The sequence below is a fragment of the Williamsia sp. D3 genome (assembly GCF_000506245.1).
Classification (GTDB): Bacteria; Actinomycetota; Actinomycetes; order Mycobacteriales; family Mycobacteriaceae; genus Williamsia; species Williamsia muralis.
Genome location: NZ_AYTE01000034.1, coordinates 1 through 57,671, shown reverse-complemented (window position 1 = coordinate 57,671; position 57,671 = coordinate 1). Strand labels below are relative to the sequence as shown.

Annotated in this window: 47 protein-coding genes and 3 pseudogenes; 25 read left to right on the top strand and 25 right to left on the bottom strand. The window is 65.5% G+C overall.

The genetic code is table 11. The features are described 5' to 3' along the window. Positions 1-118: 118 nt before the first annotated feature. The 4 genes and pseudogenes from W823_RS51510 (at position 119) to W823_RS51495 (ending at position 4,536) form a co-directional block, all read left to right on the top strand. A complete protein-coding gene (locus W823_RS51510; RefSeq protein ID WP_051406672.1) occupies positions 119-646 on the top strand; it encodes a TetR/AcrR family transcriptional regulator in 528 nt (175 codons plus the stop codon). After that, on the top strand, positions 643-2,184 hold the full coding sequence (locus tag W823_RS51505) for an NAD(P)/FAD-dependent oxidoreductase (RefSeq protein ID WP_023961637.1): 1,542 nt from the start codon (positions 643-645) through the stop codon (positions 2,182-2,184). The genes W823_RS51510 and W823_RS51505 overlap by 4 nt, the downstream gene beginning before the upstream one ends. Next, a pseudogene (locus tag W823_RS51500) lies at positions 2,181-3,886 on the top strand (FAD-dependent oxidoreductase). The gene W823_RS51505 and the pseudogene W823_RS51500 overlap by 4 nt, the downstream one beginning before the upstream one ends. Then, positions 3,886-4,536 (top strand): hypothetical protein, encoded by a 651-nt coding sequence (locus W823_RS51495; RefSeq protein WP_031333151.1) that lies wholly within the window; start codon positions 3,886-3,888, stop codon positions 4,534-4,536. Before W823_RS51500 ends, W823_RS51495 begins: the two are co-directional and overlap by 1 nt. A 100-nt stretch (positions 4,537-4,636) precedes the next feature. Here the strand turns inward: W823_RS51495 and W823_RS51490 are convergent, their stop codons facing one another. The 3 genes from W823_RS51490 to W823_RS51480 are packed head-to-tail and all read right to left on the bottom strand — an operon-like array spanning position 4,637 to position 9,574. Continuing rightward, positions 4,637-7,393: a molybdopterin cofactor-binding domain-containing protein gene (locus W823_RS51490; protein WP_023961631.1), complete on the bottom strand. Its 2,757-nt coding sequence runs from the start codon at positions 7,391-7,393 to the stop codon at positions 4,637-4,639. Between the two features lie 10 nt (positions 7,394-7,403). Continuing rightward, the gene (locus tag W823_RS51485; RefSeq protein WP_023961629.1) at positions 7,404-8,216 is read right to left on the bottom strand and encodes a xanthine dehydrogenase family protein subunit M; all 813 of its coding nucleotides are present in this window, start codon (positions 8,214-8,216) and stop codon (positions 7,404-7,406) included. After that, positions 8,216-9,574 (bottom strand): 8-oxoguanine deaminase, encoded by a 1,359-nt coding sequence (locus W823_RS51480; RefSeq protein ID WP_023961627.1) that lies wholly within the window; start codon positions 9,572-9,574, stop codon positions 8,216-8,218. Before W823_RS51480 ends, W823_RS51485 begins: the two co-directional genes overlap by 1 nt. 125 nt (positions 9,575-9,699) lie before the next feature. Here W823_RS51480 and W823_RS51475 point away from each other — a divergent pair, with 125 nt between their 5' ends. Both W823_RS51475 and W823_RS51470 read left to right on the top strand, forming a co-directional pair. Further along, complete coding sequence (locus tag W823_RS51475) at positions 9,700-11,193, top strand: APC family permease (protein ID WP_023961625.1); 1,494 nt, start codon at positions 9,700-9,702, stop codon at positions 11,191-11,193. Between the two features lie 203 nt (positions 11,194-11,396). Further along, positions 11,397-14,777 (top strand): pyruvate carboxylase, encoded by a 3,381-nt coding sequence (locus W823_RS51470; RefSeq protein ID WP_023961623.1) that lies wholly within the window; start codon positions 11,397-11,399, stop codon positions 14,775-14,777. 31 nt (positions 14,778-14,808) lie between these two features. Here W823_RS51470 and W823_RS51465 read toward each other — a convergent pair whose 3' ends face one another. The 4 genes from W823_RS51465 to uraD all read right to left on the bottom strand — a co-directional run bounded on the left by W823_RS51465 (position 14,809) and on the right by uraD (position 17,600). Then, positions 14,809-15,705 (bottom strand): hydroxymethylglutaryl-CoA lyase, encoded by an 897-nt coding sequence (locus W823_RS51465; protein WP_031333149.1) that lies wholly within the window; start codon positions 15,703-15,705, stop codon positions 14,809-14,811. A gap of 96 nt (positions 15,706-15,801) precedes the next feature. After that, entirely contained in the window at positions 15,802-16,710 is a 909-nt protein-coding gene (pucL, locus tag W823_RS51460) for a factor-independent urate hydroxylase (protein ID WP_023961619.1), read from the bottom strand. 27 nt (positions 16,711-16,737) lie between these two features. Next, positions 16,738-17,064: a hydroxyisourate hydrolase gene (gene uraH, locus W823_RS51455; protein WP_023961617.1), complete on the bottom strand. Its 327-nt coding sequence runs from the start codon at positions 17,062-17,064 to the stop codon at positions 16,738-16,740. Beyond that, on the bottom strand, positions 17,061-17,600 hold the full coding sequence (gene uraD / locus W823_RS51450) for a 2-oxo-4-hydroxy-4-carboxy-5-ureidoimidazoline decarboxylase (RefSeq protein ID WP_023961615.1): 540 nt from the start codon (positions 17,598-17,600) through the stop codon (positions 17,061-17,063). The genes uraH and uraD overlap by 4 nt, the downstream gene beginning before the upstream one ends. Before the next feature lie 428 nt (positions 17,601-18,028). Here uraD and W823_RS51445 point away from each other — a divergent pair, with 428 nt between their 5' ends. Further along, on the top strand, positions 18,029-18,589 hold the full coding sequence (locus tag W823_RS51445; RefSeq protein ID WP_023961614.1) for an NTP transferase domain-containing protein: 561 nt from the start codon (positions 18,029-18,031) through the stop codon (positions 18,587-18,589). Positions 18,590-18,705: 116 nt separating this feature from the next. Here the strand turns inward: W823_RS51445 and W823_RS51440 are convergent, their stop codons facing one another. From W823_RS51440 to W823_RS51405, 8 genes and pseudogenes are all read right to left on the bottom strand, one after another. Further along, the gene (locus W823_RS51440; RefSeq protein ID WP_031333148.1) at positions 18,706-19,047 is read right to left on the bottom strand and encodes a hypothetical protein; all 342 of its coding nucleotides are present in this window, start codon (positions 19,045-19,047) and stop codon (positions 18,706-18,708) included. Between the two features lie 9 nt (positions 19,048-19,056). Beyond that, a pseudogene (locus tag W823_RS51435) lies at positions 19,057-20,843 on the bottom strand (biotin carboxylase N-terminal domain-containing protein). A gap of 201 nt (positions 20,844-21,044) precedes the next feature. Beyond that, the gene (locus tag W823_RS51430) at positions 21,045-22,520 is read right to left on the bottom strand and encodes a condensation domain-containing protein (RefSeq protein WP_023961607.1); all 1,476 of its coding nucleotides are present in this window, start codon (positions 22,518-22,520) and stop codon (positions 21,045-21,047) included. A gap of 12 nt (positions 22,521-22,532) precedes the next feature. Beyond that, positions 22,533-22,961 (bottom strand): SufE family protein, encoded by a 429-nt coding sequence (locus W823_RS51425; RefSeq protein ID WP_023961605.1) that lies wholly within the window; start codon positions 22,959-22,961, stop codon positions 22,533-22,535. Beyond that, on the bottom strand, positions 22,958-23,863 hold the full coding sequence (locus W823_RS51420; RefSeq protein ID WP_023961603.1) for a sulfurtransferase: 906 nt from the start codon (positions 23,861-23,863) through the stop codon (positions 22,958-22,960). Before W823_RS51420 ends, W823_RS51425 begins: the two co-directional genes overlap by 4 nt. 112 nt (positions 23,864-23,975) lie before the next feature. Then, complete coding sequence (locus W823_RS51415) at positions 23,976-25,319, bottom strand: condensation domain-containing protein (RefSeq protein ID WP_038254257.1); 1,344 nt, start codon at positions 25,317-25,319, stop codon at positions 23,976-23,978. Next, a complete protein-coding gene (locus W823_RS51410; protein WP_023961600.1) occupies positions 25,300-26,757 on the bottom strand; it encodes a condensation domain-containing protein in 1,458 nt (485 codons plus the stop codon). Before W823_RS51410 ends, W823_RS51415 begins: the two co-directional genes overlap by 20 nt. A gap of 46 nt (positions 26,758-26,803) precedes the next feature. Then, complete coding sequence (locus W823_RS51405; RefSeq protein ID WP_161634039.1) at positions 26,804-28,246, bottom strand: condensation domain-containing protein; 1,443 nt, start codon at positions 28,244-28,246, stop codon at positions 26,804-26,806. A 606-nt stretch (positions 28,247-28,852) separates the two neighbouring features. Between W823_RS51405 and W823_RS51400 the strand changes: the two genes are divergently transcribed. Both W823_RS51400 and W823_RS51395 read left to right on the top strand, forming a co-directional pair. Further along, positions 28,853-29,851, top strand: coding sequence for a daunorubicin/doxorubicin resistance ABC transporter ATP-binding protein DrrA (locus W823_RS51400; RefSeq protein WP_023961594.1), 999 nt, complete (start codon positions 28,853-28,855; stop codon positions 29,849-29,851). Continuing rightward, positions 29,851-30,707 (top strand): annotated as a pseudogene (locus tag W823_RS51395) (ABC transporter permease). Before W823_RS51400 ends, W823_RS51395 begins: the two are co-directional and overlap by 1 nt. 171 nt (positions 30,708-30,878) lie before the next feature. Here W823_RS51395 and W823_RS51390 read toward each other — a convergent pair. Beyond that, positions 30,879-31,643: a glycosyltransferase family 2 protein gene (locus W823_RS51390; protein ID WP_235189646.1), complete on the bottom strand. Its 765-nt coding sequence runs from the start codon at positions 31,641-31,643 to the stop codon at positions 30,879-30,881. Then, complete coding sequence (locus W823_RS51385; RefSeq protein ID WP_023961592.1) at positions 31,640-32,917, bottom strand: glycosyltransferase; 1,278 nt, start codon at positions 32,915-32,917, stop codon at positions 31,640-31,642. The genes W823_RS51390 and W823_RS51385 overlap by 4 nt, the downstream gene beginning before the upstream one ends. A 168-nt stretch (positions 32,918-33,085) precedes the next feature. On the opposite strand from W823_RS51385, the gene W823_RS51380 reads away from it, so the two are divergent. The 3 genes from W823_RS51380 to W823_RS51370 are packed head-to-tail and all read left to right on the top strand — an operon-like array spanning position 33,086 to position 37,098. Next, a complete protein-coding gene (locus tag W823_RS51380; protein WP_038254251.1) occupies positions 33,086-34,369 on the top strand; it encodes a glycosyltransferase in 1,284 nt (427 codons plus the stop codon). Then, on the top strand, positions 34,366-35,706 hold the full coding sequence (locus tag W823_RS51375; RefSeq protein ID WP_023961587.1) for a hypothetical protein: 1,341 nt from the start codon (positions 34,366-34,368) through the stop codon (positions 35,704-35,706). The genes W823_RS51380 and W823_RS51375 overlap by 4 nt, the downstream gene beginning before the upstream one ends. Positions 35,707-35,742: 36 nt before the next feature. Beyond that, a complete protein-coding gene (locus W823_RS51370) occupies positions 35,743-37,098 on the top strand; it encodes a hypothetical protein (RefSeq protein WP_023961585.1) in 1,356 nt (451 codons plus the stop codon). A gap of 45 nt (positions 37,099-37,143) precedes the next feature. Here the strand turns inward: W823_RS51370 and W823_RS51365 are convergent, their stop codons facing one another. From W823_RS51365 to W823_RS51355, 3 genes are read right to left on the bottom strand one after another with little or no spacing between them, the layout of a single operon-like run. Next, positions 37,144-37,776, bottom strand: a complete 633-nt coding sequence (locus W823_RS51365) for a nucleoside triphosphate pyrophosphatase (RefSeq protein WP_031333140.1) — start codon at positions 37,774-37,776, stop codon at positions 37,144-37,146. Between the two features lie 24 nt (positions 37,777-37,800). Then, positions 37,801-38,064 carry an acyl-CoA carboxylase subunit epsilon gene (locus tag W823_RS51360; protein ID WP_023961581.1) on the bottom strand — a complete coding sequence of 88 codons (264 nt, stop codon included), beginning with the start codon at positions 38,062-38,064 and terminating at the stop codon, positions 37,801-37,803. Next, positions 38,061-39,689, bottom strand: coding sequence for an acyl-CoA carboxylase subunit beta (locus W823_RS51355; RefSeq protein WP_023961579.1), 1,629 nt, complete (start codon positions 39,687-39,689; stop codon positions 38,061-38,063). Before W823_RS51355 ends, W823_RS51360 begins: the two co-directional genes overlap by 4 nt. Positions 39,690-39,835: 146 nt before the next feature. Between W823_RS51355 and W823_RS51350 the strand changes: the two genes are divergently transcribed. Next, entirely contained in the window at positions 39,836-40,669 is an 834-nt protein-coding gene (locus W823_RS51350) for a biotin--[acetyl-CoA-carboxylase] ligase (RefSeq protein ID WP_023961577.1), read from the top strand. Between the two features lie 115 nt (positions 40,670-40,784). On the opposite strand, the gene W823_RS51345 is transcribed toward W823_RS51350, so the two are convergent. Next, positions 40,785-41,387 (bottom strand): hypothetical protein, encoded by a 603-nt coding sequence (locus W823_RS51345; RefSeq protein WP_023961575.1) that lies wholly within the window; start codon positions 41,385-41,387, stop codon positions 40,785-40,787. Positions 41,388-41,600: 213 nt separating this feature from the next. On the opposite strand from W823_RS51345, the gene W823_RS51340 reads away from it, so the two are divergent. The 4 genes from W823_RS51340 to W823_RS59715 all read left to right on the top strand — a co-directional run bounded on the left by W823_RS51340 (position 41,601) and on the right by W823_RS59715 (position 44,214). Beyond that, positions 41,601-42,119 carry a PH domain-containing protein gene (locus W823_RS51340; RefSeq protein ID WP_023961573.1) on the top strand — a complete coding sequence of 173 codons (519 nt, stop codon included), beginning with the start codon at positions 41,601-41,603 and terminating at the stop codon, positions 42,117-42,119. 101 nt (positions 42,120-42,220) lie between these two features. Then, complete coding sequence (locus W823_RS51335) at positions 42,221-42,898, top strand: response regulator transcription factor (RefSeq protein ID WP_023961571.1); 678 nt, start codon at positions 42,221-42,223, stop codon at positions 42,896-42,898. A 24-nt stretch (positions 42,899-42,922) separates the two neighbouring features. Continuing rightward, on the top strand, positions 42,923-43,642 hold the full coding sequence (locus tag W823_RS59720; protein WP_369792659.1) for a hypothetical protein: 720 nt from the start codon (positions 42,923-42,925) through the stop codon (positions 43,640-43,642). Then, positions 43,639-44,214 carry a sensor histidine kinase gene (locus W823_RS59715; RefSeq protein WP_369792658.1) on the top strand — a complete coding sequence of 192 codons (576 nt, stop codon included), beginning with the start codon at positions 43,639-43,641 and terminating at the stop codon, positions 44,212-44,214. The genes W823_RS59720 and W823_RS59715 overlap by 4 nt, the downstream gene beginning before the upstream one ends. 16 nt (positions 44,215-44,230) lie before the next feature. On the opposite strand, the gene W823_RS51325 is transcribed toward W823_RS59715, so the two are convergent. Then, complete coding sequence (locus tag W823_RS51325) at positions 44,231-44,830, bottom strand: GtrA family protein (protein WP_116915737.1); 600 nt, start codon at positions 44,828-44,830, stop codon at positions 44,231-44,233. Between the two features lie 140 nt (positions 44,831-44,970). On the opposite strand from W823_RS51325, the gene W823_RS51320 reads away from it, so the two are divergent. Both W823_RS51320 and purE read left to right on the top strand, forming a co-directional pair. Then, on the top strand, positions 44,971-46,266 hold the full coding sequence (locus W823_RS51320) for a 5-(carboxyamino)imidazole ribonucleotide synthase (RefSeq protein WP_031333134.1): 1,296 nt from the start codon (positions 44,971-44,973) through the stop codon (positions 46,264-46,266). Next, positions 46,259-46,795, top strand: a complete 537-nt coding sequence (purE, locus tag W823_RS51315; protein ID WP_255326339.1) for a 5-(carboxyamino)imidazole ribonucleotide mutase — start codon at positions 46,259-46,261, stop codon at positions 46,793-46,795. The genes W823_RS51320 and purE overlap by 8 nt, the downstream gene beginning before the upstream one ends. On the opposite strand, the gene W823_RS51310 is transcribed toward purE, so the two are convergent. Next, positions 46,792-47,625 carry a dienelactone hydrolase family protein gene (locus tag W823_RS51310; RefSeq protein ID WP_023961561.1) on the bottom strand — a complete coding sequence of 278 codons (834 nt, stop codon included), beginning with the start codon at positions 47,623-47,625 and terminating at the stop codon, positions 46,792-46,794. The genes purE and W823_RS51310 overlap by 4 nt on opposite strands. A gap of 165 nt (positions 47,626-47,790) precedes the next feature. Here W823_RS51310 and W823_RS51305 point away from each other — a divergent pair, with 165 nt between their 5' ends. From W823_RS51305 to W823_RS51285, 6 genes are all read left to right on the top strand, one after another. Then, positions 47,791-48,951 carry an acyl-CoA dehydrogenase gene (locus W823_RS51305; protein WP_023961559.1) on the top strand — a complete coding sequence of 387 codons (1,161 nt, stop codon included), beginning with the start codon at positions 47,791-47,793 and terminating at the stop codon, positions 48,949-48,951. A 65-nt stretch (positions 48,952-49,016) separates the two neighbouring features. Further along, positions 49,017-50,234 (top strand): sensor histidine kinase, encoded by a 1,218-nt coding sequence (locus W823_RS51300; RefSeq protein WP_023961557.1) that lies wholly within the window; start codon positions 49,017-49,019, stop codon positions 50,232-50,234. Beyond that, entirely contained in the window at positions 50,231-50,965 is a 735-nt protein-coding gene (locus tag W823_RS51295; RefSeq protein WP_023961555.1) for a response regulator transcription factor, read from the top strand. Before W823_RS51300 ends, W823_RS51295 begins: the two co-directional genes overlap by 4 nt. A 164-nt stretch (positions 50,966-51,129) precedes the next feature. Continuing rightward, entirely contained in the window at positions 51,130-51,888 is a 759-nt protein-coding gene (locus tag W823_RS0130420) for an ABC transporter ATP-binding protein (protein WP_031333132.1), read from the top strand. Then, complete coding sequence (locus W823_RS51290; protein WP_023961553.1) at positions 51,885-54,338, top strand: FtsX-like permease family protein; 2,454 nt, start codon at positions 51,885-51,887, stop codon at positions 54,336-54,338. The genes W823_RS0130420 and W823_RS51290 overlap by 4 nt, the downstream gene beginning before the upstream one ends. A gap of 62 nt (positions 54,339-54,400) precedes the next feature. Beyond that, positions 54,401-55,441: an Rv2578c family radical SAM protein gene (locus tag W823_RS51285; protein WP_023961551.1), complete on the top strand. Its 1,041-nt coding sequence runs from the start codon at positions 54,401-54,403 to the stop codon at positions 55,439-55,441. Between the two features lie 46 nt (positions 55,442-55,487). Here W823_RS51285 and W823_RS51280 read toward each other — a convergent pair whose 3' ends face one another. Together W823_RS51280 and W823_RS51275 are read right to left on the bottom strand one after the other, a co-directional pair. Beyond that, positions 55,488-56,195: a TIGR03089 family protein gene (locus W823_RS51280; RefSeq protein WP_031333130.1), complete on the bottom strand. Its 708-nt coding sequence runs from the start codon at positions 56,193-56,195 to the stop codon at positions 55,488-55,490. After that, positions 56,192-57,671, bottom strand: a 1,480-nt coding sequence (locus W823_RS51275) for an LCP family protein (protein ID WP_051406670.1), incomplete at its 5' end; no start/stop codon positions are given. The genes W823_RS51275 and W823_RS51280, both read right to left, overlap by 4 nt.

Sequence of the window (57,671 nt, the reverse complement as noted above, 5' to 3'; positions counted from 1 at the left end):
CTGGACTGTTTCTTAATTCTTCGCTAACCTCACCGATGTGGCGACCAACACAGGCGTGACGGAGGAGGCCGGCCAGGCTCCGTCGCAGAGTCGAACCCAGGCCGAGCGCACTGCGCAGATGCGGGCGCGACTGCTCGACGCTGCCATCTCGTGCCTGATCGACAACGGTTATTCCGGGACCAGCACGCAGGAGATCTCTCGACGCGCGGGGGTGTCCCGCGGCGCCCAGTTGCACCATTTCCCGACCAAGGAGTCGTTGGTCGTCGCGGCGGTCGAGCACCTGGTGGAACAGCGGCTGGAGGAAATGCTCGGAGCTCATGCGAGTGGCGAGGTTCCCGGGGTCGAGGTATTTCTCGACGCCTTCTCGGGTCCGCTTTTCTACGCCGCCCTCGAGTTGTGGATCGCGGCCCGGACCGACCCTGCGCTGCATGCAGCTGTGCTGCCGCTCGAGGCGCGGGTCAATGAGGCCATCCACACCGGTGGCGCCGCAATCTTCGGCGACCGGATGTCGCCTGAGGCCATCGAGATCAGTGTCGAACTCGCCCGTGGGCTGGCGGTCTCGGCACTGTTCCGCAACGAGAAGTCCGACCGCGAGCTCCGCAAGCGGTTGATACCGATATGGGAGGCAATGGTGACCACCACATGACCGCGCTGGGTTCAGATCCGATCGAACAGCACGATCTTCCGGCGTCCGTGCACACGTTGATCGTCGGCACCGGTTTCGCCGGCCTGGCTGCCGCACACAAGATTCTCGCCGACACCCCGTCGGCCGACGTCCTGATGATCGAGCGCGCAAGCGATGTCGGCGGGACGTGGCGAGACAACACGTACCCGGGCGCCGCATGCGACGTGCCGAGCAATCTGTATTCGTTCTCGTTCGCCCAGAGCCCGGAGTGGACGCACAATTACGCTCGCCAACCCGAGATCTTCGCGTACCTGCGATCGGTCGCCGACCAGCGCGGCCTGCGCGATCGCACCGTCTTCGAGTGTGAACTGCTCGGCGCGCGGTGGGACGCAGACAAGGCGCGCTGGTCGGTGTCGACCTCGCGCGGACAGCTCGAGGCGCAGGTCCTGATCGCCGCCACCGGTACGCTGTCCAACCCCAGCTTTCCCGACGTCCCCGGCATCGGCGAGTTCACCGGGACAATGTTCCACAGTGCCACCTGGAACCACGACTTCGATCCGGCGGGTAAGCGCATCGCCGTTGTCGGGACCGGGGCCTCGGCGATCCAGTTCGTACCCGAATTGGCCGGTCCTGCAGCGCATGTGACGGTCTTTCAGCGGACGCCCGCGTGGATCATCCCGCGGCTCGACCGACAGATCGGCAAGCTCGAACGCACGCTGTATCGCCTGGCGCCGTTCACCCAGCGATTCGCACGCAACAGTCTGTACTTCTACCGCGAGGCCTACGTCGTCGCCCTGGCGAAGTTCACGTTCCTGCTGCCGCTGTTCAAGCTCTTGGCCATGAGCCAATTGCGTAAGCAGGTCAAGGATCCGGGGCTGCGTAAGAAGCTGACGCCGAAGTTCACCATCGGTTGCAAGCGAATGCTGCTCAGCAACACATGGTTGTCCACGCTTGCGCGCGAAGACGTCACCCTCGTGGACACCGGCATGGCGGCGGTGACCGCCAACGGCGTTGTCGACGGCGCCGGCCGCGAACACGAGGTCGACGCTATCGTGTTCGGCACCGGGTTCACCGCCACCGAGCCGCCGGTGGCCAGCGTGCTCTACGGCGAAGACGGGCGCACCCTTGCCGACACCTGGAACGGCAGCCCGAATGCGTATCGCGGCACCACCGTTCACGGTTTCCCGAACCTGTTCCTCATGTACGGTCCGAACACCAACCTCGGTCACAGTTCCATCGTCTTCATGCTGGAGTCGCAGGCCGCGTACATCAGCTCGGCGATCACCCAGATGCGTTCTCGCAACATCGCCTCGGTGAACGTCAATCAGCGCAAGCAGGCCGAGTACAACCAGGGAATCGACGAGCAACTCGAGGGCACCGTGTGGAACTCGGGCGGCTGTTCGAGCTGGTATTTCGACAAGAACGGTCGGAACTCGGTCATGTGGCCGACGTTCACGTGGGAGTTCCGACAAGCGTTGCGCTCGGCTGATCTGAGTGACTACGACCTCGGTTGCGGCACGGTGCCCGCGCCTCGACCACGCGAAAGTGAGCCGGCATGAACGACTATGACGTGGTGGTGGTCGGATCAGGTTTCGGCGGATCGGTTGCCGCGCTACGGCTGGCCGAAAAGGGCTACAAGGTGGCCGTTCTCGAGGCCGGCCGCAGATTCACCGACGACCAGCTGCCCAAGACGAGCTGGCGACTTCGCAAGTACCTCTGGGCGCCGTGGCTGGGATGCTATGGGCTGCAACGCATCCACCTCCTGCCCGATGTATTGGTGATGGCCGGCGCGGGAGTGGGTGGCGGGTCGCTCAACTATGCCAACACGCTCTATCAACCACCGAAACGCTTCTTCGAAGACCCGCAGTGGGGACACATCACCGACTGGCAGGACGAGCTCAATCCGTACTACGACCAGGCCCGTCGCATGCTCGGGGTGGTGGACAACCCGCTGGTGACGGCGGCGGACAAGGTCATGCGCGAGGTGGCCGACGACATGGGCGTCGGGGACACGTTCACCACCACGCCGGTCGGCGTGTTCTTCGGCAACGGCACCGAGCGGGAGTCCGACCCGTTCTTCGGCGGGGTCGGGCCCGAACGCACAGCGTGCACCGAGTGCGGTTCTTGTATGACCGGCTGCCGCGTGGGCGCGAAGAACACACTGGTCAAGAATTACCTACACCTCGCCGAGAACGCCGGGGTCACCGTGTTGCCCCTCACCACGTGCGGGCGGTGCGGCCCGCAGCCGAAGGGTACGAACTCGTCACCCGCCGCACCGGTGCCAAACTCCGGCGCAAGGACAGATCGATCTTCGCCGGTCAGGTGGTCTTCGCTGCCGGCACGTACGGCACCCAGAAGTTGTTGTTGGCCATGAAGGAGACCGGCGAGCTGCCGGAGCTGTCCGACCAGCTCGGGTCGGTGGTCCGCACCAACAGTGAGGCAGTGCTGGCCGCGACAGCTCGTGATCGAGAAGTCGACTACACACAGGGCATCGCCATCACGTCGTCGTTCCACCCCGACGACCACACCCACATCGAGCCGGTGCGATACGGCAAGGGCAGCAACGCCATCGGCTTGCTCCAGACCGTGCTGTCCGATGGCGGCGGGCCGGTCCCTCGAGTGTTCAAGACCATCGGGGTTGCGTTGCGGCACCCGGCAGCGTTCTTCCGCAGTCTGTCCGTACGGCACTGGTCAGAGAAGACGGTGATCGCGCTGGTGATGCAGACCGACGACAACTCGCTTGAGTTGGGCTCCAAGCGTACGATTTTCGGCCGCCAACTGACCAGCCGTCGCGGAGCGGGTGATCCGCCGCCGTCGTGGATACCCCAGGGCCACAAAGCCATCAGGTTGCTTGCCGACAAGATCGACGGAGACCCGGGCGGATCCATTGCCGAAGTGGTCAACATCCCGATGACCGCGCACTTCCTCGGCGGCTGTGTGATCGGCGCCGACGCCGACCACGGTGTCGTCGATCCCTACCATCGCATCTACGGTCATCCGGGTCTGCATGTGGTGGATGGCTCGGCGGTGAGCGCGAACCTCGGTGTCAATCCGTCGTTGACGATCACCGCGCAGGCCGAACGAGCGATCGCGATGTGGCCCAACAAGGGTGAGCAGGACAAGCGCCCGGGCCTGGGTGAGCCGTACCGACGCGTTGCTGCCACGGCGCCACGATCGCCGGTGGTCCCCGAGAGTGCGCCCGGAGCTCTGCGCCTGCCCCTGTTCGTCACGATGCCGGAGTCCGCGAAAGGGGCATGCTGATGTGGAGTGTTGCCGAGTCGGCGATCGAGCCAGGAGACGTGCCGATCAGTTCGCCGCCGCCGTGGCCGGCCGCAGTGCGCGCCACCCTGTGGTGGCATCGGAGCACAGAGCAAGCCAGGGCCATCGGCCCGAAGGGCTCTGTCCTCCCGATCACCATCGGCATGGTCGTCGACTATCTCGACTCGCCCGTGGGCCCGTACCGGGAGATCCTGGCGAGCCCGGTACTGCGACGACCCGGCAGCGGCCTCGGTGCGCTGCCGCGAATGTCGGTGCCGTTCATCGCCGTCGATTCCGCGGCCTCGGTCCATGGCGGGCGTGAGCACTGGAGTCTGCCGAAGGTCCTGGCCGAGTTCACAGGCGACGTACTCGCGGGTTCTGGTGCCGGAGGCCCGGACTGGACCGTCCAGACACAATCCGAGGGCCGTGGCCCGGCATTCCCGATCAAGGGCGGTCTCGGATTCGCCCAGCCGGTCGACGATGCATTGCTGCTGGCCGGGGCCAATCTCACCGGCAAAGCGCGCTATGCCCGGGTCACTGTGCTCTCCGAGGGCCCGACGTTGTCGCAGTGGCTGAAACCCGGGACCCACCACGGACTCCAGATCGTCTCCGGCCGGATGGAGACAGGTCCGGCGACCCGGCTCGCCATCTAGAGCGGAGCCTGGTCGGCGGTAAGGGCCCGCTCGACGGCGGTTAGGGCCCGGTCGACGGGGGTTAGGGCCCGGTCGGCGGCGGTATGGGGCCGCTCGGCGGTCATGACCCGGGTTGGTGTGGCTGACCATTGCTGATGGCCCGCCACACCCGTGACGGGTTCATCGGCAGTTCGTACACCCGTACGCCCACCGCGTCGCGAATCGCACTCTCGAGTGCGGGGGCCACCGGGTTGTAGGGCGCCTCGCTCATCGACTTGGCGCCGAGAGGGCCGATCGAATCGTAGGTGTCGGCGAAGTACACCTCGGTCTCCGGCACATCGGCGAGTTGGGGGATGTGGTAGTTGCGCAACACCTGGGTGAGCACCTGGCCCTCGTCGAGGATCATCTCCTCGTACAGGGCGCTGCCGATCGCCTGTGCCGCACCGCCTTCGACCTGTCCCCGGCACTGCTGCGGGTTGAGCACCACTCCGGCGTCCGCGGACTGCACCGACTGCAGGATGCGCACCTCGCCAGTGGCGGAATTGACCGCGACACGAAACGCATGGACGTTGAAGGCGATCGAGCGCGGGGTGCCGTTCTGAGTGCTCGTGGCGTGCAGTGGTCCTCCGTGGACGGTGACGATCCCGGCGAGGTCGATGAACTCCGCGCCCGCCTGCACGCCTTGCGGTCCGAGGGTGCACTCGGCGACATCGGTGTCGAGTGCTCGTGCTGCAATGGCGAGGATCTCGCCGCGCAGCTGAGCGCACGCGAGTCCGAGTGCCTTGCCGGCGACCACCGTACCGGCTGATCCGAAGGCGCCGGTGTCGTAGCCGACCTCATCGGTGTCGGCCTGCCTGATCACTATCTGGCCCGGTGAACACCCGAGCGCCGACGACGCGATCTGGCTGTGAACGGTGGTGGTTCCGTTTCCGAACTCTGCGGTGCCGATCGCGGCGATGTACGTGCCGTCATCGGTCAGCGTGACCGAGACATCGGCAAAATGTCCACGCGGCGGAATGGTGGCGATCATCGCCGTCCCCATGCCTTCCCCGATGTGCCACCCGGGCCGGCCTGCCAGGTCCTCGCCCGCCCGGACCGGGTCGGCACGCCCGGCGATCAGCGCTTGCTCGGCCAAATCGATGCACTGGTCGAGTCCGTAGCTTCCGAACTCGAGGTCGCCCTCTTCGACCTCCCAGGCGACGAACTCGTCTCCGGGGACGACCACGTTACGACGGCGCATCTCGAACGGGTCGATGCCCAGCTGTGCCGCGAGTTCGTCGATGGCGCCTTCGATGCCGAACGCGACCTGGCCCAGACCGTAACCGCGGAAAGCGCCCGACGGAATGTTGTTGGTGTACACAGCTTGTGCGTCGACGTGCTTGTTGGGGCAGCGGTAGAGCACCATGGTCTCGTTGCAGGCGTGGAACATCACCCCGCTGCTGTGGTTTCCGTAGGCGCCGGCGTCGGACAGTACCGACACCGAGAGCGCGGTGAGGATTCCGTCGGCGCCCGCTGCCGCCGTCACCCCCACACGCATCGGATGGCGGCACGGGGCCCGGGTGAACTCCTCGGTGCGCGTGAACTCGTATACCGCGGGGCGCCCGGTCTTCATGAGCGCGAGCACCACCACGTCTTCGGTGAGCAGTTCTTGCTTTCCCCCGAAACCGCCACCCACCCGAGCGGCGTACACGCGGACGTTGTCGCCGCTGAATCCGAAGATGTGACACAGCTCGGCCCGCACCAGAAAGGGGACCTGTGTGCTGGACCGCACCACCACCCGGCCGTCATCATCTCGCCACGCGACTGCGCCATGGGTTTCGAGGTGGGCGTGCTGGACGCGTGCCGTCTGCCAGGTTCCCGAGACCACAGCGCCCCCGTTGTCACGAGCCTGCGCGAGACCGGCCTCGATGTCGCCCACCGTGCCGTCGACGGAGGCGACGAGATTGCGGGCCGGGTCCGCAATCCGGGAATCGGGCCCCTTCTCGCCGTGCACTGTCGGTGTCGCGGGATCGGTGGCCAGCGCCGGATCGAAGTTGGCGGGCAGCACGTCATACTCGACCACGATGAGTTCGGCGGCGCGACGGGCGATGGTGATCGAGTCGGCGACCACTGCAGCCACCCGCTGCCCGATGAATCGCACCGTGGTGTCGAAGACGTATCCGTCGTCGGGATCGTCGTGGCGGTGGTCGTGGCGCGCGGTCGAGAACGGCACCCCCGGATCGTCGAGGTACGTCAGAACTGTTCGTACTCCGGGCATCTGCTCGGCCGCCGAGGCATCGACGGACAGGATCCGGGCGTGCGCATGTGGACTCCCGAGCACCGAGATGTGGCCGACGTCGTCGGGCAATCCATCCATCGTGTACGGCTCGGTCCCGGTGACGATGCGTGGTGCGGCCGGAGCCGACACCGAGCGGCCGATCGATGGACCGGAATCTCCCGGCGACACCTTCTCCGTGCCGACCACGCCGTCGATGGCGTCGCGGATCGCGCGGTATCCGGTGCACCGGCACAGGTTGCCCTTGAGGCTGTTCGGCAGGTCGTCTCGCTGATCTTTGTCGAAAGTGCTTGCGGTGACGATCATTCCGGCGGTGCAGAAACCGCACTGGAAGCCGGCGGCGTCGACGAACCGCTGTTGCACAGGATGCAGGTTCTCCGGCGTACCGAGACCGGTGACCGTGGTGATCTCGGAGTCCATCACGCGGAACGCCGGAATGAGACACGAATGGTGCGGCTCGCCGTCGATCAGTACCGAGCAGGCACCGCAATCGCCTGCGTCGCAACCCTTCTTGACCCCGAACTCTCCTTGGTCGCGCAGAAACGTCCGTAGACACTGCCCGGCCGCGGGCGCGGCGGCCACGTCTTCACCATTGATCTTCACAGCCCGCTCCTCACAGTCCGGCCAAGTGCGCGACGACGTCCCGGGTGAGCACTCCGGTGACCTGGTGGCGCCAATCGGCCGCCCCGTGGGCATCCGAGTAATAGGCGCCGGCCGGGACCGCGGAATCGACATGCGCTGCCACGGCTTGGGGGTCCAAGGAGTCGGTGACCACCACATACGGGCGATCGGTCGCCGCCGTCACCGAGATCACGACGCCATCCGGTGTCCGGCGCCCGACGACCACGGCTCCGGACCGGCCGAGGGGGGACAGGGCCACCTTCCGCAGAACGGTCGGCTGACGGAGGCTGGAGGCGGGAATCCGCACCGAGCGCAACACATCTCCCTCGTCGAGGACCGTGGTGGAGTTGCCGGTGACGAAGTGGGGGACCGTGCATCGGACGTCGGACCCGTCCGCCTTCCAGACCAACAACTCGGCGTCCAGCGCGGACAACATCGAGATCATCGAACCCACCGGGAACCCGAGACAGATGTTGCCGCCGACAGTGGCGCTCTTCCAGATCTTGTACGAGGCCAGCAACGCCCGAGCGGCCTGGCGGAACACCGCGGTGGCCACCCAGTCACCGGGGTAGGCGGTGGACTGCAACGTATCGATGGTGCAGGTGGCGCCGATGTCGAGGCCGTCCTCGGCGATCGTGAGGTCGCGCCACCGAAGTCCCTGCAGGTCGATCAGCCGGTGCAGGTGCATCTGCGGTTCGCTCATCAGCCAGGTGCCGCCGGCCATCAGCCCGTCGGCGCCGGACAGACCGGCCAGATCTGCACGGTTCCGCGGCACCACAACGGAATCAACGGAATGCAGGTCCATCAGCCGGCCTTCGCGATCAGGATGTCGCGCGCGGCCGCCACCTCGGCGGCGGTTGCCTCGGCATCGATGGTGGTCAATTCTCCCGCCCGGACAACGGTCTTCCCGTTCACCCACAGACGTTCCACCGGGGGAACCGCGCCGAGAACGAGGGCGGCGACAGGGTCTGCGATACCGGCGTGCCCCAGGCCGTCCCGTCGCCACAACACCATGTCGGCCAGCTTGCCGGCTTCGATGGAGCCGATACTGTCCTGGCAACCCAGTGCACGCGCGCCGCCCAGCGTGGCCATCTCGAGTGCCTGTCGAGTGGTGAGCGCAGTCGGTCCGCCGGTGGCACGCGCCATCAACACCGCCTGATGCGCTTCTTCGAGAATCCGGCTGGATTCGTTCGAGGCCGCGCCGTCCACACCCAAGCCGACCGGGACGCCCGCCGCCAAAAGATCACGGGCGCGGGCGGTTCCGGCACCGAGGCGGCCGTTTGACGACGGGCAGTGAGCCACCGAACTCCCGGAGGTGGCCAAGGTCGTGATCGCGTGGTCGTCGAAGTGGACCCCGTGGGCAAACCAGACATCAGGGCCCAGCCAGCCGACCGTTTCCATGTATTCGATCGGTGTGCATCCGAAACGGTCTGCGGTATAGGCGGACTCGTCCTCCGTCTCGGCCAGATGTGTGTGCAGACGTACTCGCCTCTCTCTGGCGAGTTCGGCAGAGGCACGAAGCAGGTCGGCAGTCACCGAGAACGGTGAACACGGTGCAAGAGCGATCTTCACCATCGCATCGGGACCCGGGTCGTGCCAGCGGTCGATCGCATCTGCGCTGGCGGACATGATCTGGTCGATGGTCTCGACCACGCTGTCCGGGGGCAGCCCACCGTCCTTCTCGCTCAGGTCCATCGAGCCGCGCGTGGGGTGAAAACGCAGGCCGACGGTCTGCGCAGCGATGATCTCGGCCGCCAACATGTCGCCACCCTCTTTCGGGAAGACGTAGTGGTGGTCGGTGCTGGTGGTGCACCCCGAGAGGGCCAGCCAACCGAGCGCGCCGGTTGCGGCTACGTTCACGGCCTTCTCGTCGATGCCCGCCCACACGGGATACAGCGTGGTGAGCCACTCGAACAGGGTGTGATCAGCGGCGAGGCCGCGAGTCAGCCACTGATAGAGGTGGTGATGGGTGTTGACCAGGCCCGGGGTGAGGATGCAGCCGCGTCCGTCGACGATCTCGGCTCCGTGTGCCACCGCAGGATCGACCCTGCCGTCGACGACATCCGTGATCCGATTGCCGTCGAATACGACAGACCCGGAGGCGATCTCACGGCGGCCGGCGTCCATGGTGATGACGTAGGCGTTCTCGACGACGGTGGTCATGCTCGCCACGCTACGGCGAAAGCGTTACGGAAAAATGACATTCGAGCTGGGCGGTACCACTTGCGGGCCGAACGAATGGGGTAGAGGCTGAGTGAAATCAAATCCCGGCGAACGGATGGTTGACGATGACGGCTACGACTGTTGATCCCGCTCCGGAAAAGAGCGAACCGACCGAGCTCAAACGGGTGATGGGCCCCAAACTGCTCTTGCTGTTCATCGTCGGAGACATCCTCGGTGCCGGGGTCTACGCGGTGACCGGCAGCATGATCGACAACGTGGGCGGTATGGCCTGGCTGCCGTTCATCCTCGCCTTCGCGGTGGCGACGCTGACGGCTTTCTCCTACCTCGAGTTGGTCACCAAGTTCCCGCAGTGTGCCGGCGCCGCCCTGTACACGCAGAAGGCATTCGGTATCCACTTCCTGACCTTCTTGGTCGCGTTCGCGGTGGTGTGCTCGGGCATCACCAGCGCATCCACATCGTCGAATGTGGTGGCCGCCAACCTCCTGGCTGGACTGAACGAATCATTCAGTGATGCCAACGGACTCGGCTGGTTCGACGTGCCGACCGGGACCACCGCCCAGCTGGTGGTCGCTCTGGCCTTCATGATCGTCCTGGCCCTGATCAACCTGCGCGGCGTGGGTGAATCGGTGAAGTTCAACGTGATCCTCACCCTGGTCGAGATGACGGCACTGATCATCGTCATCGTGATCGGCTTCGTCGCGGCCGGCCGGGGTACCGGAGACGGTGACATCAGCAACCTGGTGGTGTTCGAAGACGCCAACGACAAGGGCTGGTTCCTGGCGGTCACGGTCGCGACAACCATCGCCTTCTTCGCGATGGTCGGGTTCGAGGACTCGGTCAACATGGTCGAGGAGACGAAGAACCCCGAGAAGATCTTCCCGAAGGTGATGCTGTCCGGTCTCGGGATCGCCTGCCTCATTTATGTCCTCGTGGTGGTCGCGGTGATCGCGGTACTCCCGCTGGACTTCGAGCCGGAGAACTCCGACGAGGGCATCCTGCTGTCGGTGGTGAAGCTGGGCGCGCCGTCCGTCCCCATCGAGGAGATCTTCCCGTATCTGACGGTGTTCGCGGTCGCCAACACCGCGCTGATCAACATGCTGATGGCGAGCCGGTTGATCTACGGCATGGCCAACCAGCGAGTGCTGCCTCGTGGGCTCGGCAAGGTGCTGCCGGGTCGCCGCTCGCCGTGGACCGCGATCATCTTCACCACGCTGCTCTCGTTCGTGTTGATCATCGTGGTGAATCAGTTGTCGGAGAACTCGGTCGTGGGCGCGCTGTCGGGAACTACCGGCCTGCTGCTGCTGTGCGTCTTCGCTGTGGTCAACATCGCGTGCCTTGTTCTCAAGCGAGGTGATGTGAAGGCGTTCTTCCGGGCCCCGGTGTGGATCCCAGTGCTCGGCGCGGTGCTCTGTCTATTCCTCGCCGGCCCATGGGCGAGGACCGACGCGCAGATGATCCAGTACAAGATCGCCGGTGTGATGCTGCTGCTCGGCGTCGTGTTGTGGGCGGTGACGTGGGCGGTCAACAAGTACGAGAACCGCCCCGGTGGCTTCTATGACACCGACTCGTCGCTCGAGGACGAACCTGCCAGGAAGTGAACGGCGAGTTCGGCCTCCGACCACCCCTGCAGGTGCATACCGGGTTTCGTCTTACGCACAGATGCCATGTCCGGCGCTGTGAGGTTTCGGCCGCCCCTAGGATTCGTGAAGCTCCATCCCGGTCGCAATTCGCGACAATCCGCACCTGGTGTCGGGTCGTCATGGTGGAGTGATGGTTTCGTGGGCGATGTGGAGGTGCGTTGATGTTTCGCAAGGTGTTGGTGGCCAACCGGGGCGAGATCGCGATTCGTGCTTTTCGTGCTGCGTATGAGTTGGGTGCGGGGACGGTGGCGGTGTTCCCGTTCGAGGATCGCAATTCGATTCACCGTTTGAAGGCTGACGAGGCGTATCAGATCGGTGAGCCGGGGCATCCGGTGCGGGCGTACTTGTCGGTGGAGGAGGTCATCGCGGCGGCGCGGCGTGCGGGTGCTGACGCGATTTATCCGGGGTACGGGTTCTTGTCGGAGAATCCGGATCTGGCAGCGGCGTGTGCGGACGCGGGGATCACGTTCGTGGGGCCCAGTTCGGACATCCTCGAGCTGACCGGCAACAAGTCGCGTGCGATCGCGGCGGCTCGCGAGGCGGGTCTGCCGGTGTTGGCCTCGAGCGAGGCATCGGTGGATGTTGATGAGTTGATGGCGGCGGCCGAGTCGATGCGGTTCCCGGTGTTCGTCAAGGCGGTTGCTGGTGGCGGCGGCCGGGGAATGCGCCGGGTGGAGACCATCGACGGGTTGCGGGAGGCGATCGAAGCTGCTGCCCGCGAAGCGAATTCGGCGTTTGGTGATGCGTCGGTGTTCTTGGAGCAGGCGGTGATCGCCCCGCGTCATATCGAGGTGCAGATCCTGGCTGATCAGCACGGCAATGTGATGCATTTGTTCGAGCGGGATTGCAGTGTGCAGCGTCGCCATCAGAAGGTGATCGAGCTGGCGCCGGCACCGAACATGCCGCCGGGGTTGCGGGAGAAGATCTGCGCGGATGCGGTCGCGTTCGCGAAAAAGATCGGGTACTCGTGTGCGGGCACGGTGGAGTTTTTGGTCGACCGTGACGGCAACCATGTGTTCATCGAGATGAATCCACGGATTCAGGTCGAGCACACGGTCACTGAAGAGATCACCGATGTGGATTTGGTGCAGTCCCAGTTGCGGATCGCCGCGGGTGAGACGTTGGCCGAGTTGGGGTTGTCCCAGGATGCGGTGACGATCCGCGGCGCGGCGATGCAGTGCCGGATCACCACCGAGGATCCGACCAACGGCTTCCGCCCGGACACGGGTCGGATCACCGCCTACCGCACCCCGGGTGGGGCGGGGGTGCGTCTAGATGGTGGGGCAACCCTCGGTGCGGAGGTCAGTGCGCACTTTGATTCGATGCTGGTCAAGCTGACGTGCCGGGGCCGTGATTTCGAGACCGCGGTGGCGCGGTCGCGGCGGGCGTTGGCCGAGTTCCGGATCCGTGGTGTGGCCACGAATGTGCCGTTCCTGCAAGCAGTGTTGGATGACCCCGATTTTCGGGCCGGGAATGTCACCACCTTGTTCATCGAGGAACGCCCGCAGTTGCTGACCTCGCGGGTCTCGGCCGACCGCGGTACCCGGATCTTGAATTACTTGGCTGATGTGACGGTGAACAAGCCGCACGGGGAACGGCCGGCGACGGTCTATCCGCGCGACAAACTCCCCGACATCGATGTCAGTGCCCCCGCCGACGGGTCGCGCCAGCGGCTCCTCGCTCTGGGCCCGGAAGGTTTTGCTGCCCATTTGCGGGCGGCAAAGGCTTTGGGTGTCACTGATACGACGTTCCGTGATGCGCATCAATCGTTGTTGGCGACCCGGATCCGCACCACCGGGTTGGTGGCGGTGGCCCCGTATGTGGCGGCGATGACACCGCAGTTGTTGTCGGTGGAGTGTTGGGGTGGGGCAACCTACGATGTCGCGTTGCGGTTTTTGAAGGAAGATCCGTGGGATCGGTTGGCGCAGTTACGCGAGGCGATGCCTAACATCAACCTGCAGATGTTGCTGCGGGGTGCGAACACGGTCGGCTATACCCCGTATCCGGAGAAGGTGACCCGTTCGTTTGTGGCCGAGGCCGCTGCGACCGGGATCGACATCTTCCGGATCTTCGACGCACTGAACAATGTGGATCAGATGCGCCCGGCGATCGACGCGGTCCGGGAAACCGGTACCACGATCGCCGAGGTCGCCCTGTCGTACACCGGGGATCTGTCGAATCCGGCCGAGAATCTGTACACGCTCGACTACTATCTGCGGCTGGCCGAGCAGCTCGTGGACGCCGGCGCCCACATTTTGGCGATCAAGGACATGGCCGGACTGCTACGCCCGCAAGCGGCATCGACGTTGGTGTCGGCGTTACGCAGCAATTTTGATTTGCCGGTGCATGTGCACACCCACGACACCCCGGGTGGGCAGCTGGCGACCTACTTGGCGGCGTGGCAGGCCGGAGCGGATGCGGTCGACGGCGCCTCGGCGGCGTTGGCCGGTACCACCAGCCAGCCCGCGCTTTCGGCGATCGTCGCCGCGACCGCGCATACCGAGTACGACACTGGCCTGGACCTGGCCGCGGTATGTGAGCTCGAACCGTACTGGGAGGCGCTTCGGAAGGTGTACGCGCCGTTCGAGTCCGGGCTCCCGGCCCCGACCGGCCGGGTGTACACCCACGAGATCCCCGGTGGTCAGTTGTCGAACCTGCGTCAGCAGGCCATCGGGTTGGGGTTGGGGGATCGGTTCGAACAGGTCGAGCACGCTTACGCCGCCGCCGACCGGATGCTGGGCCGCCTGATCAAGGTCACCCCGTCCTCGAAGGTGGTCGGGGATCTGGCGTTGGCGTTGGTGGGCACCGGGGTCAGTGCCGACGACTTCGCCCAAGACCCGGCGTCCTACGACATTCCTGATTCGGTGATCGGGTTCCTGCGCGGTGAGCTCGGTGAACCGGCCGGCGGTTGGCCTGAACCGCTACGGACTCGGGCGTTGGCCGGGCGGGCCCCCGCCAAACCCGTTGTAACGCTGTCCGCCGAGGACGAGGCGGCCCTCGACGGCGACAGCGCGACCCGGCGACAGACGTTGAACCGGTTGCTGTTCCCCGGCCCCACCCGCGACTACGAAGAACACCAGACCGCTTACGGCGACACCTCGAGTCTGTCGGCCAACCAGTTCTTCTACGGACTGCGGTACGGCGATGAACACCGCGTCGAACTCGAACCCGGTGTCGAGCTGCTCATCGGTCTGGAGGCGATCAGCGAGGCCGATGAACGGGGTATGCGCACGGTGATGTGCATCCTCAACGGTCAACTCCGGCCGGTCCAGGTCCGTGACCGTTCCCTCAAGGTTGATGTCCTCGTCGCCGAGAAAGCAGTGTCCGGCAATCCCAAACACATCGCCGCACCCTTTGCCGGGGTGGTCACGACCGTCGTCGAAGCCGGTCAACAGATCGAACCCGGCGCCACCATCGGCTCGATCGAGGCCATGAAGATGGAAGCCGCCATCACCACCCCCACCGGGGGCACCATCAAACGCATCGCCATCAGCACAGTCGCCCAAGTCGAAGGCGGAGACCTGCTGGTGGAACTGGAGTAGTCCTCGATCGACCAGACGGCCGCCCGCAGCGTCAGCTGGGCGGGAAGTTGCCTGCCCGGCCGAGCTGTGCGGGAACGTCTTTGGACAATCGGGCACCGAGCCAGGTCGCTGTAGAGGCGAGCGATTCGAGGTCGACGCCGGTGTGAACGCCTGAGCGGTCGAGCGCGTAGACGAGGTCCTCGGATGCGATGTTGCCCGTGGCCGCCGGGGCGAAAGGGCAGCCTCCGAATCCACCGATGCTCGCGTCCAGTGCTGCCGCACCGGTTTCCAGCGCGGCAAGCGCGTTGGCGTAGCCGGTGTTACGGGTGTTGTGGAAGTGCCAACGCACCGGAATGCCCGGAGCGGCGCTTTGCGCACCGGCTGCGAGCGCGCGCACCTGGGAGGGGACACCCACCCCGATCGTGTCCGCGAACGCGATCTCGTCGGGGCCTGCGGCCGCCACACGCTGTGCCACCTCGATGACCCACGCGGGATCGACCTCACCGGTGAACGGGCATCCGAACGACGCAGCAATCGTGACCGTGGTGGAGATTCCGACGGCCCGGGCGTCCTCGGCAATGTGTTGCCATGCCGAAATGCCCTCTGCGACAGTGCAGCCCTGATTCCGCATGCTGAACTCATCGGTCGCGACGACCACGGCGTTGATCTCGTCGACTCCCGCGGCCAAAGCCCGATCCAGGCCGCGACGATTGAGCACCAGGCCGATGTAGGAGACACCGATACCGCGGGGTAGCTGCGCCATCACCTGCTCGGCGCCGGCCATCTGGGGGACGCGTTTCGGATTGGCGAAACTGACGGCTTCGATCCGCCGGACTCCCGCCGCCACGCTGCGGTTGATCAGTTCGACCTTGTCGTCCACCGACAACACGGTCTTCTCATTCTGCAGTCCGTCGCGCGGACTGACCTCCACCAATTGCACAGTGTCCATGGATCCATTCGAGCCCATGCGCCGATCAGTGCCAACACCGCCCCGCCGATCAGACGGAGCGGCGGCCAGGGAGGGGATGGCCCCGCCTGAGTGGGCTCAGCCCAGCCACGCCATCTGCGGGTTCCATGCCGGACCTGCGTCCGGCGCATCGTCGCGGGTCACCGTGCCCTGGATCAAACCGTAGGGACGGTCGTCGGCATTGAAGACCTCCTTGTTGTTCTCCAGGCCGAACGGGGACAGGTCGTAGATGAAGTGATGCTTGTTGGGAGCCGACAGGCGTACCTCGGCGATCACGTCGTAGGTCTCCAGGATCGTCTTGCCGATCTCGTAGAGGGTCTGTTGCAAGGCAAGGGATTGAACAGTCGCGAAGCGGTTGATGATGATCTGTTTGATGGCCGGGTAGACCGCTTCCCAATCGACATCGGTCGTGGTGAAACGCCATTTGGCCACCAGCGATGTGGCCATCACCCGGTCGGTGGTCGGTTCGAGGATCGTGTATTCGTCTTCGAGGAAGTCATGGAACTCCGAACCGGTCGACTTCAGCAGCACGAGGTCTTTGAGGCCCCCGATCACCCACGTCTGCTGGCTATCGCCCTTGCCTTCCACGGTGATGTCGGCGGTCCGGGTCTCCTGGCCCTTGCGGACCCATGTGTGGTCGTGCTCGGCACCGTTGACCACGGCGCGTTCCCAGGCGTACTCCTCGACCTCGATCCTGGCCCCGGACACCGGTTCGAAGTCGTCCACGAAATGGCGGGCGAGTTCGAGCGCGTACTTCTCGATCGACTCGATGCCCTTTTCTTTGGCGTAGGCATAAGCGGTCTGTTTCTGCGTGTCGGTGGGCAGCACCTTCCGCTGGTCACCGTCGGTGTAGGCCGCGGCGAAGTCGCCGCGAAGGGCGCTACCGACGTTGATGTCCTTGATCTCGTGCCTGGGGGTGTCGCGATAGATCCGCACCACCCGGTTCTCGGCTTTCCCGTACTGGTTCTCACCCAGGATGATGCCCATGAGCTCTGTGTCTTCTCCTTTGTGTCGTCAGCTGCCGCGGTACGTCGAGTAGGCAAACGGACTCAGCAACAGGGGTACGTGGTGGTGCCTGGTGGTATCGGTGACAGAGAACGTGATCGCCACCTCCGGATAGAAACCCTCGATGTGGTTGTCGGCGAACCACTTGCCGGTGTCGAAGAGCAACCGGTAGACGCCCTCGGTGAGCCCGCGACCGGCGAGCGATCCGACACGGCCATCAGAATCTGTTGTGCTGGAAGCGAGTTCGGCGCCATCTGAATCGTAGAGAATGACCGTGAGTCCGCTGGCCGGCTTGCCCGTGACCGCATCGAGAACGTGGGTGCTGAGGTCACTCACGACGCGGCATCCTCTCCTTCGTCGACGTACCTGATCGCCGGCTCCAACATGAGTCGCAGCCGCCGACGATTGATCTTCGCCAATTCCATTCGCAAGACCCGCCTTTCGGTTTCCGGATCATTGTTCATGCGTTCGTGCAGAATTGCCAGCAGCTCCGTGGCGGGTCGCCCATCGGCGAAGACCAGGTACACATGGCCGAACTTCTCCTCGTACTCGGCGTTGCACCGCTTGAGGTCGGCCAGAACAGCATCGTCCGCGCCGGCGACCCCGGACTGCTCGCGGGCTGACGACGAGTTCGTCGGCCGGTCACCGATCCGGGGGTGCCCGTCGAGCGCCTCTTCCAGGTCTGCCTCGGACAACTCGGCCAGGATCAGATCCGAGCGGTTGTAGAGGGCTTCTTCGTCCGGGAACGGCCGGCCCGCCGCCACCCGGATCGCCCAGATACAGGACGTGCAGCACTGGTAGAGAGCGTGGATCGCCTGGCGCTCGCGCAACTCGTTGAAACTCTCGAGTCCTCGCCAGTCAACTCGTCGCACGTCAGGTCCCGTCCTCTCCGATTTCTCGTGGTGCTGCTGCCTTCATCGCAGCGCCCGCTCTGGTTGTTGCACACGTCAATGGTCGAAGTCTGTGCCTGTTCAGCCCATCACGTCCTGAAAGCGGTTGAATCGGGCCGAAACGATCGGGGTGGCGTCGGATGATCCGCCCTCGGAGTCGGTGCTCATTCGGTGGTACCTCTGGTGAGATGGTCATGTGGGTCTCGTGGGCACCGCCATCCGGCGGGGTGCCATCGCTTCCCATCAGGATCTCGCGAAGTCTGCTCGTCCGCTCGGCGAGCAGAACCGATATATCCATGGCCGTCAGGCCCGGAGGAGGTCGACCGTTGGAGCGCACGGCGGGCGAGACAGCCAACGGAGACGCCGGTGGCAGGGCAGCACCATCGAGTACGAGGGCGGGCCCCGGCGGCATGCCAGAGCATGGAACGGTGGTCGGGATTCTGTTGGCGGCCGGCGCGGGCACCAGATACGGGATGCCGAAAATACTTGCGCATCAGGGTGATTGGCTGCGTGCCGGGGTGGATGCGCTCGGCGACGGCGGATGCGGACAGGTGCTCGTCACCGTCGGTGCCGCTGCCCCGGAGATGCCCGGGGGAGCGCGGGCCGTACAGGTACCGGACTGGCGCAGGGGCTTGAGCGAGTCGGTGCGCACGGCGCTTCTGGAAGCCACCGACGTCCCCGATCTCGTCGGAGTGGTTTTACATGTTGTTGACATCCCGGACGTGACGGGCGAGCAGGTGCGGCGACTTCTGGGCGCGTGCGGTCCCCGGCCCGACCGACTGGGCAGAGCCGCATTCGCGGGGTCTGCCGGACATCCGGTCTACCTCGGGGCAGACCATCTCGATGTAGTCCTGGAGGCGTTGTCGGGGGACCGCGGGGCGGGACCTTATCTCGCTGCCCGTACCGACGTCATCGAGGTCGACTGCACCGACCTCGGCACCGGGCTGGACCACGACCGTCCGGACGTCTGAAGCGGGGACTGCGCACGAGTTCGCGCCACCTGCCCGCGTCCGCGCCGGTTGCAACCGGCGCGAATGTGAGGAGGTGGCGCGAATTTTCTGCGGTTTCTGCGGATTCTGTGGAACGGTCAGTCGAAGGTGTAGCCCAGCGCGCCTTCACCGAAGCGCTGCACCACGATTCGAGCTGCCGCCAGCGGTTCGTCGTAGCCATCCCGGGCGAAGCCGGTCAATCGGGCTGCATTACCGGTCCCCTGGGGCTCGATGGCGACCTCGGCGAGCATCTCGCCGGTGGTCGGCTCACATACTGCCCAGGTGAAGCGGGTTTCCTCGTCCCAGCCGCGCTCGCAGGCGCGCACGTGATCGGGGTCGGTGACACCGGCCAGAGCCAGCGCCGGCCGATCCGACACCCGATCATCGTCACGCAACGCCCGCAGGTACCACGCGCCGGCGTTGATCTCGACAGCCTCGATGGCGTACGCCTACTTCAGCTCGAACAGGACCGTGCCCTGAGTGACCGCGGCACCGGCCTCGACGGCCAGGCCTGTCACGACACCGTCCTTGTGGGCGGTGACCGGGTTCTCCATCTTCATGGCCTCGAGAACGACAACCAGATCGCCCGCGGCGACTTCCTGGCCCTCGGTGACCGAGACCTTGACGACGGTGCCCTGCATGGGTGCGGTGACGGCGTCACCGGACACAGCGGCGTTGCCGCCCTTGGCACGTGTGCGTGCCTTGGGCTTCTTCGTGGCGACGCCATTGGATCCGCCACCACCCAGGGCCAGATCGCCCGGCAGCGACACCTCGAGGCGCCGTCCGCCGACCTCGACCACCACGGTCTTGCGGGGCTCGTTGTCGTCGTCCTCGATGGGCTGTCCACCGGTGTAGGGCTCGATCGGGTTGTCCCAATCGGTCTCGATCCACTTGGTGTAGATGTCGAAGCCCTCGCCGTCACCGATGAAGGCCGGGTTGGACACGATGTGGCGGTGGAACGGGATGACTGTCGCCAGACCTTCGACCTGGAACTCGGCCAGCGCGCGTCGTGACCGCTCGAGCGCCTGCTCACGGTTCTCACCGGTGACGATCAGCTTGGCGAGCATGGAGTCGAACCCGCCGCCGATCACGTCGCCTTCGACGACGCCGGAGTCGACGCGGACACCGGGGCCGGTCGGCTCCTTGTAGACGGTGATCGGTCCGGGAGCCGGGAGGAAGCCGCGGCCGGCATCCTCACCGTTGATGCGGAACTCGAACGAGTGACCACGAGGGGTCGGATCCTCGGTGAACTCGAGCTTCTCGCCTGCTGCGATGCGGAACTGCTGGCGGACGAGGTCGATGCCGGCGGTTTCCTCGGTGACGGGGTGTTCGACCTGCAGACGGGTGTTGACCTCGAGGAACGACACGAGGCCGTCGGAACCGACGAGGAACTCCACCGTGCCCGCGCCGTAGTAGCCGGCTTCCTTGCAGATGGCCTTGGCCGAGGAGTGGATCTTCTCGCGCTGCTCGGTGGTGAGGAACGGTGCGGGCGCCTCTTCGACGAGCTTCTGGAAGCGGCGTTGCAGCGAGCAGTCGCGGGTGCCTGCCACGATCACATTGCCGTGCTGGTCGGCGATGACCTGGGCCTCCACGTGGCGCGCCTTGTCGAGGTAGCGCTCGACGAAGCACTCTCCGCGACCGAATGCCGAAACTGCCTCACGGGTGGCCGAGTCGAACAGCTCGGGGATCTCTTCGATCGTGTAGGCGACCTTCATGCCGCGGCCGCCGCCGCCGAATGCCGCCTTGATGGCGACGGGGACACCGTGCTCCTCGGCGAAGGCCACGACCTCACCCGCGTCCTTGACAGGGTCCTTGGTACCCGGGGCCATCGGTGCGTTGGCCTTCAGCGCGATGTGACGTGCGGTGACCTTGTCACCGAGGTCGCGGATCGACTGGGGCGACGGCCCGATCCAGGTGAGCCCGGCGCGATGACAGCCTGGGCGAAGTCGGCGTTCTCCGAGAGGAAGCCGTAGCCGGGGTGGATGGCGTCGGCCCCGGACTTGGCCGCGGCGTCGAGGATCTTGTCGAACACCAGGTACGACTCGCCCGAGGTCTGACCGCCCAGTGCGAAAGCTTCGTCGGCGAGCTTCACGAACAGAGCATCGGCGTCCGGTTCGGCGTACACCGCGACGCTGGTCAATCCGGCGTCCTTGGCAGCCCGGATGACCCGTACCGCGATCTCGCCCCGGTTGGCGATGAGGACTTTCGTGAGTGCTGTGCTGGCGTGACTTGGCACTTGATCTCCTGTTGGGCGCTGGTCGATGCGCGTCGGTGACACTGTCTGGCGATTTCGATGTGTTGTTACGTGGGCATGCCTTCCCGCGGGATGTGGGGGACGGCACTAGATGGAGTCTAAGCACCCCGCCGAACAGGCACGACTGTTGGCCCACAGATCGCTCGTTCGGTCACCGATACCTACTCACGGGTAACGTTTTTTTCAAGGCGCCGATTCGTGCTCGGGGGCGCCCGGTTGCGGCCCGTAGGTGCTGCGATTGCCGACCTCTTTGAGAAAGTCTCCGAAGGCGCCGAGATAACGTCCGACCTGCCGATGGGTGCGGCCTTGTGCCGGGAAGCGCGACGAGATGCGGATGCCCGAAGCAGTGCGGTGCACCCAGATGTACACCTCTTCGTTCGAGTAGTTGTGGCTACGGAGCACCCTCGCCCGGCCGGCGTCTGCCTCGGCGTGTCCGGGGGCGAAACGCAGATCGATGAACGAGACGACGAATCTCGGGTCGGGGATGTCTGTGTCTCCCGTGTGTCCGAGGATCTCGCCGACCCGCAGGTAGGGCAGGTTCCCGGCTTTGCGGACGCGACGCATCTCGTCCGCCGCCCGGGCGATGATCTGTCCGAAATCGGTCGCGCCTGAGGTGTCGAGACGAAAAGGGACTGTGGCGACGAACCAGCCGAGTGCCCCGAACCATTGTTGATCGGTGCGCGTGTGCCGGGGGATGACACACCGGAACACCGGGCCTCCGCCGAGCTCGGCGTAGACGATCGCCAGGGCCGCCATCACCCCGGACAGCAACGAGCCGCCCGCCGCTGAGCACACCGCCGTGAATCGGTTGGTCTGCTCGTCGTCGAGTAGATCCGCCGTGATCGAGCCCTGGGGGATCAGATCGGTACCCGGCTGCGGTGACGGGGTCGGGGCCTCGACCGCCGTCCCGTCCTCGTCGGCGATGTCGAACCGGGGCAGTTCCCCGCCCGAGTCGCGCAGGAAATCGGCCCACACCGCAACGGCCTCGTGCTCGGTGCCCGCCGAGTCTGCCTCTCGCCGCTGATGGGCACTGAAGTCCACGTACGACCCCACCGGGGGCAGGTCGGGCTCCACCTTGCGCCGGTGCGCGGTGTAGAGCGCCACGAGTTCGTACTGGCCCATGATCAGGGAGTAGCCATCCACCAGAGAGTGGTCGGCCGCGAAGAGCAGCGTGAACGAGTCCTCGCGCGCAACGGTGGCAAAGATGTAAGCGGGCCATTGCAGCGGCGCGGTCGCCCGGTCGAAGGAACCTGCCAGCTGATCCAGCAGGGGGCCGGGTTCGCCGTACCAGCCCACCCGCCCCATCTTCAGCTTCACCGATCCGGGCGGGGTGGTCAGCCGGGCCAGTCGGTCCGCCCAGATGACAACATGGCTGCGCAGCACCTCGTGCCTGTCGATCCAGGTCGACAGTGCCGCGCGGATGGCCGGTACCGACATCGGCTCGTCGAAATCGATCGCGAGCCCCAGCCACGATTCGCGGCCGCCCTCACGTTTGGTGCGCAGCCGGTATTCGAATGCGGCACGCAGATGCTGCTCGTGATTGTGCGACGTGGGCCGCGAATCAGCCGTCCACTGCGCAAATCCGCCCTCGGTGAAGGGCGACCACTCGACCAGCCCGCCAGGTTCGACGGGCTGATCCATCATCTGGATGAACTTCATGACAACGCGATCTCATCGTCCCGGCACCGGGCTCGACGGGCCCAGATGTGCCTTGATCCGCGACAACATGGCCGACATCCCACGCAGTCGCAACGGGCTGATCGCCGATTCCAGTCCCAGCCGTGTGTAGAAGTCGCCTGGTACGGCAAGGATCTCGTCAGCACCGGCACCGTTGAGGCCCTGGTACAGGATGGACGCGAAGCCACGTGTCGTCGGCGCCTGGGGCGGCGCGCTGAAGTACAGCTGCACCGAATCGCGGTTGCTCGCGTCCACCGAGAGGAACAGCGGGGACTGACATTCGGGTACGGGCTCCATCGCCGCTTCGGCGAGATCGTCCGGCAGCTCGGGTAGTTCGTCGGAGAACTCGAGCAGCAGCTGGATCTTCTCGGAGTCGGTGAGCGCCGAGAAGTCCTCGGCGATCTCATCGAGGGCGGCCGTCACCTCTTGCCGCTTGTCGAGGGGGCGGTTCCGGGTTCGATTCCGGTCACGATGGGAGCACGCACGGCGTTGCCCCATTCGGTCCAGGACCCGTCGTAGTTGCGTACCTTCTCGAACCCGAGCAGGTGGGTGAGCACAAACCAGGTGTGCGACGACCGCTCGCCGATCCGGCAGTAGACGATGGTGGGCTCATCAGATTTGAAGTCGGCGTACAACTCGTCGAGTTCGGCCTTCGGCTTGAACCGGCCGTCCGGGGCGGCCGCCTTGGCCCACGGGATGGAGACCGCGGTGGGGATGTGTCCGCCACGCAGCGCACCCTCTTGGGGGTACTCGGGCATGTGCGTGCGCTCACCGGAGTACTCCTGCGGCGAACGGACATCGATCAGTGGTTCGGTACCGAGTGCTCCGCGCACCTCGTCGGCGAACGCACGGATCAGCGAGTCGTCTCGTTCGACGACCGGGTAGTCGGACTCCGGGTACACCGGGACGTCGAGGGTGATGTCGCGGTCCTCTGAGAACCAGGCGTCGCGGCCGCCGTCGAGCAATCGGACGTCTTCGTGACCGAACAGGGTGAAGACCCAGAGTGCGTACGCGGCCCACCAGTTGCTCTTGTCGCCGTAGATCACCACGGTGTCGTCGCGGCGAATGCCCTTGCTGCGCATGAGTTCTGCGAACTGTTCGCCGGAAATGTAGTCGCGGGTCACCGGGTCGTTCAGGTGGAGGTGCCAGTCGACCTTCTGTGCGGTGGGGATGTGGCCGATGTCGAACAGCAGCACGTCCTCGTCCGATTCGATGATCTTGAGGCCGTTGGTTCCCAGGTGGGCGCTGAGCCATTCGGTGCTCACCAGACGCTCTGGATGAACATAGTCGGCGAAGCCGGGATTGTTGTCGATCTCAACGGTCACGTGCGGTGCTCCAAATCGGGCTGGACGATGCGTGCGGGTGTACCCCCTGAGCGTAGTGCCGACGGCAACACCGACGCAGTGGACGGGGCCGGAGGACCTGATGCCGGACGCGTCACCACTCGGTGGCGAGCCTGCGACCCAGTTCGTCGAGGAAGGTGCCCATGACGGATACAGCCGTTTCGGTGTCCGGGTAGCGGGTGCGCAGGGCCAGCCCCCGATCTGTGCGGGAGATCCAGAACTGGACGTCGTCGGCGGTGGTGACGTTCGAGATGTGGGTCGCCCCGATCTCCTCGTGTGTGCCCGAGCCGGGCAGTCTCCGGTAGTCGACGTACGAGACCATGAAGATGTCGTCGCGACGGCGGTGGATACCGCCGATCGCCTCGAGCACCTGGGGCACCGGCACCTCGCCCAGCTTCACCGCCGCGCGTAACGCGGGGCCCGTGCGGGCGACGGTCTCATCGAAGTTCTCGTCCGCGACAACCTCGAGTGGTGCATTGGTGGTGAACCACCCGACCGCGTTCTGCCACGGCTCCGTGCGTCGGGTGTGCACGGGGAAGAGCATGGACATCTGTGGACCGCCGCCGAGGCCGCGGACGGTCTGTGCCATCGCCGAGAGAACGCCGGCGAAAGTGCTCGCCCCGGAGCGCCGACACCGGCTGTCGAAGCGGTCGGTGGCCTCGGGCCCGAGCAGATGACGTAGGTCGACCGCCTGCGGCGCTTTCTCACCCGGGAGCAGTCCGAGGTCGAGTGGAAACGACGGGGCGGTGTTCTCGTGCTCGTCGAAGAAGGTCAGCCACGCCCGCATGCGGGGGTCGGACCGCCGGATGGGCGCAGCGTCGGATTCCGCGGCGCAGTAGTCGACGAAGTTGCCTGCCATCGGCATTTTGTCGGCGATGAAACCACCCGGTTCGGCCTTGGCGGCGTGGTAGAGCTGGTGCAGATCGCCCACGATGATCGACATGGAGTAGGCGTCCACGTGTGAGTGGTCGAATCCGCAGAACACCGTTGAGCGGTCGGCGCGGTCGATGGCTGCCAACAGGTAGGCCGGAAAGCCGAACGGGTGACAGGCATCGTTCAGTGAGTTCCACAGCAGATCGCGGAGATCGACCGACGACGTGGTCTCGATCCCGGTGCGCGCAACGAGGGTGATGTGCGATGCGTCGTGCAGTTCGCGAGCTATTCCGCCGTCGGTTCGTACGAACCCGCTGTGCAAGGTGCCGTGCCGTGCGATCAGTAGGCGGTACGCCCGTTCGAGTGCTTTGGTGTCGATTCGGCCGTCCACATCGAAAGCTGCTGCCAGCCAGATGGTTCCATCTTCCCCGCCGGCGAGATGAAAGGTCTGATTGAACGAGGGTGGCACCGCGGAGGCGACCACGCGATCCGCGGAGGTGTCCACCGACCACCGCAGGAGGACACCGGGGTCGGGCGAGTAGCGGTCAATCGTGGTGACGTGCAAGCGCAAGCTCCTCGACGGGGGTACTCGCAACAGCGTAGTCACCTTCGCGTGCGACGGTGTCGATCACCTCCCAGAGGCGCTGCAGATATCGCTTGATCTCGAGCTGCGCCGTTGCCGTGTCGGGGGTCTGGAGTCCCAGGTAGAGCCGTGTGCGGTCGCGGTTGAACCACATCGATGCGTTAGCGGTGCGACCCTCGCCGGTGAATATGACACCACGATCGTGTGCGGGCCGTCCGTCGCCCGGAAATCGCCGAAAGTCGAGGTAAGACAGAAGGTTCGGCGTCCCGGCGACATCGCGGGGATCCATTCCTGAACGCAACAGTGCCGTGATGACCACGGGCAGAGGCACGGACGAGAGACGTTTTGCCCTCACGTGGCCGGCGTGGGCGGCCGCGGTGACCTCGGTGAACGAACCAGCGGACGCCACGTCGAACGCCACCGGTGCGAAGTTGCAGAACCATCCTTGGGACAGCGCGAACTCCGTCGACCTGGTGCCCAGCACGGCGATGGCGAAGTAGTCTGTACGGCCGGTGAGTTCGAGCGCTGTTAACGCTGCAGCTGCGTATATGCCGCCCATCACACCTGCGCCGGACTGTCTGCACACACGTTCGAACCGATCGGCGCCTGCGGCGTCGAGCAGGTCGAACTCGATCGGCCGCACCGGCGCGGTTTCTCCGGGCTCGAGCCCCAGATCGAGCGGGAACCGCGGCATCGCGGCGCCGTGGGAGGCGAAGATATCAACCCACTCTGCGACCTCGGGTGATTCGTCGGTGAACCGTGCGGCGACGTCGTTCTGCAGGCTCGCGTAGTCGAGAAAGCTGCCCGTGGCTGCGCTGACGTGCGGGGGTGGCGCGGTCCCATTCTTCTCGGCTTCGTACAGTTCGGCGATCTCGTCGAGCACGAGTGCCTGTGAGGCGCCGTCGGACAGGGCGTGGTCGCAGCCGTAGTACATCGTGAAACCGTCCGGTCTGCTGATGGCCCCGAACGCGAAGCCTGGCCAGCTCGTGGAGATGGCCTCGGCGCCGAGTCTTGCGTGGATGTACCGCCGGAACTCGGTATCGGTCGTGAAGTCGCCCACGCGGTGCGCCTCGAACGCGACCGCGTCGGGCTCGACCAGCATGCGCGTGATCTGCGTGGTGTCGGTGCGGAACCAGGTCCTCAGTCCCTCGTGCCGAAGGGTGAGAGTGCGCAGGGCCCGACTGAGCGCCGCAAGGTCGATCGGACCGTCCACTTCGGTGGCTGCTCCCAGATATGCGTTGTGTTCGCCACCCGCGTCGGCGGTCGCGTGGCAACCGCGAAGGTGGTTCTCCTGCAAGAACGTGAGTGGGCCAGGCGCGGTCGGTGCGGCCAGGGCTCGCGCGGCCGACGCGGGACTCGGGTGCCACTCCAGCAATACGCCGGGGGCAGGCGTCCACCAATCCATCGCGGTGAGGATCACGTCCTGGCTCCTTGTCTGAGAGGGAGATGTGTTCGAGGGGACTCGACTACGCGGGGAACTTGTCCTCCGAGTACGTCAGCGAGAACGGGGCAGGTGCGGAGACATGGAATCGGTGTTCCTGGGTCAGCTCCGCCAATTGGTTGCCGAGACCTGCGATGAAGGCCGCCACGTTCGTAGAAGCCACATCGGTGGCCGGGTACCGAGCCGAGATGTTCAGTCCCTCGGGTGTCCTGGAGATCCAGAAGTAGACCTCGTCCCCGGAATAGGCCGCGCTGCGGAGCGTGTGCGCGCGCCACCGGACCCAATCGTGCGCCCCCGGAACGAATCGCACGTCGAGGTAGGACACGACGAATCGCGGAACCGCCCGGTTCTCGAGCAACTCGGCCACCCGCGGGTACGGGTAACGAGACAAGTCCTTGCGTTCCGCAATTGCCGCGGCGGCGGCGGACATGCAGTCGGCGAACGATTGTGCGCAGGTGATGTCGATCTCGACCGGGATGATGCCCACGTACCAGCCGACCGACTCGGCGTACTGCGACTCGTGGCGGGTGTGCACCGGCATGGTGAAACGCAGGGTGTTCAACCCGGTGAGTTCGCGGGTAGTGGTCGCAAGTGCAGCAAGGACGGCTGATTGCAGTGTGAACCCGAGTCGCCTGCAGTGTGCGTTCACCACTGCGGCAGTCTCGTTCGACAAAAGCCATGACGACGTGCCCGCCTGTGGCCGGTCCGCGATGTCGCAGTCGGTGACGTGTGGTGCGCCTACGGCCTCGACGGGCAGTGGGAAGGCGGGGAACGCGCCGGCGCCGACGCCCAGGAAACGGTCCCAAGCCCGTACCGCCACATGATCGGCGGTGAGGCATCCTCCGGCGAGCCGGTCGGTGACACTGAAGTCGATGTGGCTGCCGATCTGCGGCAACTGATGCTCTGCCCCGCGCAGCTCGAACGCGTACAAACGCTGTATTTCATTGATGGACAACAACATCGAGTAGGCGTCCATCACCGAATGGTCCGCCGCGAACACCAGGACGAATCCGTCTGGATGCGGGGCACCTTCGACCTCGGTGATGGAAACCACGAGGCAGTGTGGCCACCGCAGTGCCGAGATCCGGGAATCGAACAGGCCTGTGAGGTGGTCGTGGATTGCGGATGCGTCGATGGGCCCCGCCACACGTGGTCGCATGTCGAGAACGCATCCGGCATTGGTGAGCCTGGTCATCGAGATGGCACCCGTCGTGTCGACCCCGGTGGCCACCGTGGTTCGGAGGGCTTCGTGCCGGAGCATCCAGCTTCGCAACGTGCGGGCGAGTGCCCTTTCGTCGTAGCGTTCGTGAACCTCGAAAACACCTCCCAACCATGATGATTCGTCAACGTCCCGCCCCTTGTAGGCGACCCCCCGGACCACGTGGTGTTCGTGGACATAGGTCAGCGGCCGATTGTCGACCGCCCAGCACTCGCCGTCACCCTCGGTGCTCGGAGTCCATTCGGTCACCCGCCCGGACGGTAGGTGGTAATCAGCCAGTTCAGTGAATTCCATGTTGCAGTATCCGATTCGGGATGATCACGCACGACAGGGGAACCCGCGGGAAGGAGGGGGAGGTGGGTGACGCCGCACTGCGCCGGATGCGCGGGAGTATTCGCTGCGCTCCTCAACACTAGGACCGGATATGGGTCTTTGCCTCGGCAAAAGGACGTGGTGTTCGTCACGCGGGCCCGAAGTTCTTGCCATTCGTTTTGCTACCACGTGTCGCTGGTGTGTCGTGCTTGTGAAATACAGTGTTGGACAGTGTTTATCGGCACCGCAGAATTTGACGTCGGCGCAAGCACGCGTCATGGCAGCGGTTGCCACCCGATGTTCGACAAGGCTATGTTCGTCACAGGCGGGTGCGCATCGCAGCCCTACTCGTCTTCAGGATCCGCTGGGGTGCACTGCGGCCGGGTGCTGTGCCGGAACAGATTTCGGGAAGGGTGCTCCGCCGATCTGTCCGTCCGCACCGGTGACGCCGGGCATCGGCGAAACAGGTTGTCCTTGAACATGATCGTCGTGATGCTCCAACAGTCGTGATGCACCAACAACTGTCAGATGAGGGAGATGGATATGGCAGTCGGTTCTGGTCTGGCCATCGAGGCAACCGGTCTGAAGAAGAGTTTCGGCGATTTCCATGCGGTCGACGGCATCGATCTGGCAGTTCCGGCGGGGACGGTCTACGCAGTGCTGGGCCCGAACGGAGCGGGGAAGACCACCACCGTTCGGATGCTTGCGACCTTGCTGCGGCCAGATGAGGGGCGGGCGCAGGTGTTCGGATTCGACGTCGTCCGACAAGCCAACGCGGTGCGGTCGCTGATCGGGGTCACCGGACAGTATGCGTCGGTGGACGAGGATCTGACCGCGGCGGAGAACCTGAACATCTTCTGTCGACTCCTGGGCTTGTCGAAGACCCAGTCCACGAACAAGACCGACGAGATGCTCGCTGAGTTCGGCCTCCAGGATGCTGCCGACCGCACGCTCAAGCACTTCTCCGGTGGCATGCGACGGAGACTCGATCTGGCGGCAAGCCTCATCTCGAGGCCGCCGCTCATCTTCCTCGACGAACCGACCACCGGATTGGACCCCCGTACGCGGGCTCAGATGTGGTCGACGATCAGGGATCTCGTCTCCGGAGGGTCAACCGTCTTGCTCACCACCCAATATCTCGAGGAGGCCGACCAGCTGGCCGACCGTATCGCGGTCATCGACAACGGTCGCCTCGTCGCCGATGGCACGGCCGACGACCTCAAAGCCGCGGTCGGCACCTCCACCTTGATGCTCCATCTGATCGATGCCGCAACGGCATCGGACGCTGCTCGGATCGCAGGCGCCATCACCCACTCGGAGGTGAGCATTGCCGGTGCGGCCGTGGCGGTGCCCGTCACCGACATGGAGCCTGTGCCCGAGGTGCTCTTCGCCCTGCGTGCGGCAGGGATCGGTGTGCTTGAGATGACCGTACAGCGGCCGAGCCTCGATGAGGTCTTCTTCGCGATCACCGGGAATCAACAGACAAAAGGCCGGGACGGCGACCGAAAAGCGATACCGGACCAAGGGAAGGACGCGGCCTGATGGGGCTGGAGACATCCACTCGCGGCACGATCTGCGTCGAGGGGTACGACCCCAAGGTCGCGGCACTGCTGGCCGACCGGGTGATCGCCGATCACGTGTCGGTCTCCGAGTCGGTGTCCCAGGCACTGACGATGGCCCGTCGTGGTCTGCTCAAACTCAAACACAACCCACAGCAGTTGTTCGACGTCGTTGTGCTGCCGATCGTGCTTACGGTGCTCTTCTCCAGCATCTTCGGTGGTGCCATCGCCGGAGACGTACCCGCCTACCTGCCGATCTTGATCCCAGGAGTGCTGGTGCAGGTCGCGGTGGCGGCGTCGGTCACCACGGCGTGCAATTACGGGAGGACCTCGACAAGGGCGTCTTCGACCGCTTCAAATCCCTGCCCATCGCCCGTATCTCACCACTGGCCGGGTCACTGCTCGCGGATGTCGTGCGATATGTCATCGCCACCGGCGTGACCGTGCTCGTGGGGCTCGCGATGGGATACCGACCGGGCAGCATCGCCGGACTGATTGCCGGATGTGTACTGGTGATCGTCGTCGCATTCGCACTCAGTTGGATCTTTGCGCTGATGGGGGTGTTGATGAACAAGGCGTCCACCGTCCAGGGGGTCTCGATGCTGGTGCTCATGCCGCTGACGTTTGTGTCCAACGCTCTAGTGCCGGTGGATACCCTGCCCGGGTGGATGCAGGCGTTCGCGTCGGTCAATCCGGTCTCACACCTGGTCTCCGCAGTCCGTGAACTGGCGGTCGACGGGCACTTCGGCCCGGAGATCGCATGGTCGCTGGCAGGGGCATTCATCGTCTTGATGGTCTTCGCCCCGCTGACCCTGCGCGTCTACATGGTGAAAACCTGAGCGTCCGTTGGGCATCCCGGACGGCAATGGACCGCGGACGGCCCAGGGCCGCGGTTGCCGATCACGGCGCGATTCGATCGGTGACCGGTCGTAACAGATGCTTTGCGGCGAAAGTGTCCGACTCTTTGTCGTAGGTCCGGATGACCAGCAACCGACCGGCGTGGAGGAGGGTCACACAGGCAGGTAGACCAACACGGCGGCCGCGGCGAATCCATAACGCTTGTGTAGCAACAGGGTACGTGGCAGGTAGCTCATGTATCGGACAAAAGCCGGGATGCTCGACTCCATTCGTCGTGGTGAGACCCCGACGGTGATGTCGGGCAGGAAAGCGTTCCTGCCGCCGACCGCTTGCACACACAGCCCGGTGTCCACATCTTCGAAGACGTCTCGGCGCATGCTCACCAGATCGCGTACCAGGTGCCAGGTCTCGCGCCGGACCACCATGTTCGAGCCGTACAGAACGGGTACGTCTTTCACCGTATGCCGGCGTCGGCGACGACCGCGGAGTGGATCGAAGCGGTTCTTGAGGCGTTTGACAGCGTCCCCGTACGGCAGCCCGTACGCCTCGCCCCGACCGCAGAGTGCGGCCCACCGCTGTTCGGTGTCGTGCTGCAGGAACTCCACGACGGTGCGTGCCCAGTGAGGCGGCGTGATCGTGTCCGAATCGATCCGCGCGATCGCGTCCCCGGTTGCTGTGTCCAGTCCGGTGTTTCGTGCGTACACCAGACCCTGCTGCGGTTCCGAGATCAGGGAGATCTCGGGGATCTGCTTCGCGTACGACAACACGATGTCGACGGTCTGGTCGGTGGAGTTGTTGTCCACCACGATGATCTCGCGGATGAAATCGAGCTGGCCGATCAGACTGTCGAGGCATGGTCCGATCGCTTCCTCTTCGTTGTACGCCGGCACGACAACGGACAGGATCTTCGAGTTCATCTGGTTCCTCTGTTCGGTAGGTGCGGGCTGACGGTTTCCTCGATGATCGTGATGGCTGAAGCGACGGCGCACTCAGGCTTGATCATCGAGGTGGCCGTGGCTCGGGCAACTTCGCGCCGGCCCGGTTCGATGAGGGCGCTGACCAGGGACGTCAGCTTGTCGGAGTCGATGCCGGAGATCGGCGTGGACATCCCGACCCCCAGCCTGGTGAGTTGTCGCCCCCACATGGGCTGATCCGCCCCGAACCAGCAGATGCCGGTGGGCAATCCGGCACGCAGAGAAGCGGCAGTCGAGCCCGCTCCACCGTGATGGACCGCTGCGGTACACCGAGGAAGCACTGTCTTGTGATCGATGGTGGACGTCACGAAGAAGCGGTCATCGGCGGAGTCGATGGAGAGATCGCTGCCGCCGGCGACGAGCAGGACACGTAACCCCAGTCGTTCGGCGGTCGCGACGATCGCATGCTCGATGATGCTGGGGTCCCCGATCTTCATGCTGCCGAAGCCGACATACAGCGGAGCCGGGCCGGCAGCGAGCCAGTCGATGAGCGAGCGATGTGTCAAGTCGCTCTGCAGTTTTGGCCGAGAAGGGAGGTACTCCAGGAAGCCCACAAGAGGACGACTCCGCCCCCATTCGTCGCCGAGGCCGGGGAACAGGAGCGGATCGTAGGCCTGCAGTTCAGGCACGCCCTGCCCGGTGATGCGCGATGCGGCCGGAGTCTTCGCGCGGCCGAGCCCCAGTTCGCGGCGCAGCTCGTTCTCGGTGGATGCGCTCGTGTGCCAGAGTATGCGCTCGAGGATCGTCCAGCTGTGCGCCGTGATCGAGGGCGGTAGCCAAGGGAGCGGGGAGACCACCGAGTTCTTGCGGATAGGGCAGTAGTGCAGTGGCACATACGGAATGCCGAGAGCCTCAGCCACATTGAGTATGCGCTCCTGGCCCGCACTGCCGCCGATGATCACGTCGGCGCCCTGTCCCACGGCGCGTAGATCATGCTGTAACCGACTTCCGCCGCGCAGCGTGATCTCGGACACGGCTCGAAGGCGTTTCACGGGATTCGATGATTTGAGGTCTCTGGTCACGAGATCTGATCCGAGGAGTTCGTCGGTGTCGATACCGCATGCCTGGGTGGCGAGGCCGGAATCGGCCGCCCATGAGACCAGATTGGGTGGAACGGCCAGGGTCACCGCGTGGTCTCGGCGTGCGAGCGCAGAACCCAGTGCCATCGCCGGCTGCACGTCACCCCGGCTGCCGTTGCAGGACAGAACAATTTTCATGGTCCTCCTCGTCCGCACAGTATCGGGGGGCGGTGTGGGTTCGGCAAATCGTAAGAGCCAGGCAGACTTAGCGTGCTCGGCAGATGATGTGACGCCGGTCTTCTGACGCTGCGCAAGCGGTGCCGCTGCCCTACGATCGGTATGCATGGAACTGATGCGGAGTGGGACGTGAAGCTACTGTTCGCGTTCAGTGGCACGCGCGGTGACATCCAGCCCGCGGCCGTGATCGGTGCCGAGTTGCAGCGTCGTGGTCATGTTGTCACTTTTGCTGCACCACCCAATCTGGTCGAGTTCGCTGCCGGGTTCGGGGTGGATGTTGTCCCGTTCGGTTACGACACCCGTGCGCACATGAAGTCCGAGCTGGTGCGCACCCGGGTGCGGTCGGGTGGACCGGCCGCACGACTAAAGGCATTCAACGAATTACGTGATGTCGGTTGGGCGGAGATGATCGACACGATGGTCGAGTTGAGTGAAGGGGCCGACGCGATCGTCACCGGGTTCACCACCGAACAGGTCGCTTTGCTGTTCGCCGAACACCATGGCATAGCGCTCATTTCGTTGCACCACGCGCCGGTGCGGTCGAATTCTTACTTCTCACCGTTTCCTGGTGCGCCGCTGTCCTTGGCGCCCCTGGTCAACCGGGTCAGCTGGAAGATGGTCGACGCCGCGCTCTGGGGCCTGACGCGCAAGCGGGAGAACAGGGAGCGTGCGCGTATGGGTATGGCAAGCGCGAGCAGCAACCTACCGAGCCGGATGACGACGTACGGGGCACGGGAGATACAGGCGTACGACCCGCTGTTCTGTGCGGACCTCGCCGAGGAGTGGGGTGCCGACCGGCCGATGGTGGGCTTTGTCGGCCTGGGTGACAGCGCATGCGGATGGTCGGAAGATGCGGAGGGACTACGGGATTGGATGGCCGAGGGCACACCACCGATCTATTTCGGGTTCGGGAGCATGCCGGTGGCGGATCCCGGCGCATTGGTCACGGCAATCGGGCGGGCGTGCCGGGGCGTGGGTGAGCGCGCCGTGGTCAGTGCCGGGTGGAACGACTTCGACGTGAGCTCCGACGACACCGTGCGCATCGTCGGACAGGTCGACCACCGGACTGTGTTGCCCGCGTGTAGGGCGGTGGTCCACCACGGAGGAGCTGGGACCACATCGGCCGCACTGCGTGCGGCGAAACCTGCTGTGGTCTGCTCGGTGGGTTCGGATCAGCCGTTCTGGGGCGCTCAACTCGAGCGTCTCGGAGTCGGTGCCTCGATGACGCTGTCGCAGTTGGATGCGCACTCGCTCGAAGACCGGCTTTGTACGGTCCTCGATCCGGAGTACACCAGGCGCGCGAACGCAGTGGCCGCACAACTCATCTCGCCGGAGAAGGCAGCGACGGCTGCAGCTGATCTGATCGAGGCATCGGTCACCGACTGGTCGCCGGCTGTGGTGACGAGCCGATGAATCGTACGCGCCGGCTCGAGGCCGGGGACTTCACGTACTGGTTCCTCCACCGGGAGCTCGGTTGGTCCGTGGTGCTGCAAATCGTCTGGACATTCGACCAGCCGCCGGGCCGGGAGGCTCTGGCCACGATCAACAGGAACCTGGCATCGAGCCCGCTGAACCGACTCGTGGCCGTCTCCGGGTTACCCGGTGTCCGGCCGCGATGGGTGCGGGCGGACACGCACCCCGATCTGATCATCGATGTCACGCCGATCGACTCGGATCTGGTGGGGGCGTGGGCGGACTCCGAACTCGAGTCGGCGCCACTCGACCCGCTGACGGGGCCGCCGTGGCGGCTACGTGGCGTGTTCACCGAACAGGGCGGATACGCGTTGTCGCTGACCGCTCTTCACCTTGTCACGGACGGACAGAACATGGTCGGTGCGGCTGTCGACGCGTTCACTGACCGCAGACCAGAACCGTTGTGCTCAGGGATATCTGCCGTCGGTCCGCGGCGGCAACTGATCGACGACGGCGTGGATCTGCTGTCCGATATCGGTTCGGCCATCGGGGGAGTGGTGCGCGCAGCTGCGGCGGGCGGTGCGTCGATGTTCGGCAAGCGCGGGGCGATCGACCGAGCGCCGCGCCTGCCCATGCACGAACGTGCGCCCCGTGCGCACGCCTCCTGGTCGACGGTGAGTGTCGACTCCGACGTGTGGACCAAAGTCGCTGCCGAGCACGGCGGTACGTCCAACTCGCTGTTCATCGCCGTGATCTCCGGAGTGTTGCGTTCGAGCGGATGCGCACCACTCGGTGTCCCGATCAAGGTGGGCATCCCCGTCAGTCAGCGGGCAGACGGCGACGACCGGGCGAACGCGACCGCGGGTGTGTCGGTGACACTCACCGACGAACCTGTTCCCGGTGGGACGTTGCGTCACATTCGGCAACAGTGCAAGGCCGCGTTCACCGCCCTGGACGCCGGTCGTCGACCCGCCATGATCCACCTCCAGCCGTTGATGTGGTTGTTGCCCGCGCAGCTGATCATCCAGGCGGTGAGCAGTGGGGATGGGATGCCCGACGCGGTGGCCTCGAATCTCGGAGTGTTCACCCCAGAGCTCGCCGAAGTGGGCGGGGTGGCGGCATCAGGAGTTGCCTTCCGGGGGATCGCGCAGGGAGTGGATGCGGCACTGCCGTACCGCTTCGGGGACGGCGTGCAGTCATGGCTACTCGAATATGGCGGAACCACAACCTTTTCCGTTGCCGCGTTCGACGAGATGCACATCGCCGACAGTGCAGAACTTGGCCGCTTTCTCGCAGAGGAACTCCGGGCGTGGGGCGTGCCGTTTCGGCTCTGGTGACAAGCACATGTTCCAGGACAACGAGAGGGCGCGACAATGACGACGACCGAACGCCTCGTCGGTGGGTTCGATCGGGTCACCGGACCCGACGAGTCCTACCATCTCGCCGAACGGCTCTTCGGGCTCAGCGCGCCGATCCAGTTCCTGTGGGTGTTCGCCTCTGACCCGGGCGAGGCAGTGGTGCTTCGGCTGCGAGACCAGCTGTCGGCAGGTCCGCTCAACCGCAAAGTGCGTTGTGCGACAGTCCCGTTCGCACGTGACCGGTGGGTTCGGGTCGACGACGTCCCGGACGTGGCGATCGACGACAAGCCGATCGGTGACAACGACATCGCCTCCTGGTTGGACACGCGAGTGCGTGAGGGCGAACTCGCGCCCGCAGCGGGCAGGGGCTGGAGGTTGGACGCCGCGCGGACTCGATCGGGCAAGCTGGTGCTGTCACTGCTGGTGTCACACATGATCTCTGACGGTGAGGGGGTCTACGCGGCACTGGCGGCGGCCCAGGCGGGCACATCGCAGAACCGGTTGTCCACTCATGCGGAGACCGGGGGCCGCACTGGTCGTCGAGCGGACGTGGTGGATGCCGCCGGCCAGCTGTTGGCTGCGGCCAGGGCGCTCAGAATTCTCGGCGGTGCGTTGCGGAATCAGACGAAGGCGCCGAGCCCGTCGCGGCGTGCAGCGCCGTCGACCAAGACATCACCGGATGCGCCCGGCCCGGACACCACCCTGGTGATCCTCGATGTGGATCGCGAGCGGTGGGCCGACACCGCACGAGAGCATGGCGGGACCACCAACAGCCTGTTCACGGCCGTACTTGCCGGGCTGGTGAAGCGGACGGACCTTCCGGTGGATGACCAGCTCCGGGTGTGCATGGCGGTCAGCAAACGTGAGGCCGGAGACGAACGGGCCAACGCCTCGGGCGGCGTGTGGATTCGGATCGACGGACCGGTCAGCCCACAGCGAGGCCTGGCCGAGATCCGGGCATTGAGCAAGCAGGCGTTCATCGATTACGCCGACGCCGAGTCGGACAAGATGGCCGACAACTTGCAACCGGTGGTCCGGCTCCTGCCGGCGCGGCTGATCGGAAAGCTGATGCAGTCGGTGCCCGGCCCCGACACCACCGTCTCGAATCTCGGGGTGGTGCCGCCCAGCGCGCTTCGGCTCGGTACCGAGACCGCGGAATCGTTTGGCATCCGCGCCATCGTCCGCGGTCGGCCGATTGCCAACCGACGTGCTCAAGGTCCCGCCGTGGCGGCGTGGGCGGTGGAATACGGAGACAAGGTGACCATCACGGTGTTCGGTATCCACCCAGACCACTTCGGTGATGTCGGCACACTTCGGGCGCAGATCGGTGAGGAGCTCAGCTCGTGGGGGCTGCCGTGCACCTTCTGGTAGTGCTCGCGGGGCCTGAGCCCTATGGGCGCCGCGTCGTCGCAATCATCAACGGACCGACCACAAGTCGGTCACGCTGACCCCGAGTTGATCGAGCAGGGTCCGAACCAGCGGCAGACTGATGCCGATCACCGACGACGGGTCGCCGTCGACACCGTCGATGAACCAGCCCCCGAGTCCGTCGAGCGTGAATGCGCCGGCCACCGCCAGTGGTTCGCCGGTGGCGATGTATGCGTCCACCTGCTCATCGGTGGGCGAGCCGAAGCGAATCGTGGTGCCCGCGAACGCGACAGCCTCTGCGACCACCGAGCCTTCGCGTATCCGGAGCACACAGTGGCCTGTCAACAGGTCGGCAACCGAGCCGCGCATCGAAAGCCATTGAGCGCGAGCCACATCGGGAGTGTGAGGTTTGCCGGACAGGATGCCGCGATGGTGCAGCATCGAATCACACCCGATGACAATCGCGTCATCGATCGAGGAGATGCCCGGATGGCCGGCGACATCGTCCGCCTTGGCTTTTGCGAGGGTGGTGACGACGTCGGAGGGAGATGCGGTGTCGCCGAGTTGGGCGATCAGCGCATCTTCATCGACATCCGAGACCTCGACCAGTGGATCGACACCGGCGGCCCGCAGGATCCGCAGGCGTGCGGGCGACGCCGATGCCAGGACCACCCGGGTCATCGGCGCCCACCCGTGTGCATCGGATCAGTAACCGAAGGCCAGGTTCGGAAAAGCGTTGGGAGCAAGACCGCCGGCGGCACGCAGCCGGTCGGACGGGTTGCCCCACAGGTTGCGTGGCCCCGGGTCCTCTTCCACACCCGAACCGCCTGCCGAGGCGAAAACACCGACGACCGCGGCGATCTCGGCGTCCGATGGATTCCCCTTGACGATTCGCAGGAAAGGCCGCGCCGCAGCGGCGTCACCGGTGCCGTCCGCAGCGTTCGTCTCTGGCGTGTTGTCTGCACTCACAGCGGAATGTTCCCGTGCTTCTTCGGTGGCATGTTGACGAGTTTGCGCTCGAGGAGCTTGAGCGCCGTGGCGATCTGACCGCGGGTGTGCGACGGCGGGATGACCGCGTCGACATAGCCGCGTTCAGCTGCCACGTACGGGTTCACCAGGGTGTCCTCGTACTCCTGCTGCAGCTGCAAGCGCAGCGCATCCACGTCTTCTCCGTTGGCCGCAGCTTCTTTGAGCTTGCCGCGGTAGACGAATCCGACCGCGCCCGAGGCTCCCATGACGGCGATCTGGGCCGTCGGCCACGCCAGGTTCACATCGGCACCCATGTGCTTGGATCCCATGACGTCGTACGCGCCGCCGTAGGCCTTACGGGTGATGACGGTGATCTTGCCAACCGTTGCCTCGCCGTACGCGTAGAGCAATTTCGCGCCGCGCCGGATGATTCCGTTGTATTCCTGGTCGGTGCCCGGCAGGAATCCCGGGACGTCCACCAGGGTGATGATCGGCACGTTGAAAGCGTCGCAGGTGCGGACGAAGCGCGCGGCCTTCTCCGAGGCGTCGATGTCGAGGCAGCCGGCGAACTGGGTCGGCTGGTTCGCGACGATGCCGACGCTGCGGCCGTCGACGCGACCGAAGCCGACGATGATGTTCGCCGCGCGGCCGGCCTGCACCTCGAGGAACTCGTCGTCATCGAGGATGCGGCGGATGACCTCGTGCATGTCGTACGGCTGGTTCGGGGAGTCGGGGATGAGGGTGTCGAGTTCGAGATCCTCATCGGTGAGGGTGTCCTCGATCGATCCCGCGGCCGGCTGTGCCACAGGGAAGCGCGGCGCCTCGGCCCGGTTGTTGCTCGGCAGGTAGCTGAGCAATTCCTTCACGTAGTCGAGCGCGTCCTCTTCGTCGCTGGCCACGTAGTGCGCGACACCGGACTTTGCCATGTGGGTGTGTGCGCCACCGAGGTCTTCCATCGTGACGTCTTCACCGGTGACCGTCTTGATGACATCGGGTCCGGTGACGAACATCTGGCTGGTGCCGTCCACCATCACCACGAAGTCGGTGAGGGCGGGTGAGTAGACGTGGCCACCGGCCGCGGCACCCATGATGAGGGAGATCTGCGGGATGACACCGGAGGCCCGGACGTTGCGGTGGAAGATCTCGCCGTAGAGACCCAGGGAGACAACACCTTCCTGGATGCGGGCACCGGCACCTTCGTTGATGCCGACGAGCGGACGGCCGGTCTTGATCGCCAGGTCCATCACCTTGACGATCTTCTCGCCGTAGACCTCGCCGAGGCTGCCGCCGAAGACGGTGACGTCCTGGCTGAAAACGCAGACCTCACGTCCGTCGATGGTTCCGTAACCGGTCACCACACCGTCTCCGAGTGGACGTCGCTCGGCGAGTCCGAAGTTGGTACTGCGGTGACGGGCGAGGGCGTCGAGCTCGACAAACGAACCTTCGTCGAGCAGATGGGTGATGCGCTCGCGGGCGGTCAGCTTTCCCTTGGCGTGGGTCTTCTCGACCGCCGCCTCTCCGACTGGATGCTTCGCTTCGGCGAGACGATTGTGCAGGTCGATGAGCTTTCCTGCAGTCGTGTGGATATCCGGCGTCGATGGCACGTCCTGGGGGGCACTCGTCATGGCCATGATGCTATCCACACCCGTTTTCGCTGGTGTGAGCGGGCTAACCTGAGGCTTCTCTCACGTTTGGTTCGGTACCGAGCGACACACGTACTTCGCTCTGTTCCGTGGCGGATCGCGTCACTCGCGCTCTACGCTCAGACCTCATGACCGACGAGCGAGCGCCCCTTGACCACGAGGCCCTTCGACAAGCGGTGACCGGCACCCGATGGCGGTCGGTTCGCGTGGTCGAGGAGACCGGGTCCACGAACGCGGATCTGGTGAGTCTTGCCGGGTCCACCGATTGTGCTGGATCCGTGCTGATCGCCGAGCACCAGACCGCCGGGCGTGGCAGACATTCCCGGCAGTGGGAGAGTCCGACCCGAGCGCAGGTGGCGTTGTCGGTCGCGGCGCCGGCGAACACGTCGGACCAACCTCAGGCGCTCGGATGGTTACCGCTTCTGACGGGTCTTGCGGTCGTCGAGGGTATCGCCGAGACCACCGACCTGAGTCCGAGGCTCAAATGGCCCAATGACGTGTTGCTGTTCGGCGACGACACCGCCACCGATGACGGTTACGGCGGACGCAAGGTCGCCGGGATCCTTGCCGAGCTCACCCACGGACCGAGCGGGCCCGTGGTGGTGATCGGGCTCGGGATCAACGTGAGCCTCACCGAGGCCGAACTGCCGGTCCCGACCGCCATCTCACTTGACCTGGCGGGAGCCTCCGTCGACCGGACCCAGCTCGCCGGCGCCGTTCTGCGAGCACTGTCACGACGACTGGACCAGTGGCCGGGCGATCTCGGCGCGGTGGCCGACGATTACCGGGCTGCCTGCGCGACCCTCGGGCATCGAGTGCGGGTGCAGATGCCCGCGGGCGAAGAGATCGAGGGGCTGGCGACAGCAATCGACAGCATCGGCCGAGTGGTCGTCGAGGTGGCTCCCGGTCAGAACGTGGCGGTCGCGGCCGGCGACGTCACCCACCTGAGGGTCACCGACTAAACGGAACAACTGAGTCGACGGAACAACTGGGTCGACGGACCAACCGGGTCGACAGACCAACCGGGTCGACGCCGGACTGTCGCCCTACCGCAGGCCGTATCGCAACCCGCTGCCGTCAGCGACGTTCGTAGCTCTTGGTGCCCATCGCCGGGATCAGCAGGAGGATCGGGATACCGATCACCGCGTGCATGATCGCGGTCGAGATCCCGGTCGTCCAATCCCGCGACAGCAGCAGTGGGATCAAGATGGCTGCCAGGATCAGGAGCCCGACGATCCAGGAGAAGAACTGGCTCGGCGATGGTGTGGTGAGCTGCAGGACGTACCAGAGCGCTCCTGCGAACAGGGCGCACAGGAAGGCGACGATGGCGAACCAGTACTCGTCGTTCGCCATCGGATTCCACACGCCGAGCTTCCCGGTCTCGTTTATGCGCTCGATGACCAGCCGGATGATCCACGCGACGAGCCAGGCGGCGAGGCCGGTCACGATGGCGGTGGCGAGGACTCCGCCGATGAACATCGTGGGATTGACCTGCGGCCGGTTGGTGGCGGGGCGCCGTCGCGGCGGCGCGGCCGGTGGTGGCGCAGCGGCGTAGTACGGGTCCGGAGGCGGAGCCCCCTGGTCGTACGCCTGGCTGTAAGCCTGTGATTCGGGTTCGTAGCCACGGTCGAACCGGGCTGTTCGCGGCTTGTTCGGGTCGTACGGGTCATTCGGGTACATCGTGCACCTCCCTGCGCGCGAGTTTACCGACCAGCGCTGCTGCGGCCTGAGAACGATCAGATGTCCACCGTAGCGCCCCCGGGGCCGTCTGCGTCCCCACCGGCGGGCCGTCGAGGCGCTGCCTGTGGTTCGGACAGGCCCGATTCTGGTTTGATTACGGCACCGACCGGGCGAGTCGCCGTACGCCACGGTCATCAACGGGAGGATTTGTCGATGGGGTATCCGGAGAACATCCTTGCTCAGGGCGAACGTGTGGTTGTGCATCACCATCCGCACTGGAAATGCCTGCTGGCCCCCGCGCTCATCTTTGTTGTCGCGACTGCCGCCGCGGGTGTGGCGGGGGGCTACCTGTCCAATGCCGACCTCGACTCCACGGCAAAGATGATCCTGGGCATCGTCATCGCCGCGTTGTGGCTCTTCATCGTCCTCTGGTTCTTCGTGCGGCCCCTGATCAGTTGGCGCACCACCCACTTCGTCCTCACCGATCGGCGGGTGACCTACCGCAACGGCATCATCACCCGTTCGGGTATCGACATCCCGGTCCAGCGCATCAACTCGGTGGAGTTCCGGCACGGACTGATCGATCGGATGCTCCGAACGGGCACCCTCATCATCGAGTCGGCGTCTGAAGACCCCCTCGAGTTCAACGACATCCCGAACGTGGAACGCGTGCACTCACTGCTCTATCACGAGGTTTTCGATGCCCCGGACGGCAACAGCTTCCGGCGCTGACCCCCACCCGGCGGCGGCGAACTGGTCACGAAATGGCCTGTGGCCGCGCGGGAATCCGATCGAATCCGGGTATCTGTGCCGCATGCGCCTAAATTGGTCTGGTGACCGAAGTTCTGCTCGCCGAAGACGATGACGCGATCGCCGCTCCGCTGGCCCGCGCCCTGAGCCGTGAAGGGTACGGCTGCGAGGTCGTGACCACCGGCACCGCTGCGCTGGAGCAGGCACGGAGCGGCCGGTTCGAACTGCTGGTCCTCGATCTGGGATTGCCCGAGATGGACGGCCTCGAGGTCTGCCGCCGTATCCGGGCGGTTCGGCCCAATCTGGCCGTGCTCATGCTGACCGCTCGGACCGACGAGGTCGATTTTGTCGTCGGCCTCGATGCCGGGGCCGACGACTACGTGGGCAAGCCGTTCCGCCTTGCCGAACTGCTGGCCCGGGTACGCGCGCTGCTGCGCCGCAAGCAGAGCGTTGATGTGGTCATCGAAGCCGGCGACATCCACCTCGACGCGCGTGGACGGCGTGTGCTGGTCAGCGGTCAGGACACCACCCTCGCCAACCGCGAGTTCGACCTGCTGCGGTACCTGATGGAGCGGGGCGGCGAAGTGGTCAGCCGCGAGGAGATCCTGACCGAGGTCTGGGGTACCCCCGATCTCCTGTCGTCCAAGACGCTCGACATGCACATCTCTTGGCTGCGCCGCAAGATCGGCGACGATCAGCCCGGACGGAAGAAGCGGATCGTCACCGTTCGCGGTGTCGGCTTCCGGTTCGACCCCGACTAGATGCGCCGCCGGATCCTTCGGTCGATGATGGCCATGGTGATGGGCATCGGCCTGCTCCTGGGTGTGCCGTTGATGTTCACCGCCTGGTGGTGGGTCGACGACACCGCACATCAAGATCTCGATGACCGCCTCAAACGGGTATCCACCGAACTGCTCAGTCAGGAAGGACCCGACGGGTCGATCAGCGGCACCGTCGACCGGGACAAGTTCCGGTTGCTCGTACCCGAGAACGGCCGGCTGGAGATCTACTTCCCGATCAGCGGGCCCGAGGGCATGGAACGCGGGCGGCTCGAGGTGGGAGCGCCGATCGACGAGGAAGCGGTCACCGAATCGCTCACCCTCGGCGAGGCCGGGTCGCTCACCCTCTCTGTGCCGCACGCTCAGGTGCGTAGCCGGCAGTGGGGAGCTGTGGGTGTGGTCTCCGTGGTGGTGGTGACCTCGGTGATCCTCGGTCTGGTGGTGGCGGCGGTGACAGCCGGCCGCCTCGCCGACCCGCTCGAGGACGTTGCCGCACGCGCCGCCCGGATGGCCAAAGGCGACTTCGGTACCGAAGGCCGGCACTACGACATCGAAGAACTCGATCGGGTGTCCTCCGCGCTCGATGCCGCCAACCGGGAGATCACCATCCGGCTCGAACGCGAGGGACGGATCGTCGGAGAGGTCTCCCATCAGCTGCGCAGCAGGCTGACCGCGATCCGGTTGCGGCTCGATGAGCTCTCGATCCATCCCGATCCGATGTGGTGACCGAGGCCGAGGCAGGCTTGGCGCAGGTGGAACGGCTGACCAGCGAACTCGACGAGTTGATCACCGCTGCCAGGGGTGAACAGGTCGCGATGCTCGATCCTGTCTCCGTGCCCGAGCAGGTCGCTCAGGTGGTCGCCGACTACGAATCGGCGTTCGAGGTGCAGGGCCGTCATCTACGGGCCGGAGGGGTGGGGCAGTGCGCGGCCCGGGTCACCCCCACCCGGCTGCGGGAGGCGTTGAGCGTGCTCGTCGACAACGCGCTGCACCACGGGGCCGGGGATTGTTCGGTGGACACGCGAGAGTTGCCCGGCAGCCGCATGATCCGGGTGTCGGTGTCCGACGAGGGTCAGGGGATCAGCGACAAGAGTGCGCCCCACGTGTTCCAGCGCGGCTACTCCGAGGGTGGGTCGAGTGGGGTGGGTCTGCCGCTTGCGCGCGCACTCATCGAAGCCGACGGCGGCCGACTGGATCTGCTGCGGCGGCGTCCGGCGACCTTTGCGATCGTGGTTCCGCGACACGACACGGATGATGCGGACCGATCCAGCAGGACCGGTCACAGCGAGCCCCGCTGATGGCGCGGGGCGCTGGTCAGGTGTGACCGAGCTCCTCGTCGGCGAGTTCGTCCTGTGTCCGTCCGTCTTTTGGCCGTGCGAGACCCTCGCGATCGTCGTCCGGACGCAGAACCGATGCGTCGACAGCGGCCGCGAGATCGGATTCTGGGAAGGCGAAACGCCGTAGGGCCCAGAAGCGGAACGCCATCTGGAGCAGATTGCCGATGATGTAACCGAGGATGAAGTCGATGATCACCAGCTTGGTGACGTCGACCGAACTGCGGATGTCGAACAGGTTGTTCGCCACGAACAACGGCGCGGCCTGGAGAACCACTCCGACCCCGCTGATCGCGAAGAAGAGGAACGCCTCGTGGTGGGTTTCGCGGCCGCCGCGGTTCTTGAACGCCCACTCGCGGTTGAGGATGTAGCTGACGATGGTCGCGAGCACACCGGAGATGACCTTGGCGATGACGGGTTTGGTCTCGAGGATCGTCAGGCTCAGCGAGTAGAAGATCGCCATGTCCAGGATCATCATCGAGCCACCGATGATGGCGAACTTGATGAGCTCATGGTGACGCATTACCAGCGCTCTCAGCGGCGCAGGCATACGGGCCATGAGCCCATCGGTGAGTGACACAAGGATGGAGTCTACGAAACAAGTTCGTTCAGAAACCAATCCCGGCACGTCCCGGTGCCTCCCGTGTCGTCCGATCGACGCCTCCCGTGACACGATGGATAGCCGTGACGAGTGATCCGACCCCTGCCTCGACGGCACCCGTGCCCGCTGTTCCCACGGCCCCCGATTCGGCAGTCCCACCTGCACCGGCGTCGCCGGAGGCCAGTCGTGACGCAGCTGCCCCGGGGATGCCCGTGGTCACCATGATCGGCGGCGGTCAGCTGGCGCGCATGACCCATCAGGCCGCCATCGCATTGGGGCAGCGTCTGCGTGTCCTGGCGGCGTCCGCCGACGAGCCGGCCGCCCAGGTCAGCCCCGATGTGGTGTTCGGCAGCCACAACAGCCTCGAGGACCTCCGCGCGGCCGCGCGTGGCAGCCACGCGCTGACCTTCGACCACGAGCACGTGCCGATCGAGCATCTCGAGGTGCTGGTCGGTGAGGGCGTCAGTGTGCTTCCTCCGCCGAGCGCGCTGATCTTTGCCCAGGACAAGCTCGCCATGCGGCGGCGCCTCGCCGACTTCGGCGCGCCCATTCCCGCGTACGCCGAACTGCCCCAGGACAACCCCATGGAGGCGCTCATCGAGTTCGGTGAGCAACATCACTGGCAGGTGGTCCTCAAAACCATCCGCGGCGGCTATGACGGGCGCGGGGTGTGGCTGGTCGACAGTCGCGAGGAGGCGCTCGAGGCGCTTGCGGCAGCACCAGCGGGTTCGTCCCTGATGGTCGAGCAGAGGATCGCGCTGCGTCGGGAGCTGTCGGCGATGGTGGGACGCTCGCCGTTCGGCCAGGGCGCCGTGTGGCCGGTGGTGGAAACGGTGCAACGCAAGGGACAGTGCGCGGTGGTGATCGCGCCGGCACCGAACCTGTCGGAAGAGACGGCCACCTCGGCGCAGCGCCTCGCATTGTCGCTGGCCGGCGAACTGGGTGTGGTCGGGGTGATGGCGGTCGAGCTGTTCGAGACCACCGATGGCTCGCTCCTGGTGAACGAGCTGGCGATGCGACCGCACAACAGTGGTCACTGGTCGATGGACGGCAGTGTCACCGGGCAGTTCGAACAGCACCTTCGTGCTGTCCTCGACTACCCACTGGGCGACACCGGAACGCGGGCCCCGGTCACCGTGATGGCCAACATCCTCGGTGCGGCGCAGGCTCCGGCGATGTCGATGGACGAGCGACTGCACCATCTGTTTGCACGTATCCCGCAGGCGAAGGTGCATCTGTACGGCAAGGGAGAACGCCCCGACCGCAAGATCGGACACGTGAACGTGCTGGGATCGGCGGGCGGCAACGTGGACGACCCCGAGCACGTGGCGCACGTGCGGGAGATCGCGGAGCGGGCGGCACACTGGATGTCGCACGCGGAGTGGACCGACGGATGGGATGTGCACGGTGAGTGAGAACGGCGAAGGTTCGGGCAACCGGCCACAGGGGCCGCGGGTCGGCCTGATCATGGGCAGCGACTCGGACTGGCCGACGATGGAGGCCGCTGCGGAGGCCCTCGCCGAGTTCGGTGTCCGATTCGAAGTGGGTGTCGTCTCCGCGCACCGAACTCCTCAGCGCATGCTCGACTACGCGAAAGAGGCTGCCGGGCGCGGACTCTCGGTCATCATCGCGGGTGCAGGCGGAGCGGCCCACCTACCCGGCATGGTGGCCTCGGTAACGCCACTGCCGGTGATCGGTGTTCCGGTGCCGCTCAAATACCTCGACGGCATGGATTCGCTTCTGTCGATCGTGCAGATGCCCGCCGGGGTGCCGGTGGCGACTGTGTCGGTGGGTGGGGCACGCAATGCTGGTCTGCTGGCGGTGCGCATTCTTGCGGCGGCGGACCCGGGACTGCGCGCGCAGATGGAACGGTTCCAGGCCGACCTGTCGGACATGGTTCTGGCGAAAGATCAGGCCTTGCAGCAGAAACTTCTCGGAGGCTAGCTGTCGGCGTCGACCAGCAGTTTGCGCCGGAAGAGGTCGAGAACCTCGTCGAGAGCGGCTCGGGTGGGCTGGCCCGGCTCGTCGATGAGGTGTTCGGTGAGCGGCGAGTGCGGTGGCATCGGAGACGGGCCCGCGTCGGCGTCGTCTATCTCGATGGCCACGAAAGCGTCGCCCAATTCTTTGCGCAGGTAGTCGAACCGGGCAGCGGGGGAGAGCTTGTCTTTCCTGAACCGGACGCCCATCACTTCCAGACCTGCGGCGCACCGCCCTTTGACAACCGCGAGATCGTCGGGCGAGATGTCGATGTTCGCCGCGCCGACCGGCCGAAACGGCATGGAGGGCTGGGCGAGCACGGGGGCCAGGAGTCGGTCGTCCGCGGCCATCGCGAGGGCGAATCCGCCGGTGAAACACATCCCGATGGCGCCGACACCCGGGCCGCCGCACCGCTCGTGCTCATCGGCCGCCAGTGCCCGCAGCCAGGTCACCACAGGTGACGACTTCCCCGTAGCGAGGACTGTGAACTCGCGGCTGATGCAGGTCGGGACCAGAACCGACGTCAGGACCCCGACGGATTTGAGGTACCCCAGGTTGTCCGGCATGGGGTCGAGGCCGTCGACTCCGAACAGGCTGGGGACCACAGCAGTGCACCCGATGTCGGACACCTTGCGAGCGAAGTTCAGCACCTTCGGCGTGATTCCTGGCATCTCCGCGATGACAACCACGGCCGGCCCCTCGCCCCGCCGGTAGATCGTGCGCGTCTTGCCGGAATGGGTGAACTCGGCGCGGTCGAAGTCGGCGAGTTCTGCTTCGGGCGACTGCTTGGGGGTCATGGCTTCCTCACTGGCACGGCGGGTGCGATTCATCGTCAGGCTAGCGTCTGCCGCGGTCGGGCACGGCCCTGTCTTTTCAGTTACCCGTGAGTAACTCTGGGGCGCGCAAGTATTAGGATCGACGGGAAGAACCGAGTTTTTCTGGCGTATACGAGGAGTGTTCTGATGGCCGGCAACCCCGATTTTGGTCTGTTCAAGCTCGGTGAAGAGCATGACGAGTTGCGTGCGGCGATCCGCGCTCTGTCGGAGAAGGAGATCGAGCCTCACGCTGCTGATGTGGATGAGAACTCGCGGTTCCCGGAGGAGGCGTTGGCGGCGTTGACGGCGTCAGGGTTCAACGCGATCCATGTGCCTGAGGAGTACGAGGGTCAGGGTGGGGATTCGGTGGCTGCGTGCATTGTGATCGAAGAGGTTGCGCGGGTGGATGCGTCGGCGTCGTTGATTCCGGCGGTGAACAAGTTGGGCACGATGGGCTTGATCTTGAAGGGTTCAGAGGAGCTCAAGCGGCAGGTGTTGCCGTCGATCGCGTCGGGTGAGGCGATGGCCTCGTATGCGTTGTCTGAGCGTGAGGCGGGTTCGGATGCGGCGGCGATGAAGACCCGGGCGCGGGAAGAGGGCGACAACTGGGTGCTCAACGGGTCGAAGTGTTGGATCACCAATGGTGGTAAGTCCACGTGGTACACGGTGATGGCGGTGACTGATCCGGACAAGGGTGCCAATGGTATTTCCTCGTTCATGGTGCACAAGGATGATCCCGGGTTCACGGTGGGTCCGTTGGAGAAGAAGCTGGGTATCAAGGGTTCGCCGACGGCGGAGTTGTATTTCGAGGACTGCACGATTCCGGGTGATCGGATCATCGGGGCGCCGGGTACGGGGTTCAAGACGGCGTTGGAGACGTTGGATCACACGCGTCCGACGATTGGTGCGCAGGCGTTGGGTATTGCGCAGGGTGCTCTGGATCAGACGATTGCGTATGTGAAGGAGCGTAAGCAGTTCGGTAAGTCGATCAGTTCGTTTCAGGGTGTGGAGTTCATGCTGGCGGACATGGCGATGAAGATCGAGGCTGCCCGTTTGATGGTGTACACCTCGGCTGCTCGGGCTGAGCGTGGGGAAAAGAATTTGGGGTTCATTTCTGCGGCGTCGAAGTGTTTTGCTTCTGATGTGGCCATGCAGGTGACCACTGACGCGGTGCAACTGTTCGGTGGCTACGGCTATACCCGCGACTTCCCCGTCGAGCGCATGATGCGCGATGCCAAGATCACCCAGATCTACGAGGGCACCAACCAGATCCAGCGAGTGGTGATGTCACGCGCACTACTGCGCTGATCCACGTCAGAAATCCTCCCGCGGTCTGATGCCCGGGCACCCGCCCGGGCGCTAGATTGACGAGCATGGACTTCCAGCGGATCTTGCAGCGCTGGAACCGCTTCGCCGAACCGCGTCGGCTGCTGCTCGACTCGCTCCTGGCCGCGGCGCTGGCGTTGCTCAGCGTCGTTCCCGAACTGTGGGAACACATGGGTACACCGCTCGTGTGGCGTATCGCGGTCGGCACGATTGTCTGTGTCGCCGTCGCGTTCCGCCGGACCCGCCCCGACGTCTCCGGTCTGGTCATCGCCGCCGCGGCGTTTGCGCATCTGGCGGTCGACGAGAGACTCAGTCCAGCGGTGATGGTGGCCGCGGTGATCGGGATCTATTCGATGGCCGCATACGGCTCGACGCGAGGCACTCAAGCCGCATTGGCCCTCGGCCTGGTCGGCTGCGTGGTGTCGTCGGGACGCCTGTATTCCGCAGCCGACGACACGGCCGCGTACGAGTTCACGGCGCCCGGGGCGGTGAGCCTGGGTGTCATCGCCGTGGGTATCTGGGCCACCGGAATGTTGCGGCGCACGCGACTTCGGGAGGTGCAGGGACTACGTGAGCGGGCCCGCCTGCTGGAACTCGAACGGGCACAAGAAGCCGAGATCGCCGCCATCGGCGAACGCACCCGGATCGCGCGCGAGATGCACGACATCATCGCGCACACGCTGACGGTGGTGATCGCGCAGGCGGATGGCGGCCGGTATGCGGCGCAACAGGATCCGGCGCAGGCCGTCAAGGCACTGGCCACCATCGCCGACAACGGGCGGCAGGCCCTCGCCGACATGCGGTCGTTGCTGGGGGTGCTGCGCGATGACGGGCCACGCGAGATACGGGCGGTGCCAGGTATCGCCGACATCCCTGAACTCGTGGAGTCTGTGCGGGCCGGGGGTTTGCCAATTCGACTGGACTCTTTCGGTTCCGCTCGCGACGTTTCGGTGGGATGCGGACTGACCGCCTATCGAATCGTGCAGGAATCGCTCACCAACATTCTCAAACACGCGGGGCTCGGAGCCTCCGCAGAAGTCGGGTTGCATTGGCAGAGCGATGAATTGACGATCATCGTCACCGATGACGGTCGAGGCGTCGCCCCTACCATCGGTGATGGCGAGCTGCGTCCGGCCGGCGGAAAGGGGTTGCTGGGCATGCGCGAACGCGCCGAACTACATGGTGGGACGCTGCAGGCCGGCCCCCGTGACGACGGACCCGGATACCGTATTCGCGCGTCGCTGCCCACCGGGGAGGTTCGATGACCGAGGTGATCCGGGTAGCGCTTGTCGATGACCAGGCGCTGGTACGTGCGGGTTTCGGAATGGTCATCGATTCGCAGGCCGACATGACGGTGGTGCTCGAGGCATCCGACGGTGCCGCAGCCGTGGAGACTCTGCGCCGAACCCCCGCCGACGTGGTGCTCATGGATGTCCAGATGCCCGGCGTCGACGGCATCGCGGCCACCAGGCAACTGCTCGCCGAGCAGGAAACGGGTGGGTTGGGTCAGCAGCATGTCCCGAAAGTCATGGTACTGACGACGTTCGACACCGACGAGTACCTGCTGGCCGCAATCTCCGCTGGTGCCAGCGGGTTCCTGCTCAAGGACGCGCAACCGGAAGAGCTCCTGGCCGCGATCAGAACGGTGCATGCCGGTGACGCCGTCATCGCGCCGCGGTCCACCCGACGCCTGCTGACCCACGTGGCGGGAACCGCCGCGATGCCGACGCCGCCCGCATCTGCCGGCCACGCCACCGTGGTGCCCGACCTCGTCGATCCGCTGACCCCCCGGGAGACAGAGGTGTTGCGGGCAATCGCTGTCGGGATGACCAATGGTGAGATCGCTGCGGACTTTCATCTGTCCCTCGCCACGGTCAAAACGCATGTCGGCCGGGTGCTCACCAAGACAGGGTCACGCGACCGTGTGCAGGTCGTGTTGTTCGCCTTCCGTACCGGGATGATCGGGATCGACGACATCCTCACCCTTCACCGGTAGGTCCTCTTCTCGTCCTGGAGGACCACGCCGGGTACGGAGGGTCATCCCGGGGGCTGACCGGAAGGTCTGCAGATGTCGGCCCGCACGTCGATGTGTCGACCTTCTGATCGGAAATAGGGTTGTGCCACAACGCAAGTCGGCGTGTGACACGAGAGGTGGGGCCAATGTCAGATCCATACGCAGCACGGACCATTGCTTTACAGAAGACGTACGGGCACGGTGACGCGGCGGTTCACGCGCTGCGTGATGTGAGCGTGGACATCCCCGTCGGCAAGTTCACGGCCATCATGGGGCCGTCGGGGTCCGGCAAGTCGACGCTGATGCACTGTCTCGCGGGACTGGATACCGCAACGGCGGGAACGGTGTTGATCGGGGACACCGATCTGTCGCGATGCAACGATTCTCAGCGGACCCGGTTGCGGCGCCGAGAGCTGGGCTTTGTCTTCCAATCATTCAACCTGTTGCCGGTGCTGACCGCGCGGGCCAACATCCTGCTCCCGCTCACCCTGGATCGGCGATCCCCCGACGAGCTGTGGTTCGACGAACTGGTGGCGGTGCTGGGCATCGGAGATCGGCTAAACCACAAGCCGGGCGAATTGTCCGGCGGGCAGCAGCAACGCGTCGCGATCGCCCGGGCGTTGCTCGGCAGGCCGCGACTCATCCTCGCCGACGAGCCGACCGGCAACCTCGACAGCAGGTCGGGCGCGCAGGTGCTGTCACTGCTGCAGAGCAGCAGCCGCCGCATCGGCCAGACCATCGTGATGGTGACCCACGACCCTGTGGCCGCGAGCTATTGCGATCAGGTGCTGGTGATGGCCGACGGACGGATGGTGGACCGAATCCTCGCGCCCACAGCAGATTCCGTGTTGGCAGCGATGCGTGGTCATGGCTCCGATCAGGTCTCTGTGGGTGACCCACGATGAGGGGAGTAGCACTGGCCCAATTGCGAGCACACAAGGGACGCTATGTGGCGTCGGTCTTGGCGGTGGCCATCGGTGTGGCATTTGTTGCCGCGACACTCACACTGACCGCGACGTCCACCGAATCGGTGCGCGCGTCGGTGGCAGCACAGTTCTCGACAACCGACGCGGCGGTATCGGTACCGTCCGAGTTCGCGGATCAGACGGGAGAGCAACTCGCGAAGGTGCCCGGCGTACAAGCGGTTGCGGTCGACCGTAACCGTTTGGTCAGCGTGACCAGTGGCGCGAAGACGTACTCGCAGGTGGAGCTGACCGCACTGGCAGGCGACGAGCAGTTGCGATGGCAGAGACTGACGGTCGGCGGGTTCCCGCAGGGCGACCGTCAGGCGTTGGCATACGCAGGCTCGAACTTCGCGGTCGGACAACGACTTTTCGTGCGCCCGGACGTCGACACCGCCACCGACCGGACCGCTGTGGAGATCACCGTGGTGGGTCTGGTCGAGCGTGGTGACGCCACGTCAGGCGTACCGCAGTTGTTCGCGCCCGGCGCCGCCGTGTCCGCGGTGGACTCCGGGCGGAGCGATGATCGAGATGATGTGGTGATCAGGCTTGCGTTCGCGGGGGGAGCCGACCCGGCGTCGGTCATGGCTGCGGTGGCCGACGTGGCCTCGACCGTCCCAGGGGCCGAGGCCATGTCGGGTGAGGCTGCCGCCGACCGGGTGGTCCAGCAGTTCACCGGAGGGTCGGTGATCCTGGCTTCGGTGCTGCTCGTGTTCGCCGCGATCACCGCCATGGTGTCGTGTCTGGTGATCGCCAACACCTTTGCCGTACTGATCACCTCACGAACCCGGGAACTCGCGCTGCTGCGGTGCATCGGGGCAGACGCATCGCAGGTGCGGTCCGGTGTGCGCGTGGAGGCGTTGGTCCTCGGTGTCGTGGCCTCGGTGGCAGGTGTGATCCTCGGGATCGGAGGTGTCGCGCTGGCCACCTGGGTGACCCGGATGACCGGTGCCGACTTGCCGTTGACCCACTTGGCGATCCCGTTCACCGCCGTGCTCGTGCCCGTCGTACTAGGCGTAGTGATGACAATGCTCGCGGCCACCGTCCCGGCGCGACTGGCGACAAGGGTCTCGCCGCTGGCGGCCTTCACCACTGTCGCTTCGTCGGAGCCGCGCGGCCGTAACATCTTCCGGATCACTGCCGCCACGGTTCTGGTCCTCTTCGGCGCCATCGTGCTGATCTGGGGGATCGCACAGAAATCGGTTCCCGCAGCAGCATTGGGCGGCGGTGCGACGTTCCTCGCGATCATGCTGTCCGGTGTGGTTCTCGTGCCGCCGATCGTCCGGGCAGCGGGATCGGCTGCCGCACTGTTGTTCCGACGCACCGCCGCGGGACCGGTCGCCGAACTGACGGGAGCGAACGCCGGGCGGGCTCCACGGCGCACGGCCGCAACGGCGTCGGCCCTCATCATCGGCATCACCCTGACGACGATGATGGTGGTGGGCGCGCAGGTGGTGCGGTCGAGCGTGAGCACGTTGATCTCCGACATGCACCCGGTCGATCTGATCGTGTCGTCCGGTTCGCCGCTGCCGGCTCCACTGGTCGAGTCGATCCGGACCACCGAGGGAGTGGCCGCGGCAGTCCCGTTGACCCGTACGAAGATCGATGTGAACGGGATCGCACTGAACATCGCCGCCGTGGACAGCTCGTCCCTGCCTGCGGTGATGAGGTCGGGCAGTGCCCCCACTGTGGATGAGATCGCGCTGGCACCAGAAGATCAAGCGCTCGCGGGCGTGCAGGACGGTGAGCGGGTGACCGTTCTGGCCGGGGGAATCACGAAAACGATGACAGTGGTCGAAGGCGAAGCCGGTTCCTTCGCGGATCGCGCATCGGTGGGCGGGGCGCCGGTTCCGACCGGGATGGCCGTGCGTCTGTCCTCCTTCGGGACGGACAGCATGGACACGGTCAACTCCCTCCGCGATCTCGTGGCCGCATCTGCACCGGACGCAACCTTCTCCGGTGGCGTCGAGACCCAGCAGCAGCTCGATGAGATCCTCACGCTGGTTCTGCGGATCGTCTTGGCGCTGCTCGGTGTCGCCGTGGTGGTTGCTCTCATCGGTGTGGGAAACACCATGGCGCTGTCGGTGATCGACCGCCGACGTGAGAATGCGCTGTTGCGGGTGATCGGTCTGAGCAGCCGGGGGGTGCGTGCGATGCTGCTGGGCGAGGCCACGATCATCGCTGCGGTGGCTTCGGTCGCGGGAGTTGCTCTCGGTACCACCTACGGGGTGGCCGGCGCGGCCGCAATCGTAGGAGCTGACCGCGTGTCCATACCCGATCTCCCGTGGGTCGAGATGGTGGTGATCGTGGTGGTCGGTGGACTGGCTGGGCTGCTCAGCGCAGCTCTGCCTGCCAGGCGCGCCTTGCGCGCCGATCCCGCAGCCGCGCTGTAGGACACGGCCCGGGCAGGTCGGGCCGGCTTGACAAGAATTAGAACGCGTGTTCGAATCTGGGGATGCGGTGGGAAGGGCAGTTGCTGGACGCCGGAGACGAGAAAGAGGCGAGCGATCCGTCTCCGGCGCTGCCCGGCCTGAGTCGCGCCGGGCTGGTCCGGTCGGTGCGCACCCCCGACTTCGACGGGGTCACGTTCCACGAGGTGCTGTGCAAGAGCGCGCTGAACAAGGTTCCGGAGAGTTCGCAGGTGCCGTTTCGCTGGACCATCAACCCCACCAGGGGCTGCCTCCATCAATGTGTCTACTGTTTCGCGCGTACCACCCACGAATACCTCGATCTCGATGCCGGCCGTGACTTCGACACCCAGATAGTGGTCAAGGTGAATGTCGCGGCAGTGCTGCGGAAAGAGTTGATGCGCAAGAGTTGGAAGCGTGAGCCCGTGGCTCTGGGAACCAACACCGACCCCTACCACCGGGCTGAGGGCAGGTACCGGCTGATGCCCGGCATCATTCGCGCGCTCGCCGATTCGGGTACGCCGATGTCGATCCTCACCAAGGGCACGCTGCTGCGTCGCGATCTCAAACTCCTTGCGGCAGCAGCCAAATCGGTGCCGGTGTCGGTGGGCGTCTCCCTGGCGCTGCTCGACGAGACCCTGTGCAAACAGGTCGAACCCGGCACGCCGTCGGCCCGTGCACGCCTCGATCTGATCGAGGCTGTCCGTGAGTCCGGGCTGGACTGCCACGTGATGGCTTCACCCATCCTGCCCATGCTCAGCGATTCGCGCGCAGACCTCGACAACCTGTTCGCACATCTGGCACAGGTGGGTGCAACGTCGGTCACCGCATTTCCACTACACCTACGCGGATCCACCCGTGGCTGGTACATGTCGTGGCTCGCCGAGCACCATCCTGCCCTGGTCGGCAAGTACCGCCGGCTCTACGGTCACGGCGCCTACGTGGCCCCGGAATACCGAACGTGGTTGCGCGACAGGGTTGATCCGATGCTCGAGCACCACGGTCTCAGCGGCGACCGGCAGCCCGGACTGCGCGAGGCGGTGCGCGAGGCTGCGGCCGTCGAGACCCCGCAGCCAACGCTCTTCTGAACGAAATCGGTCCCGGCGGACCCGCGGAGCCGGGGTCGGACTCGGCTCACGACAACGTCCCGGTGACCTTCTCACTGCTTGCTCGGGCGGCCATCTTCTCCAGGTCCGGATTGGCAACCTGCACAAGGGAACCGCCGGCCACCAGGGTGGCGAGCAGGTTGACCACGAGGTTGTCGGCGCTGTCCCAGTGCCGGCTCGACATGATGCGCGAGCCGGCTATGATGCCGGCCTCGGCGGCGAAGGTGGTCGCTTCGGTGATCACGTCGTCGACCGTGCGGTCGTCGAGAGCGAGATCACCGGGTCCACCGGGCCGGAACTGGTCCCCGTGCACGCGCACCGAGGCCGAGTAGTCGGTGAGCCCGATCGGCAGGTCACGCAACGGCATACCGAACGGATCGAGTGAGACGACGGCGATCTCCGGCGCACCTTCTACCCGCTCGAGCGACGCCATCGAGCAGAACGCAAGTGCCGCATCGTCGGAGTAGCCCACCCGTACGTGCAGACCGGCCCACCAGGCGCCGAGTAGAACTGCGGCGCTCTGCCAGTGCGCGGGCAGGTCGACCGCCACCACATCACCCGGCATCAGCCCGAACTCGTCGCGCACGAGGTTGGCCGTCTTGGCTGCCCAGTTCGCCGCGGTGATGGCGGAGAGTTCGGTGCGCTCGCCGGTCGCGTCGTCGTAGTAGGTGATCAGAGGCTGCGAGCCGTCGCTGGACAACGCCGGGTTCAGCGCGGCATCGGTGAGAGTGGTCAATTCACGCACTCCGGTCCGGTGCCGCCGGCTGTGATCGCCGGAGCCGGTGGGGGCGTTGTCGCCTCGGTGCTCTGGCTGTCCTGCTGACCGTCGTCGACGATCGAGCCCGGACCGCTGTAGGTGTCGGTGAGAATCACCCGAACCGTGTTCGGTGCCAATGTCTTGTCCTCTTTCACGGGTAGTCCGCCGAGTTGGCCCGCAACGGCTTTCGCCCCTGCGTCGTCGGTCGCAGCGGCAAGCACGGTGCTGTCGGTGGACGGGTTGGTGGCATTGCCGGTCTCGCCGGTCCGGAACCCCTTGGATGCGACGATCTTCGACACGTTGGTGGCCAGACCGTCGACGGTGCCCGAGTTGATCACGTCCACTGTGTATTGGCTCGGCACGAACTTCTTCTCGCCCGTACCGTTCTTCTCTCCGAGCAACCCATCGGTGAATGCCTTGACGGCCGCCGGGTCCACCTCGACCACGCTCTGGGTGCCGTCGTCGCTCCAGCCTTGCTCGGTGACCACCGGGATCGTCGCGAACTGCACGCGTCCGCCGGACAGATCCTTGAGCTGCTCCACGAACTTGATGATGTCCCAGTCCTGGTCGATCACCACCGAACGTGACACCGCGTTCTCGAGATCGCCGAGTTTGCCGGGGTTGGACAAAGTGCCTGCCGACAGCACCTTCTGGGCCAGCGATGCCATGAAGACCTGCTGCCGCACGATGCGGTCGAGGTCGCCGCGGGGCAGATCGTGGCGTTGCCGGACGAAACTCAGTGCCTCTGGTCCGTCGAGTGTCTGGCGGCCGGCGGGGAAGTCCGCACCGGAAAACGGTTCGGAGACCGGCGCCTTGAGGCACACGTCCACACCGCCCACCGCGTCGGTGAGCAGGACGAAGCCGAGTAGCCCCACCTCGGCATAGTGGTCGACCTCGACACCCGTCAGGTCGGCGACCGTGGTGATGAGTGCGTCGCGTCCCGCCTGGACGGACTTCTTGTCGGCCTGCTCGAGATCCATCCCGTCGTTGACCAGGGCCTCGCGCCGGGCTTCTTTGGATGAGCCGTACGCCGAGTTGATCTTGGTCTTCCCGATGCCGGGCACCTCGACGTATGAGTCGCGGGGGATCGACATGGCCGTCGCGGAGGACCCGTCGTTCGGGATGCGGATCAACAAGATGGTGTCGGTGTTGGTCGCCACCTCGTCAGCGGAGTGCAGTTGCGCCAGTTCTTTTTCCGACAGCGGGTTGCCTTGGGCATCGGTTCGCGAGTCGGTGCCGACCATGAGGATGTCGACGGCTCCGTCCTTACCGCTGCCCAGGCTCAGACCACCCAGTTTGGTGATGCTGTTCTCCAGGTCGGTCATCTGGTTCCACGCATATCCGGTGGCGATCAGCACCAGCACCGACACCCCCGCCGCGATGATGCGCGTCAGCGGTCGCCCAGAGTGTGCCGGAGTGGGGGAGGCCGGCGCCGGTTCACGGGGCGGCCGCCCG

Coding starts and splice junctions, on each gene's coding strand:
- W823_RS51510 (WP_051406672.1), top strand. CDS start 119: ATGCGGGCGCGACTGCTCGACGCTGCCATCTCGTGCCTGATCGACAAC.
- W823_RS51505 (WP_023961637.1), top strand. CDS start 643: ATGACCGCGCTGGGTTCAGATCCGATCGAACAGCACGATCTTCCGGCG.
- W823_RS51495 (WP_031333151.1), top strand. CDS start 3,886: ATGTGGAGTGTTGCCGAGTCGGCGATCGAGCCAGGAGACGTGCCGATC.
- W823_RS51485 (WP_023961629.1), bottom strand. CDS start 8,216: ATGGACCTGCATTCCGTTGATTCCGTTGTGGTGCCGCGGAACCGTGCA.
- W823_RS51480 (WP_023961627.1), bottom strand. CDS start 9,574: ATGACCACCGTCGTCGAGAACGCCTACGTCATCACCATGGACGCCGGC.
- W823_RS51475 (WP_023961625.1), top strand. CDS start 9,700: ATGACGGCTACGACTGTTGATCCCGCTCCGGAAAAGAGCGAACCGACC.
- W823_RS51470 (WP_023961623.1), top strand. CDS start 11,397: ATGTTTCGCAAGGTGTTGGTGGCCAACCGGGGCGAGATCGCGATTCGT.
- W823_RS51465 (WP_031333149.1), bottom strand. CDS start 15,705: ATGGACACTGTGCAATTGGTGGAGGTCAGTCCGCGCGACGGACTGCAG.
- pucL (WP_023961619.1), bottom strand. CDS start 16,710: ATGGGCATCATCCTGGGTGAGAACCAGTACGGGAAAGCCGAGAACCGG.
- W823_RS51445 (WP_023961614.1), top strand. CDS start 18,029: ATGCCAGAGCATGGAACGGTGGTCGGGATTCTGTTGGCGGCCGGCGCG.
- W823_RS51430 (WP_023961607.1), bottom strand. CDS start 22,520: ATGAAGTTCATCCAGATGATGGATCAGCCCGTCGAACCTGGCGGGCTG.
- W823_RS51400 (WP_023961594.1), top strand. CDS start 28,853: ATGGCAGTCGGTTCTGGTCTGGCCATCGAGGCAACCGGTCTGAAGAAG.
- W823_RS51390 (WP_235189646.1), bottom strand. CDS start 31,643: ATGAACTCGAAGATCCTGTCCGTTGTCGTGCCGGCGTACAACGAAGAG.
- W823_RS51385 (WP_023961592.1), bottom strand. CDS start 32,917: ATGAAAATTGTTCTGTCCTGCAACGGCAGCCGGGGTGACGTGCAGCCG.
- W823_RS51375 (WP_023961587.1), top strand. CDS start 34,366: ATGAATCGTACGCGCCGGCTCGAGGCCGGGGACTTCACGTACTGGTTC.
- W823_RS51370 (WP_023961585.1), top strand. CDS start 35,743: ATGACGACGACCGAACGCCTCGTCGGTGGGTTCGATCGGGTCACCGGA.
- W823_RS51365 (WP_031333140.1), bottom strand. CDS start 37,776: ATGACCCGGGTGGTCCTGGCATCGGCGTCGCCCGCACGCCTGCGGATC.
- W823_RS51355 (WP_023961579.1), bottom strand. CDS start 39,689: ATGACGAGTGCCCCCCAGGACGTGCCATCGACGCCGGATATCCACACG.
- W823_RS51350 (WP_023961577.1), top strand. CDS start 39,836: ATGACCGACGAGCGAGCGCCCCTTGACCACGAGGCCCTTCGACAAGCG.
- W823_RS51345 (WP_023961575.1), bottom strand. CDS start 41,387: ATGTACCCGAATGACCCGTACGACCCGAACAAGCCGCGAACAGCCCGG.
- W823_RS51340 (WP_023961573.1), top strand. CDS start 41,601: ATGGGGTATCCGGAGAACATCCTTGCTCAGGGCGAACGTGTGGTTGTG.
- W823_RS59720 (WP_369792659.1), top strand. CDS start 42,923: ATGATGGCCATGGTGATGGGCATCGGCCTGCTCCTGGGTGTGCCGTTG.
- W823_RS51310 (WP_023961561.1), bottom strand. CDS start 47,625: ATGACCCCCAAGCAGTCGCCCGAAGCAGAACTCGCCGACTTCGACCGC.
- W823_RS51305 (WP_023961559.1), top strand. CDS start 47,791: ATGGCCGGCAACCCCGATTTTGGTCTGTTCAAGCTCGGTGAAGAGCAT.
- W823_RS51300 (WP_023961557.1), top strand. CDS start 49,017: ATGGACTTCCAGCGGATCTTGCAGCGCTGGAACCGCTTCGCCGAACCG.
- W823_RS51295 (WP_023961555.1), top strand. CDS start 50,231: ATGACCGAGGTGATCCGGGTAGCGCTTGTCGATGACCAGGCGCTGGTA.
- W823_RS0130420 (WP_031333132.1), top strand. CDS start 51,130: ATGTCAGATCCATACGCAGCACGGACCATTGCTTTACAGAAGACGTAC.
- W823_RS51290 (WP_023961553.1), top strand. CDS start 51,885: ATGAGGGGAGTAGCACTGGCCCAATTGCGAGCACACAAGGGACGCTAT.
- W823_RS51285 (WP_023961551.1), top strand. CDS start 54,401: ATGCGGTGGGAAGGGCAGTTGCTGGACGCCGGAGACGAGAAAGAGGCG.